The organism is Serpentinimonas maccroryi (genome assembly GCF_000828915.1).
In the GTDB taxonomy this organism is placed as follows: Bacteria; Pseudomonadota; Gammaproteobacteria; order Burkholderiales; family Burkholderiaceae_C; genus Serpentinimonas; species Serpentinimonas maccroryi.
In genome coordinates, this window is record NZ_AP014569.1 from 2,251,270 (window position 1) to 2,307,326 (window position 56,057).

49 protein-coding genes and 1 pseudogene (2 of these 50 only partly in view) are annotated in these 56,057 nt (G+C 68.9%); 17 read left to right on the forward strand and 33 right to left on the reverse strand.

Annotated features, from left to right (window positions below; all coding sequences use genetic code 11):
• Window positions 1-1,618, reverse strand: partial view of a DNA topoisomerase III gene (locus SMCB_RS10350; protein WP_231851203.1) — the 5' portion only. The gene continues 1,199 nt to the left of window position 1, outside the view; only the first 1,618 of its 2,817 coding nucleotides appear in the window; its start codon is at window positions 1,616-1,618; its stop codon lies beyond the left edge, outside the window.
• A gap of 169 nt (window positions 1,619-1,787) precedes the next feature.
• Between SMCB_RS10350 and SMCB_RS10355 the strand changes: the two genes are divergently transcribed.
• From SMCB_RS10355 to SMCB_RS10380, 6 genes are all read left to right on the forward strand, one after another.
• Window positions 1,788-2,591, forward strand: a complete 804-nt coding sequence (locus SMCB_RS10355) for a biotin--[acetyl-CoA-carboxylase] ligase (protein ID WP_045536829.1) — start codon at window positions 1,788-1,790, stop codon at window positions 2,589-2,591.
• Window positions 2,585-3,427 carry an SPOR domain-containing protein gene (locus SMCB_RS12980; protein ID WP_052468498.1) on the forward strand — a complete coding sequence of 281 codons (843 nt, stop codon included), beginning with the start codon at window positions 2,585-2,587 and terminating at the stop codon, window positions 3,425-3,427. The genes SMCB_RS10355 and SMCB_RS12980 overlap by 7 nt, the downstream gene beginning before the upstream one ends.
• Before the next feature lie 172 nt (window positions 3,428-3,599).
• Complete coding sequence (locus tag SMCB_RS12230; protein WP_052468499.1) at window positions 3,600-5,876, forward strand: sensor domain-containing diguanylate cyclase; 2,277 nt, start codon at window positions 3,600-3,602, stop codon at window positions 5,874-5,876.
• Window positions 5,876-6,721 carry a nucleotidyltransferase family protein gene (locus SMCB_RS10370; RefSeq protein ID WP_045536832.1) on the forward strand — a complete coding sequence of 282 codons (846 nt, stop codon included), beginning with the start codon at window positions 5,876-5,878 and terminating at the stop codon, window positions 6,719-6,721. The genes SMCB_RS12230 and SMCB_RS10370 overlap by 1 nt, the downstream gene beginning before the upstream one ends.
• On the forward strand, window positions 6,718-8,211 hold the full coding sequence (locus tag SMCB_RS10375) for an aminopeptidase P N-terminal domain-containing protein (RefSeq protein ID WP_082027361.1): 1,494 nt from the start codon (window positions 6,718-6,720) through the stop codon (window positions 8,209-8,211). Before SMCB_RS10370 ends, SMCB_RS10375 begins: the two co-directional genes overlap by 4 nt.
• Before the next feature lie 156 nt (window positions 8,212-8,367).
• Window positions 8,368-9,282, forward strand: a complete 915-nt coding sequence (locus tag SMCB_RS10380) for a YecA/YgfB family protein (RefSeq protein WP_082027362.1) — start codon at window positions 8,368-8,370, stop codon at window positions 9,280-9,282.
• A gap of 258 nt (window positions 9,283-9,540) precedes the next feature.
• Here SMCB_RS10380 and SMCB_RS10385 read toward each other — a convergent pair whose 3' ends face one another.
• The 5 genes from SMCB_RS10385 to apaG form a co-directional block, all read right to left on the reverse strand.
• Complete coding sequence (locus SMCB_RS10385; RefSeq protein ID WP_045536834.1) at window positions 9,541-10,038, reverse strand: CinA family protein; 498 nt, start codon at window positions 10,036-10,038, stop codon at window positions 9,541-9,543.
• Window positions 10,039-10,063: 25 nt separating this feature from the next.
• Window positions 10,064-10,678 carry a phosphatidylglycerophosphatase A family protein gene (locus tag SMCB_RS10390; RefSeq protein WP_082027363.1) on the reverse strand — a complete coding sequence of 205 codons (615 nt, stop codon included), beginning with the start codon at window positions 10,676-10,678 and terminating at the stop codon, window positions 10,064-10,066.
• Entirely contained in the window at window positions 10,675-11,607 is a 933-nt protein-coding gene (locus SMCB_RS10395; protein ID WP_231851204.1) for an NUDIX hydrolase, read from the reverse strand. The genes SMCB_RS10390 and SMCB_RS10395 overlap by 4 nt, the downstream gene beginning before the upstream one ends.
• Before the next feature lie 144 nt (window positions 11,608-11,751).
• Entirely contained in the window at window positions 11,752-12,771 is a 1,020-nt protein-coding gene (thiL, locus tag SMCB_RS10400; RefSeq protein WP_045536836.1) for a thiamine-phosphate kinase, read from the reverse strand.
• A 24-nt stretch (window positions 12,772-12,795) separates the two neighbouring features.
• A complete protein-coding gene (gene apaG / locus SMCB_RS10405) occupies window positions 12,796-13,185 on the reverse strand; it encodes a Co2+/Mg2+ efflux protein ApaG (RefSeq protein WP_045536841.1) in 390 nt (129 codons plus the stop codon).
• Between the two features lie 186 nt (window positions 13,186-13,371).
• Between apaG and rpe the strand changes: the two genes are divergently transcribed.
• From rpe to SMCB_RS10420, 3 genes and pseudogenes are all read left to right on the forward strand, one after another.
• Window positions 13,372-14,049 (forward strand): ribulose-phosphate 3-epimerase, encoded by a 678-nt coding sequence (rpe, locus tag SMCB_RS10410; protein ID WP_045536842.1) that lies wholly within the window; start codon window positions 13,372-13,374, stop codon window positions 14,047-14,049.
• Between the two features lie 1,259 nt (window positions 14,050-15,308).
• A pseudogene (locus SMCB_RS13345) lies at window positions 15,309-16,553 on the forward strand (methyl-accepting chemotaxis protein); the annotation flags it as partial.
• Between the two features lie 84 nt (window positions 16,554-16,637).
• Window positions 16,638-17,858, forward strand: coding sequence for an MFS transporter (locus SMCB_RS10420; protein ID WP_045536845.1), 1,221 nt, complete (start codon window positions 16,638-16,640; stop codon window positions 17,856-17,858).
• A 69-nt stretch (window positions 17,859-17,927) separates the two neighbouring features.
• On the opposite strand, the gene hypE is transcribed toward SMCB_RS10420, so the two are convergent.
• From hypE to SMCB_RS10455, 7 genes are all read right to left on the reverse strand, one after another.
• Window positions 17,928-18,935, reverse strand: a complete 1,008-nt coding sequence (hypE, locus tag SMCB_RS10425; protein WP_082027470.1) for a hydrogenase expression/formation protein HypE — start codon at window positions 18,933-18,935, stop codon at window positions 17,928-17,930.
• Between the two features lie 89 nt (window positions 18,936-19,024).
• On the reverse strand, window positions 19,025-20,194 hold the full coding sequence (hypD, locus tag SMCB_RS10430) for a hydrogenase formation protein HypD (RefSeq protein ID WP_045536849.1): 1,170 nt from the start codon (window positions 20,192-20,194) through the stop codon (window positions 19,025-19,027).
• Complete coding sequence (locus SMCB_RS10435) at window positions 20,191-20,460, reverse strand: HypC/HybG/HupF family hydrogenase formation chaperone (protein ID WP_045536851.1); 270 nt, start codon at window positions 20,458-20,460, stop codon at window positions 20,191-20,193. The genes hypD and SMCB_RS10435 overlap by 4 nt, the downstream gene beginning before the upstream one ends.
• The gene (locus SMCB_RS13220) at window positions 20,451-21,809 is read right to left on the reverse strand and encodes a Kae1-like domain-containing protein (RefSeq protein WP_275451287.1); all 1,359 of its coding nucleotides are present in this window, start codon (window positions 21,807-21,809) and stop codon (window positions 20,451-20,453) included. The genes SMCB_RS10435 and SMCB_RS13220 overlap by 10 nt, the downstream gene beginning before the upstream one ends.
• A 38-nt stretch (window positions 21,810-21,847) precedes the next feature.
• Window positions 21,848-22,963 carry a hydrogenase nickel incorporation protein HypB gene (gene hypB, locus SMCB_RS10445; RefSeq protein ID WP_045536855.1) on the reverse strand — a complete coding sequence of 372 codons (1,116 nt, stop codon included), beginning with the start codon at window positions 22,961-22,963 and terminating at the stop codon, window positions 21,848-21,850.
• 78 nt (window positions 22,964-23,041) lie between these two features.
• A complete protein-coding gene (locus SMCB_RS10450) occupies window positions 23,042-23,389 on the reverse strand; it encodes a hydrogenase maturation nickel metallochaperone HypA/HybF (protein WP_045536857.1) in 348 nt (115 codons plus the stop codon).
• 26 nt (window positions 23,390-23,415) lie between these two features.
• Window positions 23,416-24,027 carry a HupE/UreJ family protein gene (locus tag SMCB_RS10455; protein ID WP_045536859.1) on the reverse strand — a complete coding sequence of 204 codons (612 nt, stop codon included), beginning with the start codon at window positions 24,025-24,027 and terminating at the stop codon, window positions 23,416-23,418.
• A 411-nt stretch (window positions 24,028-24,438) separates the two neighbouring features.
• On the opposite strand from SMCB_RS10455, the gene SMCB_RS12240 reads away from it, so the two are divergent.
• The 5 genes from SMCB_RS12240 to SMCB_RS10480 all read left to right on the forward strand — a co-directional run bounded on the left by SMCB_RS12240 (window position 24,439) and on the right by SMCB_RS10480 (window position 35,196).
• Window positions 24,439-27,378, forward strand: a complete 2,940-nt coding sequence (locus SMCB_RS12240; RefSeq protein WP_082027365.1) for a PD-(D/E)XK nuclease family protein — start codon at window positions 24,439-24,441, stop codon at window positions 27,376-27,378.
• A gap of 71 nt (window positions 27,379-27,449) precedes the next feature.
• Window positions 27,450-31,268, forward strand: coding sequence for a UvrD-helicase domain-containing protein (locus tag SMCB_RS10465; protein ID WP_082027366.1), 3,819 nt, complete (start codon window positions 27,450-27,452; stop codon window positions 31,266-31,268).
• Window positions 31,265-32,362 carry a DMT family transporter gene (locus SMCB_RS10470; RefSeq protein ID WP_045536864.1) on the forward strand — a complete coding sequence of 366 codons (1,098 nt, stop codon included), beginning with the start codon at window positions 31,265-31,267 and terminating at the stop codon, window positions 32,360-32,362. The genes SMCB_RS10465 and SMCB_RS10470 overlap by 4 nt, the downstream gene beginning before the upstream one ends.
• A 61-nt stretch (window positions 32,363-32,423) precedes the next feature.
• On the forward strand, window positions 32,424-34,448 hold the full coding sequence (locus SMCB_RS10475; protein WP_045536865.1) for an ABC-F family ATP-binding cassette domain-containing protein: 2,025 nt from the start codon (window positions 32,424-32,426) through the stop codon (window positions 34,446-34,448).
• Window positions 34,449-34,527: 79 nt separating this feature from the next.
• On the forward strand, window positions 34,528-35,196 hold the full coding sequence (locus tag SMCB_RS10480) for a histidine phosphatase family protein (RefSeq protein ID WP_045536866.1): 669 nt from the start codon (window positions 34,528-34,530) through the stop codon (window positions 35,194-35,196).
• On the opposite strand, the gene SMCB_RS10485 is transcribed toward SMCB_RS10480, so the two are convergent.
• From SMCB_RS10485 to queC, 4 genes are all read right to left on the reverse strand, one after another.
• Complete coding sequence (locus SMCB_RS10485; protein ID WP_045536868.1) at window positions 35,183-37,309, reverse strand: ribonuclease catalytic domain-containing protein; 2,127 nt, start codon at window positions 37,307-37,309, stop codon at window positions 35,183-35,185. The genes SMCB_RS10480 and SMCB_RS10485 overlap by 14 nt on opposite strands.
• Before the next feature lie 314 nt (window positions 37,310-37,623).
• Window positions 37,624-38,268 (reverse strand): 7-carboxy-7-deazaguanine synthase, encoded by a 645-nt coding sequence (gene queE, locus SMCB_RS10490; RefSeq protein WP_045536870.1) that lies wholly within the window; start codon window positions 38,266-38,268, stop codon window positions 37,624-37,626.
• Window positions 38,265-39,344, reverse strand: a complete 1,080-nt coding sequence (locus SMCB_RS10495; protein WP_045536872.1) for a 6-pyruvoyl trahydropterin synthase family protein — start codon at window positions 39,342-39,344, stop codon at window positions 38,265-38,267. Before SMCB_RS10495 ends, queE begins: the two co-directional genes overlap by 4 nt.
• Window positions 39,345-39,357: 13 nt before the next feature.
• Complete coding sequence (gene queC, locus SMCB_RS10500; RefSeq protein ID WP_045536874.1) at window positions 39,358-40,071, reverse strand: 7-cyano-7-deazaguanine synthase QueC; 714 nt, start codon at window positions 40,069-40,071, stop codon at window positions 39,358-39,360.
• A 287-nt stretch (window positions 40,072-40,358) separates the two neighbouring features.
• Between queC and rfaH the strand changes: the two genes are divergently transcribed.
• A complete protein-coding gene (gene rfaH / locus SMCB_RS10505; protein ID WP_034114291.1) occupies window positions 40,359-40,856 on the forward strand; it encodes a transcription/translation regulatory transformer protein RfaH in 498 nt (165 codons plus the stop codon).
• Between the two features lie 18 nt (window positions 40,857-40,874).
• On the opposite strand, the gene rnhA is transcribed toward rfaH, so the two are convergent.
• From rnhA to SMCB_RS10570, 13 genes are all read right to left on the reverse strand, one after another.
• Window positions 40,875-41,324, reverse strand: a complete 450-nt coding sequence (gene rnhA / locus SMCB_RS10510; RefSeq protein WP_034114293.1) for a ribonuclease HI — start codon at window positions 41,322-41,324, stop codon at window positions 40,875-40,877.
• Window positions 41,321-42,157, reverse strand: coding sequence for a class I SAM-dependent methyltransferase (locus SMCB_RS10515; protein ID WP_045538046.1), 837 nt, complete (start codon window positions 42,155-42,157; stop codon window positions 41,321-41,323). Before SMCB_RS10515 ends, rnhA begins: the two co-directional genes overlap by 4 nt.
• A gap of 46 nt (window positions 42,158-42,203) precedes the next feature.
• Window positions 42,204-43,154 (reverse strand): hypothetical protein, encoded by a 951-nt coding sequence (locus tag SMCB_RS10520; protein ID WP_045536877.1) that lies wholly within the window; start codon window positions 43,152-43,154, stop codon window positions 42,204-42,206.
• Window positions 43,155-43,311: 157 nt separating this feature from the next.
• Window positions 43,312-44,082, reverse strand: a complete 771-nt coding sequence (locus tag SMCB_RS10525) for a hypothetical protein (protein WP_231851205.1) — start codon at window positions 44,080-44,082, stop codon at window positions 43,312-43,314.
• A gap of 61 nt (window positions 44,083-44,143) precedes the next feature.
• Complete coding sequence (locus SMCB_RS10530; RefSeq protein ID WP_045536879.1) at window positions 44,144-45,142, reverse strand: MlaD family protein; 999 nt, start codon at window positions 45,140-45,142, stop codon at window positions 44,144-44,146.
• Window positions 45,143-45,158: 16 nt separating this feature from the next.
• Complete coding sequence (locus SMCB_RS10535; protein ID WP_045536882.1) at window positions 45,159-45,962, reverse strand: MlaE family ABC transporter permease; 804 nt, start codon at window positions 45,960-45,962, stop codon at window positions 45,159-45,161.
• Window positions 45,963-46,015: 53 nt separating this feature from the next.
• Window positions 46,016-46,285, reverse strand: a complete 270-nt coding sequence (locus SMCB_RS10540; RefSeq protein WP_045536883.1) for a hypothetical protein — start codon at window positions 46,283-46,285, stop codon at window positions 46,016-46,018.
• A complete protein-coding gene (locus SMCB_RS10545) occupies window positions 46,282-46,947 on the reverse strand; it encodes a helix-turn-helix transcriptional regulator (RefSeq protein WP_045536885.1) in 666 nt (221 codons plus the stop codon). Before SMCB_RS10545 ends, SMCB_RS10540 begins: the two co-directional genes overlap by 4 nt.
• Window positions 46,948-46,968: 21 nt before the next feature.
• Complete coding sequence (locus SMCB_RS10550; protein ID WP_171820303.1) at window positions 46,969-48,390, reverse strand: HlyD family type I secretion periplasmic adaptor subunit; 1,422 nt, start codon at window positions 48,388-48,390, stop codon at window positions 46,969-46,971.
• On the reverse strand, window positions 48,390-50,552 hold the full coding sequence (locus SMCB_RS10555) for a type I secretion system permease/ATPase (RefSeq protein WP_045536890.1): 2,163 nt from the start codon (window positions 50,550-50,552) through the stop codon (window positions 48,390-48,392). Before SMCB_RS10555 ends, SMCB_RS10550 begins: the two co-directional genes overlap by 1 nt.
• 175 nt (window positions 50,553-50,727) lie before the next feature.
• On the reverse strand, window positions 50,728-52,482 hold the full coding sequence (ptsP, locus tag SMCB_RS10560) for a phosphoenolpyruvate--protein phosphotransferase (RefSeq protein ID WP_045536893.1): 1,755 nt from the start codon (window positions 52,480-52,482) through the stop codon (window positions 50,728-50,730).
• Entirely contained in the window at window positions 52,479-52,748 is a 270-nt protein-coding gene (locus tag SMCB_RS10565; protein WP_045536894.1) for an HPr family phosphocarrier protein, read from the reverse strand. Before SMCB_RS10565 ends, ptsP begins: the two co-directional genes overlap by 4 nt.
• Window positions 52,717-53,172 carry a PTS sugar transporter subunit IIA gene (locus tag SMCB_RS10570; protein ID WP_034110309.1) on the reverse strand — a complete coding sequence of 152 codons (456 nt, stop codon included), beginning with the start codon at window positions 53,170-53,172 and terminating at the stop codon, window positions 52,717-52,719. Before SMCB_RS10570 ends, SMCB_RS10565 begins: the two co-directional genes overlap by 32 nt.
• A 168-nt stretch (window positions 53,173-53,340) precedes the next feature.
• Between SMCB_RS10570 and SMCB_RS10575 the strand changes: the two genes are divergently transcribed.
• On the forward strand, window positions 53,341-53,853 hold the full coding sequence (locus tag SMCB_RS10575) for a TlpA family protein disulfide reductase (RefSeq protein ID WP_052468504.1): 513 nt from the start codon (window positions 53,341-53,343) through the stop codon (window positions 53,851-53,853).
• A 25-nt stretch (window positions 53,854-53,878) separates the two neighbouring features.
• Here SMCB_RS10575 and SMCB_RS10580 read toward each other — a convergent pair whose 3' ends face one another.
• Window positions 53,879-54,334, reverse strand: a complete 456-nt coding sequence (locus tag SMCB_RS10580) for a c-type cytochrome (RefSeq protein WP_045536898.1) — start codon at window positions 54,332-54,334, stop codon at window positions 53,879-53,881.
• 140 nt (window positions 54,335-54,474) lie between these two features.
• Here SMCB_RS10580 and SMCB_RS10585 point away from each other — a divergent pair, with 140 nt between their 5' ends.
• Window positions 54,475-55,140, forward strand: a complete 666-nt coding sequence (locus SMCB_RS10585; protein WP_045536900.1) for a cytochrome b/b6 domain-containing protein — start codon at window positions 54,475-54,477, stop codon at window positions 55,138-55,140.
• A gap of 12 nt (window positions 55,141-55,152) precedes the next feature.
• Here SMCB_RS10585 and SMCB_RS10590 read toward each other — a convergent pair whose 3' ends face one another.
• Window positions 55,153-55,662 (reverse strand): peroxiredoxin, encoded by a 510-nt coding sequence (locus SMCB_RS10590; RefSeq protein ID WP_045536902.1) that lies wholly within the window; start codon window positions 55,660-55,662, stop codon window positions 55,153-55,155.
• Window positions 55,663-55,782: 120 nt separating this feature from the next.
• Window positions 55,783-56,057, reverse strand: partial view of a 30S ribosomal protein S17 gene (gene rpsQ / locus SMCB_RS10595; protein ID WP_034110320.1) — the 3' portion only. It continues 7 nt past the right edge of the window; 275 of the gene's 282 nt are visible here — the last part of the coding sequence; its start codon lies off the right edge, out of view; the stop codon is at window positions 55,783-55,785.

Genomic DNA, 56,057 nt, shown 5'->3' on the forward strand with positions numbered 1-56,057 from the left:
CGTCGAGCAGCTTGCCTGCGCCTTCCATGGCCCCGAGCAGGGTGGCTTCGTTGTAGCGCGCCGGGGGCCGGGTTTGCAGCGCCTTGACCGCGGCCTCGGCGGTCTGCACCGTTTCGCCGGGCTGCACCGGCACCAGGCGCTGGCCCTTGTCGCCGGCTTGGGCGCCATCGGCCTCGTCCGCGGCCTCTTTGCCATAGACCGCCATCCAGCCCGGCTTGAGCAGCACCTTGCCCTCGGTCTTGAAGGCGTGGCTGGCCGCCGCCAGATGCACGGTGCTGATGCGGGTCGTGAGCTGGAACTCGGCTGGCGGGAAGAACACCGCCAGAAAGCGCCGCGCCACCAAGTCATAGAGTTTTTGCTCGGCTTCGCTCAGGCCGCTGGGCGCCTGCAGGGTGGGGATGATGGCAAAGTGGTCGCTCACCTTGCTGTTGTCGAACACGCGCTTGCTGGGCCGGATGTAGCCCTGGTCGAGCGCGGTGCGCGCGTGCGGCGCCAGGTGCGACAGGTGGCTGGCGGCGAGCATGGTCACGGTTTGCTGCACCGTGCTCAGGTAGTCTTCGGGCAGGGCACGGCTGTCGGTGCGCGGGTAGGTCAGGGCCTTGTGCTTTTCGTACAGGCTCTGCGCCAGCGACAGGGTGGTTTTGGCGCTGAAGCCAAAGCGCCCGTTGGCCTCGCGCTGCAAGCTGGTGAGGTCGTAGAGCAACCCGCAGGCCTGGGTGCTGGGCTTGGATTCTTCGCTCACCTGCGCCGGCTGGCCGCGCACGGCGGCGGCGATGGCCTCGGCGGCGGCGGCGTTCCAGAGCCGGTCGGCCTTGAGTTCGGCGTCGGCGGCGTCGCCAGCGGGTTTTTTGAAGCCCGGGTCAAACCATTTGCCGGGGTAGCTGCCGGCTTGGGCATCAAAGCTGGCGTGCAGCTCCCAGTAGTCGCGGCTCTTGAAGGCGCGGATTTTTTCTTCGCGCTCGACCACCACCGCCAGCGTCGGCGTCTGCACCCGGCCCACGGTGGTGAGGAAAAATCCGCCGTCGCGGCTGTTGAAGGCGGTCAGGGCGCGGGTGCCGTTGATGCCCACCAGCCAGTCGGCCTCGGAGCGGCTGCGCGCGGCGTCGGCCAGCGGGCGCATCTGCGCGTCGCTGCGCAAAGCGCCAAAGCCGTCGCGGATGGCCTGCGGCGTCATCGACTGCAACCACAGCCTCTGCACCGGCTTGCCCAGCCCCTTGGCGCCGCCGGCGTACTGCTCGATCAGCCTGAAGATCAGCTCGCCCTCGCGCCCGGCGTCGCAGGCGTTGATCAGCGCCGTCACGTCTTTGCGCTTGGCCAGCTTGACCACAGCGTTGAGGCGCGACTTGGTTTTCTCGATCGGCCGCAGGTCGAACTGCGGCGGGATCACCGGCAGGTGGGCAAAGCTCCACTTGCCGCGCTTGACTTCGTGGCTCTCGGGGGCGGCGATCTCCACCAAGTGCCCCACCGCCGAGGTGACAAGGTAGCGCTCGTTCTCGTAGTGTTCGTCGTGTTTGTCGAACTTGCCCGCCAGCGGCGTCAAGGCGCGCACCAAGTCTTGGGCGACCGAGGGTTTTTCGGCGATTACCAGGGTTTTGTGGCTGTTGCTCGTGGTCATCATCTCTACAATCCGTTCTCATGCGCGCACGCGCGCCCATGCATGAGTTAACCTTAGCAAAGTTTTGGCCCTTTTCCATGAAGCGCCCAAATCTTGCTCAGCCGACCGATCACCTTCCGGCTTACTCTCGCCCCCAATCCGCCCTGCTCAACTTGCCTGCGCCTTTGCCCCCATGACCGACGCCCGCCTTCTGGCCGATTTGCACGCCGCCGCCGAATCGGTGTGGCAAGACGTGGTGCCGCTGTGTCCGGGCTTTGCGGTCGAGGTGCTGCCGCGCATCGACTCCACCAACTCCGAGCTCATGCGCCGCGCCCGCGACGGCGCGCTGCACCCGCTGCTGCTGGTGGCGGCCGAGCAGAACGCGGGCCGGGGCCGCCAAGGGCGTCAATGGCACAGCCAACCCGGAGCCGCGCTCACCTTCTCGCTCGGCCTGCCGCTGCAGCCGGCCGAATGGTCGGGCCTGTCGCTGGCGGTGGGGGTGGCCTTGGCCGAGGCGCTGCACCCGCAGGTGCAGATCAAGTGGCCCAACGACCTGTGCTGGCAAGGCCGCAAGCTCGGCGGCGTGCTGGTCGAGACCGTGTCCTTGGGCGCGCAACGCTACGCGGTGATCGGGGTTGGCCTGAACCTGGTGGCGCCGGCATTGCCCTCTGATGGGGTGCTCGGCCCCGGCATGCCGGCCTTGCCCGCTGCGGGCTTGCTCGATTTGATGCCTGATGCCGCCAAGGGCGTGGGCCACTGGCTGCGTCGCGTGGCGGCGCCGCTGCTGCGCCAAGCGTTGGATTTTGAAGCCCAGGGCTTTGGCCACCTGGTGCCGCGCTACGCCGCCCGCGATGCCTTGATGGGGCGCCCGGTGCGCCTATCAGACGGCCGCGAAGGCGTGGCCGACGGGGTGCGCGCCGACGGGGCGCTGTGGCTGACCGCGGCCAGCGGGCGCAGCGCGGTCTGGCAACACGAAGTGAGCGTGCGCCCGTGCTGAGAACGCTGGCGCTGCTGTTGCTGCTGGGCAACCTGTTGCTCTGGGCGTATGGCCAGGGCTATCTGGCGCCGCTCGGCTTGGCCCCGCACCAAGCGCGCGAACCCGAGCGGCTGGCGCAGCAGGTGGCGCCGCAGGCGCTGCGCGTGCTCAATGCCCCTGCGCCCGCGGCCGCGCTGACCGCACCCGCGCCAGAGCCCTTGCTTACTCCAGCTGCTGTTGCACAAGCCACCGCCGAGCCCACCGAGACCTTGATACTGCCCGGCGTAGAAACCGCACTCGCGCCCGCGCCCGAACCAGCGCCAGCACCCGTTCTTGCCCCTCCTACCCCTACCCCGGCCCCTGCTCCGCCGCCTCCTCCGGCTCCCGCCACCACGGTGCCGACCGCGGGCAACGCTTGCTGGCAAGTCAGGCGCTTGAGCAGCGGGCAGGCGGCGCTGATTCGCGCCGCCCTGAGCGAACGCGCCGACCTGCAAGGCCGCTGGAGCTTGAACGAGGTGCGCATCGCGCCGCGCTGGCTGGTTTATGTCGGACCGCTGGCAAACGAGCGCGCCTTGCAGCAGCGCCGGGCCGAATTGACACTGGCCCAGATCGAGCACCGCAGCCTGGCCGCGCCACTGGCGCCCGGACTGGCGCTGGGCACCTTCAGCGCACGCGAGGGCGCCGAACGCGCCTTGGCGCAACTGCGCGCGCGCGGCGTCACCGACGCCCGCGTGCTGCAAGAACGGCCCGAATCGATCGTGCACACGCTGGTGCTCAACCCCATCAGCGCCGCCGAGCGCCGCCAGCTCGAAGCCAAGGCCATCTGGCCGCCCAACGCGCTGCAGCCGTGCCCCTAAAAGCCGCCTGCGCGCACCCCCACGCCCGTGGCCGCCGCCACAACCCAAGCCACCCAAAAGCCCCCGAATCGCACTAAAACATTATAAAAAAACCAACTTTGAGCAGTAAAATGCTATGAAAAGCAGCAGAGTACCTCAAAAAACTGCAGCATTTCTGTAGTATTTTGAAATCATGCCGACCATTCACCCCTCTCACCGCTCCGAAACGCGCGCCGCCTTGCGTGCGCTGGTGCTGTTGGGTGCTGCATGCCTTGCCTTGTTTTGGCTGCCTCTGCCGCAGTTTGCCGATTGGCCGCAGTTCGATCTCAAGTTCAGACTGGCCCTCGACATGGTCGCGGTGTGTTTGGCTGCCTTGATCTTTGCCATTGTCTGGTCGGCACCGGCGGGCAGCGCACCGCGCGGGGCCCAGCTGCTGGCCAGCGCCTTCTTGGGTGTGGCGCTGCTCGACGGGTTGCACTTGTTGTTCACCGCCACCGTGCCCGGTTACGACCCCGCCAACCCCTATGCCTTGGATTTTTCGCTGGCCTCGCGCCTTTTGGCTGCGCTGGCCATGCTGTATGCCGTCTGGCAGCCTTGGTCCATGCGCCCGCTCTCGCGCAAAGCGCGCTGGCACGCCGCGACGCTGGCTTTGGCGAGCTCGGTGGCGATGTTGGGCTTGGTGCTGCTCTTTGGTACCGGGTTGCGCTGGCCTGCGTTTATAGAGCAAGGCGCCGATGCCATCGGCCCAGCGGTGCACCAGCGCTGGGTGCTTGGGCTGCTGCTCGTCCTGCTGGTGCTGGGTGCCTTGCGCCTGCTCAGCTTGCTGCGCCAACCACGCCAGTTCAATGCCAGCGGCTTTCTGGGCGCGACCCTGGCGCTGCTGGCCAACAGTGCTCTGCTGTTGCACGGCACCGGCTCGACCGACCCTTACTTGATCAGCGGCTACGCCTTCAAGCTGCTGGCCTACGGCTTTCTCTATCAGGCCCTGTTTGCAGAAACCGTCCGGGCGCCGCACCGCGCACTGCTGGCGCGCACCACCGAGCTCGAACAGGCCCGCGCCCAACTGGCGCACGATCACCAGCAACTGCAGGCCGCCAGCGCGCAAATGCAGCAAGAAATCGCCGAACGCGAACGCGCCCAAGCCGAGCGCGCAACCCTGGTGCACCAACTGAGCGACCTGGCGGCCAACGTTCCCGGGGTGCTGTTCACCTACCGCCACGACGCTGACGGCCGTCCCCACTGCCACTATCTGAGCCAGCGTGCCGAGGCCGTGTGCGGCCTGGCGCGCGAGCAGCTGCAAGCCGACATTGCCCATCTGATGGCGCGCCTGCGCACCCGCGACCGGGTGCAGCTGCTGCGCGCCATGGCCGAATCCGAGCGCCAGCTCGACCCGCTGCACACCACCTTCAGGCTGCCGCACCCGGAGCGGGGCTTGCGCTGGATCGAAGTCACCGCGCAGCCGCACCACCAACCCGATGGCGGCGTGCTGTGGCATGGCTACGCCCACGACGTCACGCGCACCCACACCGATCAAGAATGGTTGCGCCTTGCCGACAAGGTGTTCGAGGCCAGCGAAAGCGGCATTTTCGTCACCGATGCGCGCCGCCGCCTGGCCAAGGTCAACCCCGCGTTCACCGACATCACGGGCTATGCGCCTGCCGAAGTGCTGGGCCGTTCGCCCAAATTGCTCGGCTCCGGCCAGCACGACCCGCAATTTTTTGCCCGCATGATCGACACGCTGGCGCATCAGGGGCGCTGGCAAGGCGAGGTCTGGAACCGGCGTCGTTCGGGCGAGTTGTATGCCCAGTGGCTGGCGGCCTCGTGCATCCGCAACACGGCGGGCGAAATCACGCACTATCTGGCGGTTTTTACCGACATTTCGGGCCTGAAGGCGCACGAACAGCAGCTCGACCACCTGGCCAACCACGACATGCTCACCGGCCTGCCGAATCGGCGCCTGCTGCGCGACCGGCTGCAGCAGGCCATCGCTTACAGCCAGCGCAACGGCAGCGGTCTGGCGTTGGCCATGCTCGACCTCGATGGCTTCAAGCCGGTCAACGACGCGCACGGCCATGCGGTGGGCGACAAGCTGCTGGCCGAGGTGGCGCTGCGGCTGCGCCAGGTGGTGCGCGCCGACGAAACCGTGGCTCGCTTGGGCGGCGACGAGTTCGTGCTGCTGTTTCGCGAGAACCACGGGCCGCTGCCGCTGGAGCGCGTGCTGCAAACGGTGCAAGAGCCGATGCAGATCAACGGCCTGCGGCTGCAGGTGGGGGCCAGCATGGGGGTCACGCGGTTGCGCGCCGACAACGCCAGCGTCGAGCAGATGCTGCAAGAGGCCGACCAAGCCATGTACCGCGCGAAAGGGGCGGGCCGCAACCGCTGCCTGCTCTTTGAACCCGTCGTGGGTCTGGCACCTTGCCCAGCGCCCCCCCACACCCGCCTTGACGCCGAAGACGCCGGCTCGCCGTGATGCTCCAGACCAACTCAGAAGCGCAGGCGCTGCTGCTGGCCGCTGGCCGCGGCGAGCGCATGCGCCCACTCACCGACCGCACCCCCAAGCCGCTGCTTGCCCTGCACGGCCAGCCGCTGATCGCCTGGCACCTGGACGCGCTGGCGCGCGCTGGCGTGCGCCACGCCGTCATCAACACCGCCTGGTTGGGCGAGCAGTTGCCGCAGCGCTTGGGCCACTGCTGGCGCGGCCCCGCACCCGCCGTGCTCACAGCGGCGCTGCCCGCAGCGGGCCAAAGCGCCGGCCACCCCCAAGCGCCCGAGCCGGGCACTGGCCTGGCCCTGAGCTACTCGCACGAAGGGCGCGACTTCGGCGGCGCGCTCGAAACCGCCGGCGGCATCGCGCGCGCGCTGCCCGCGCTGGCCGACTGTTTCTGGGCCGTGGCCGCCGACGCCTACGCGCCCCGCTTCGCCTTCGACCCCGCGGCCTTGCAGCGCTTTGCCGCCAGCGGCCGGCTGGCGCACCTGTGGCTGGTGCCCAACCCGCCGCAACACCCCGGGGGCGACTTCGGCCTCGGGCCTGCCCCCGACCCATGCAGCCACCCACTGGCGCTCAACCTGCCGCCCACGCACCCCGGGGCGCGCCACACCTTCAGCGGGCTGGCGCTGTACCGGCGCGCGCTCTTTGCCCCGCCCTGGCTCGCCATCGAATCCGGCAACCCGCAGGGCATTCGTGCCGCCCTGGCACCGCTGTTGCGCCGGGCCATGGACAATGGCCTGGTGAGCGCCGAGCTGTACCTCGACCCCTGGGCCGACGTCGGCACCCCGGAGCGCCTGGCCGCCCTCGAAGCACAACCCCGCACATGAACGCCACCCACCCCCAAGCCATCGATCCCGTTGACAACCCCGCTACCAGCCCCGATGCTGACCCGGCTGCCCCCGCAGCATCCACCCCGGCCGACGCCCCAGTCGCCCACATTGGCGTCTATGCCGCGCGCCGCGCTCGCTTGGCGGCCCAGCTGGGCCCCGGCGGCATCGCCCTCATCCCCACCGCGCCCGAGCGCAAGCGCAACCGCGACAACGAGCACCCCTACCGCTTCGACAGCTATTTTTACTACCTCACCGGCTTCACCGAGCCCAACGCCTGGCTGCTGCTCGACGAGCACGGCCACAGCACCCTGTTTTGCCAGCCCAAAGACCTGCAGCGCGAGATCTGGGACGGCTACCGCCTGGGGCCCGAAGCCGCCCCGGCCGCGCTCGGCGTCAGCGCCGCCCACTCGATCGACGAGCTCGATGCCCGCCTGCCCGCGCTGCTCGAAAACCGCAGCAGCCTGTGCTACCCCTTCGCCACCCACCCCGGCCTCGAAGGCCGCATCGACGGCTGGCTGCACAAAGTGCGTGCGCGCGCGCGCTACGGCGCCCTGTGCCCCGACACCCAGCGCGACCTGTGCGCCTTGCTCGACGAGATGCGCCTGTTCAAAGACGCGCACGAACTCGAACTCATGCGCCGCGCCGCGCAGATCAGCGCCGGCGCCCACGTGCGCGCCATGCAGCAATGCGCCCGCTGGCTGCGTGGCGGCCGGGCGCTGCGCGAATACCACCTCGAGGCCGAACTGCTGCACGAATTTCGCCGCCACGGCGCCCAAGGCCCGGCCTACGGCAGCATCGTCGCCGCCGGCGCCAACGCCTGCGTGCTGCACTACCGCGCCGACGCCGCGCCGGTGCGCCCCGGCGAGCTGGTGCTGATCGACGCCGGTTGCGAACTCGACGGCTACGCCAGCGACATCACCCGCACCTTCCCCGCCAACGGCCGCTTCAGCGGGCCGCAGCGCGACGCCTACCAACTGGTGCTGGCGGCGCAAGAAGCCGCCGTCGCCGCCACCCGGCCCGGGCAGCGCTTCACCGACCCGCACCAGGCCAGCGTGCGCGTGCTGGCGCAAGGCATGCTGGATCTGGGCCTGCTCGATGGCACCAAAGTGGGCACGCTCGACGACGTGATCGAGCAGCGCCACTACTTTCGTTTTTACATGCACCGCACCGGCCACTGGCTCGGGCTCGACGTGCACGACGTGGGCCGCTACGTCGAACCGGGCGAGATCGGCCAGGTCAGCGAGCGCACCGACCCGCTCAGCGGCGAAACCATCAAAGACCGCCCCAGCCGCATCCTGCGCCCGGGCATGGTGCTCACGCTCGAACCGGGCCTGTACGTGCGCCCCGCCGACGACGTGCCGCCGGCGTTTTGGAATATCGGCATACGCATCGAGGACGACGCCGTGGTCACCGAACACGGCTGCGAGCTGATCACGCGCGCCGTGCCCGTAGCGCCCGAGGCCATCGAAGCGCTGATGCGCGACTGAAGCCAGAGGCTCGATTGGGCGCACCCTCGGTTCGGTTTGGGTGCATGCGGCGCAAAGGCGGGAATGTTGGGGCGCAAAGGGGCGAGGCAGAATGGGCCGATAAACGAGCCCAGCGGCTACACTGGTTGCCTACAAGCCCAAGCCACCCGGCCCCCCATGAACACCCCCCGCCCCACCGAAGCCCCCCTTGCGCCAGCCGCAAACGCGCCGGATGCCGCAGCCGCCGACGGCCAGCCAGCCACAGATTGGGCCCCAGCCCACGCCAGCGATACCAACAGCGACACCAAAACCGATCTCAGCCCACAAGATCTCGACGAACTCGACGACATCTTGGCGCACCTCAGCCAGCGCAACGACGGCGGGCCCTCGTGGGAATTCCTAGAGGGCTACATGGCCGGGCTGCTGTGCTGCCGCCGCCGCATCGAAGCCGACGAGTACTTGCCCGCCGTGCTGGCCGACCCCGACAGCGGCTACTTCGGGCCAAAGCTGTTCCAGAGCCCGGCGCAGCACCAGCGTTTCCTGCAGCTGTGGCAGCGCCGCTGGGAGCAGGTGCAGGCTGCGCTGGATGCGCCCGTCGATGCCCTCGACGACCCACTCGCCTACGCGCCCGAGCTGATCGACCTGCGCGCCGTCGTGCAATCACTCAGCCCCGAAGAACGCGCCGAATTCTGCGCCGACCTCGGCGAAGAGCAACACATCCCCGCCTTCGCGCAGCTGTGGGCCATGGGCTTCATGGCCGTGGTGCAGACCTGGCCCGAAGAATGGCAGCCACCGCGCGACCGCGAACTGGCCGAGTGGATGGAGGAAGCGCTGGACTGCATCGAAGCCCTCAGCGGCGACGACCTCGACCCACCCACCCTGAGCCCCCTCGACGACAACGCCCCGCCCAGCGTCAGCCAGCAGCGCATGAACGCCTACGGCGCCGCCCTGTGGGCCGCCTACGACCTGCGCGAAATCGCGCTCACCCTAGGCCCGCGCGTGTCGCCACAGCGCAAAACCGAACAACCCGGCCGCAACGACCCCTGCCACTGCGGCAGCGGCAAAAAATTCAAGAAGTGCCACGGCGCCTGAAAGGGCCAGAGGCCACCGCCACTCAGCCAGCCCCCGAAGGCAGGGCGCTGCGGCCGGCGGGTGTGGGCCAATTTTGGCCGCGCAGCTGACGGTATGAGCCCCCCAGCCAGCCCCCGAAGGCGGGGCGCTGCGGCCGGCGGGTGTGGGCCGATTTTTGGCCGCGCAGCGGACGGCATGAGGCCCGCGCCCGCCGGCCGCAGCGCCCCGCCGCAGCCAGCCAAGCCCCACCACCCCAATCCACCGCCTCCGCCGCAGAAATCAACCACCGGCAACCTGCTCCAACAACCCCTGCAGCGCACAGCGCACCGCCGCCGCACGCACCGCCGCGCGATCGCCCTCGAAGTGCAGCGTCTGGCTGCGCACCCCAGCCGGGGTGGCCCAGCCCAAACACACCGTGCCTACCGGCTTGCCGGCGCTGCCGCCCAACGGCCCAGCGATGCCGCTCACCGCCACGCTCACCTGCGCCAGCGAGTGCCACAACGCCCCTTCGGCCAGGGCGCGCACCACCGGCTCGCTCACAGCGCCGTGCTGCTCGATCAGCGCTGGGCTCACGCCCAAGTGCGCGCTCTTGGCGGCATTGGAATAGCAGACAAAACCGCATTCAAACCAATCGCTGGCGCCACTCAGGCCCGTGCAGGTGGCCGCGATCAGGCCGCCGGTGCAGCTCTCGGCACTGGCCATGCGCCAGCCGCGCGCGCGCAGCGCCGCCCCCAATTGTTGGCACACGTCAATCAGTTGCGGCTCCAGCGTGTTCATGCGTCCCCCTCAAACTCAACCGGCATCAAAAAAACAAAAACCGCCACAAAGCCAACACCAGCAGCGTGCAAAAAGCCGCCACCAGATCGTCGAACATCACCCCCCAAGCCCCGCCCCAGCCGCGGCCCTTAAAGGCGCGGTCGGCCCAAGCCACCGGTTCGGGCTTGACGGCGTCAAAAAATCGAAACAGCGCAAACGCCAGCAACTGCCCCAGCCAGCCAGCCGGCGCGATCAGCCACAGCACCAGCCAAAAGGCCACGATCTCGTCGATCACGATGTAGCCCGGATCGTTGGCACCGCTTTGGCGCAGCGTGATGGCCGTGGCCCACCAGCCCAGCAGCAGCGCGGCCGCAATCATCAGCCCCCAGGCCCAAGCGGGCGGCTGCCACAGCAGACTGACCCACACGAACAGCGCCCACGCCAGCAAGGTGCCGACGGTGCCGGGCGCACGCGGGCTCAGACCGGCACCAAAGCCCAGCGCCAGCGCGTGCGCCGGATGCGCCAACATGAAACGCAGCCCCGGCGGGCGCAGAGGCTCGATGGCAGCCTCGGACACCGTGGTGGGCTGTGCGGGGTGCGGGGGTGGGCTGGGCGGGGCGGGTTGCGCCACAGGCTCCGGAGAATGGGGCTCGGGATTCATGCAAACCAGCCCTCAAAGCCATCCACCGGCTCAAAGCGCCGGCCCAGCACGCGCAGCCTGGTGGGGCCCGGCAGCAGGCGCTCGGGCTGCGGGTGGCAGGGGTCGCCGGGGTAGCACAGGCCGCGCAGCGCGCCTTCGGCAAAGGGGGCGGGCTCGATGCACGGGGCGCGCCGCGCCAGTGCCTGCTGCCACGCCGCCGCCGCGCTGTCGAAGCGCGCCAGCTCGGCCAGCGCCATCAGCTGCGGCGCGATCAGCTCCAGCTCGTGTGCCCAGTGGCGCTGCAGGGCCTCGCGCGGGGCCAGCCAGAGGGCCTCCACCGCCTCGCGCTGATCGGGCTGCGCCTGCTGCCCCGGTGGCAGCAGGGCGAGGAAAAACCGGGTGTCAAAGCGCGCCGTGCCCACCACCGGACTGCGCGGCGTGATCCAGCGCGACCACGGGCGCAGGGCCGCCGTGTGGGCCTGCAAGCCGTGCGCGCGCAGCGCCTCGAGCCAAGGCTGGCCTGGTTGCAGGCGCTTTTGCAGGTCTAGGGGCGGCCAGCGCCCTCGCGGGCCCTCCGCAGGCGCCGCCAGCAGCACCCCGGCCTCCTCGTGCAGCTCGCGCAGCGCCGCCAGATGCAGCCCGCGTGCCTGTGCGCTGGGCGTGTGCGGCTCGTTGAGCTGGTGGGCAAAATCGGCCTCGGGCTGGTCGAGCACCGGCAGCCAGTCGGGCGTGCAATCGGCCGCATCGAGCTTGCCGCCCGGAAACACGTAGTAGCCGCCCAGCACCTCGGTGCCGGGGTGGCGGCGCAGCAGCAGCACCTGCAGCCCATCGCAACCCTCGCGCAGCAACAGCACCGAGGCCGAGGCGCGCGGTGGCCGGTCAGACACCTCGCTCGGGGCGGGGGAATGGGTGGGGGCGGGGGCGGGAGGTCGGTCTGTGCTCGGGCTCATGGCACCATTGTGGCACCGCCGGCGGCCCCATTGCGAGCTGCAGGGCACACACTGCAACCACCACCAAGCATGTCCACCCCTTGGTCGATTGAGCGCGCTGGGGCTGGGGCGAAGGTTGGGCGCAGGCACAGCCCAGCCCCCCGCTCAAGCAAAGTGATCGAAACCCTTTAGCTCAACCCCGGGCGGCAGCGCGTAGGGCTGCAGGCGCTCGTCCACCAGGCTGCACTGCGGCCCCGCGTCGGTGGCCGCCACGATGCGGCCGATGCGGCTCAACTCCAGCCCCAGTTCGCGCCCGAGGCGCTCGAGTGCGGAGCGCGCCGCCACCGGCGCGGTGTACAGCAGCTCGTAGTCGTCGCCCCCGGCCAGCACACAGGTGAGCGCCAGCGCGGGCTGCACCAAAGCGAGCGCGCGCACGTCGGGGCCCACGGCGGGGCTGGCCAGCAGGGCGGGCACATCGAGCTGCGCCGCCACCCCCGAGGCGCGCAGCACATGCCCGAGGTCGGCCAGCAGGCCATCGCTCAGGTCGATCGCGGCGTGCGCCAGCCCGCGCAAGCCCTGCCCGAGCGCCAGCCGGGGCTCGGGGCGCTCCAACCGCTGGCGGCAGCGCACCAGCGCCGCCTCGGGCAGGCGCCAGCGCCCGCGCAAAGCCTCCAACGCCAGCCGCGCCTGGCCCAGGCTACCGCTCACGTACAGGTCGTCGCCCGCCAAGGCGGCGTCGCGGCGCAGTGCCAGCGCCGGCGGCAGCTCGCCAAACACCGTGATGCACACGTTGAGCGGCCCGGCGCAGGTGTCGCCCCCCACCAGCGCGCAGCCGTGTGCGTCGGCCAGGGCCAGCAGGCCGGCGGCAAACTCCTGCACCCACGGTTCATCGATTTGCGGCAGCGCCAGCGCCAGCACAAACGCCAGCGGCCGCGCACCCATGGCCGCCAGATCGCTCAGGTTCACCGCCAGCGCCTTGTGGCCGAGCGCGCGCGGCGCCACATCGGGGAAGAAATGCCGCCCCGCCACCAGCATGTCGGTGGATACTGCCAGCACCTGGCCCGGGCCGGGCTGCAGCAGCGCGCAGTCGTCGCCATTGCCCAGCCGCACCCCAGCGTGCACGCCGGGCTGCGCCAGGGGGTGCTGGAAATAGCGCCGGATCAGATCGAATTCGCCCAGCGCCATGCGCCCCCCTCAGCCTTGCAAACTTCAGTGGAGCGACGACGAGCCGGCCACGCCCTCGGCGCGCAGCACAAAGGCCGCCACCGGAACCTCGAAGCGCTGGCCGTCAACCGCCACACAAAAGAAGTGCCCGCTCATCAGCCCCATGGGCGTGCGCAGCGGCACGCTGCTGCTGTAACGAAAGGCCGCGCCGGGCTGCAGCAGCGGCTGCTGCCCGACCACGCCCAAGCCATCGACGGTCTGGGTCTGGCCGCGCGCGTCCTCGATCTCCCAGTGGCGCGCCACCAGTTGTGCCGCCACCTCGCCGCTGTTGCGGATGGTCACGGTGTAGGCAAACAGGTACAGCGGCGCGGCCGGGTCGGATTGCTCCGGCACGTACTCGGGCTCGACTTCGCAAGTGAATTGATAGCGTGACATGCCCTGATTGTGCCTTCATGCACCGATCTGTGGCCAAGTGGTGGCACAAATCCATGCACGCCAGCAGGCCGAGCAGGCTCGTGCGACAATAAAACGTTTACGCCATTTCAGTTTGACATTGCGCTGCTTTCGTCCTGCCCAGCTCGCCCTACCCACCTCGCCCTCCCACCAGCCGCCGCCCCAGCCATGAGCACCTACCGCATCGCCCCTTCCATTTTGTCGGCCGACTTTGCCCGCTTGGGCGAGGAGGTGCGCAGCGTCATCGCCGCTGGCGCCGACTGGATCCACTTCGACGTCATGGACAACCACTACGTGCCAAACCTGACCTTTGGCCCCATGGTCTGCCAGGCGCTCAAGCCCCACGCGCAAAAGCCCGACGGCACCCCGGTGCCGATCGATGTGCACCTGATGGTGCAACCGGTGGATGCGCTGGCCGGCGCCTTCATCGACGCCGGGGCCGATCTGGTCAGCTTCCACCCCGACGCCAGCACCCACGTGCACCGCAGCGTACAAGCCATCAAGGCGCGCGGCTGCAAGGCCGGGCTGGTGTTCAACCCGGCCACGCCACTGGACGTGCTCGACTGGGTGATCGACGACCTGGATCTGATTTTGATCATGAGCGTCAACCCCGGCTTTGGCGGCCAAGGCTTCATCGATTCGGCGCTGCGCAAGGTCGAGCTGGCGCGCCGGCGCATCAAGGCCAGCGGGCGCGACATCCGGCTCGAGGTCGATGGCGGCATCAAGGCCAGCAACATCCGCCGCGTGGCCGACGCCGGCGCCGACACCTTTGTGGCCGGCAGCGCCATTTTTGGCCAGCGCGACTATGCCGCCGTGATCGCGCAGATGCGCGCTGCGCTGGCCTAAAGACGGGCTTCGGATCGGGCTCGGGCACCCCAAAAACCAGCGCGCACTGCGGACAAACCCGAAGTCATTTGATACCAGCGCCCGAATCTAGGGTTTTGTGATCAAATAGCGATCAGTCTATTTTGATCAGGCCTCGCTTTATGTCTGCTCTCCTGCGTTTTCCGTCTGTGCTGCGTCCCGGTGTGTGGGTGATGCAGCGCCTGCCCATGGGCTTTAAGCTGCTGGTGATGGCCGCGGTGCTGCTGGTGCCGCTCGCGCTAGCGGGGGCATTCATCATTTACAACCTCTGGGGCGAGCGCAGCTACACGCAACGCCAACTGCAAGGGCTGGAACTGCAACAAAGCCTGATGGGGTTGGCGCGGCCCTTGCTCGAACAGCAAGGTCAGGGGTATCTGCTGCTGGCCGGCCATGCGCCTGCCACGGCCGCGCTCGATGCCGCGCGCACGCAACTGCGCCCCGCATTGCAGGCATTGGAGCAGCAGGTGCAACGCCATGGCGCTGCCGATCTAATACAAAAGTGGCAGCCGCTGCGCGACGATATCCAAACTCTGATCAACCTCACGCCCACCGCGCGCAGTGCCAGCGACTGGTACAGCGCACACCAAAGCGCAATGGAGCGCTTGCACGATTTTTCCTTGCTCAACGGCGAAATCTCGGCCCTGCTGCTCGACGGCGAGCGCGCCGTGTTCTTCCTCGTCGATGCCTTGGTGCAGCGCCAGTTGCCGCTGCTGCAAGCCAGCGCGCATGTGCGCCACGAAGGCGCTGCGCTGCTGCTGCAGCATGAGGCCCAGGGGGTAAACGCCGAGCTGATCGCGCGCGCCATGCGACTGGGGGTACAGACTGAAAACATCAACCTTGTTTTGGGCCAGATCGAACAGCGCCTGGCTACCTTGCGCTCCCTCGGGCAGCCCGTACCGGCCGCTTGGCCAACCCTGCAAGCCGCCGCTACCGACTACAGCGCACGCGTGCGCGCGGGCATAGGCACCGGGACACTTGATGGCCCAGCGCAGCCACTCCTGGAGCAAGGCGGCCTGTTGCTGGTGGCACAAATGGACTTGAACCGCCAGCTGACTGCACAACTGCAAGAGCAGCTCGAGCTGCGCCAAAGCCGGCTGCTGTGGCAGCTGGCAGGCTTGGTGCTGGCCAGTGTGCTGGTGCTGCTGGCGCTGGTTTACGGCATGGCGTCGCTGTATATGGCCACGCTCGACGGCTTGCGCCAGCTCACCGGCGTGTCTGAGCGCGCCGCCCGCGGCGACCTGACCGGCAGCGTGCAAATCGGCGGCCAAGACGAAATAGCACACATGGCGCAGCAGTTCAAGCGCATGCTCGACACCTTGTCGGCGATCGTAGCCGACGTGCGCAGCGTGGCGGCCGTGCTCAACCACATGGGCGAGCGCTTGGTCAAAGATGCCAGCAGCTTGTCGGACCGCACCCAGTCGCAAGCGGCCAGCCTGGAGCAAGCCAGCGCCAACATCCGCGAGGCCACCGAAACCGTCGCCCGCAATAGCGAAGGCGTGCTTGAAGTCAGCCGCGTCAGCTCCAGTTTGCACCAACAAACCGAACACGCCAGCGGCCTCATGCACCAGACCGTGAAAGGCATGGGCACGCTGCAACACACCTCCAAGCGCATGAACGAGATCATCGGCGTGATCGACAGCATCGCTTTTCAGACCAACATCCTGGCGCTCAATGCGGCGGTCGAGGCCGCGCGCGCCGGCGAGGCCGGGCGCGGTTTTGCCGTGGTAGCCTCCGAAGTGCGCTCGCTGGCCCAGCGCAGCCAGACCGCAGCCGGCGAGGTGCGCCAACTGATCGCCGAATCCACCAGCCGCGTGCAAACTTCGGTGACCGAAATCAACGGCGTCAACGCCGAAATGGAGCAGCTGGTGCGCGGCATCCGCGACATCACCCAACGCATCGACGCCATGGCCGTGGCCAGCAACCAGCAGGCGGCGGCCCTCAAAGAGGTGGCGCAAGCCATGACGCAGCTCGACAGCGTGACCAACGACAACGCCGCCATGGTCGAGCGCAGCGCGCACCACGCCGCCGATTTGCAGTCGCACACCACCGACCTCGAGCAAGCGGTTCAGCACCTGCACCTGACCCAAGGCACCGCCGACTTGGCGCGCCAGCTGGTGGAGCGCGCGTATGCCCACGTGCAGCAGGTGGGTTATGCCCGCGCCAGCGAAGACTTTTACCGTCCAGACGGCACTTTCATCGACCGCGACCTCTACATCTTTGTGCTCGACCGCGCCGGGGTGTACCGCGTCATGGGCGCCAACCGCGCCAAGACCGGCACCCGGGTGCACGATGCGCCGGGCATAGACGCCGAACGCTTCATGCGCGACATCTGGACCCAAGCCGAAGAGGGTGGCGGCTGGGTTGAATACAATATCGTCAACCCCTTGACCGGCGACGTGCGCGGCAAATCGTCTTTTGTGCTGCCGCTCAGCGACGACTTGCTGATTGGCTGCGGCGCCTACCGCAGCGCGCTCCAATCCGGCTGACACCCATACCCTAGCCCTTTGCCAACTGCCTCAGCTCCCGCCGACACCGCCGACCCTGCAGATTCGCCCGAGCTGTCGAGCCGCATGACGGCACCTGAGCGCCGCGCCAGCGCGGCGCTGGCGGCGATTTTTGCGCTGCGCATGCTGGGGCTGTTTCTGCTGCTGCCGGTGTTTGCGCTCGAGGCCGTGCACTACCCCGGTGGCGACAACCCGCTGCGCGTCGGGCTGGCGCTGGGCATCTATGGCCTGACGCAGGCGCTGCTGCAGATCCCCCTGGGCATGGCCAGCGACCGCTGGGGCCGCAAGCGCATCATCCAAGCCGGCTTGGCGCTGTTTGCCATCGGCAGCCTGGTGGCGGCTTGGGCGCCGACGCTGGAGTGGCTGACGCTGGGGCGGGCGCTGCAAGGTGCCGGCGCGATCTCGGCCGCCGTCACCGCCCTGCTGGCCGACCTGACGCGCGACGCCGTTCGCACCAAGGCCATGGCGCTGGTGGGCATCAGCATCGCGCTCACTTTTGCCCTGTCGCTGGTGCTGGCGCCGCCGTTGGTGGCCGCCGTGGGCCTGGGTGGTTTGTTCGTGCTTACGGCGGTGCTCGCGGTGCTGGGCATGTGGGTGGTGGCGCGGGTGGTGCCGCCCGAGCCACCGCGGCTGCCGACAGCGGCGCGCGCCAGCCTGCGCACGGTGCTGCTCGACCACCGGCTGGCGCGCCTGAACCTGGGCGTGTTCATGCTGCACGCGGTGCAACTGGCGCTGTGGGTGGCGCTGCCGGCGCTGCTGCTGCAAGCCGGGCTCGAGGCGGCCAAGCACGGCTGGGTCTATCTGCTGGCGGTGCTGGCGGCGTTTGGCGTCATGGGCGCGCTGCTGTTTAGGCTCGAGCGCCGCGGCTATCTGCGCGCGGTGTTTCTGGGCGCCATCGGGCTGATCGCGCTGGCGCAGCTGGGCCTGTGGTGGAGCGCCAGCTTGGGCGCGCCGCCGCTGGCGCTGCTGGCGCTGCTGCTGTTCTTGTTTTTCATAGGCTTCAACACGCTCGAAGCCAGCCAGCCCAGCTTGGTGTCGCGCCTGGCCAGCGCGAGCCAGCGCGGGGCCGCGCTTGGGGTCTATAACACCTTGCAATCGCTTGGGTTTTTTGTTGGCGGGGTGGCCGGCGGGGCGCTGCTGGCGCTGTGGGGCATCGACGGCCTGTTTTTGGCCTGCACCGCCCTGACGCTGCTGTGGCTGCTGCTGGCCTGGGGCATGCCGGCGCTGCCAGCGAGTGCGCCGCAGCGGCGCGGTGCTGCGCTGGCCGCTACCGATACCAAAACATAGGCGGTACGGCAGCCGCCACAATGCCCAAGCCCAGTCCCGGTGAGGCAATGAGGCGTGCCCTTAAGCCCTTCAGCAGATGCGTGGCAACTGCTCGCCGCTGAGCCAATCGACGACGCGGCGCCCGCCAAACCGGGTGCGCATCTGCACAAACTGCTGCGCGTCGGCCTGCACGCTGCCGATCTGCGCGGCCTCGCGCGCCAGCGGGTGCGCGCGCATGGCGGCCAGCACCACCGGTGCGGCGGCCGGGTCGCAGATGGCCACCAGCTTGCCTTCGTTGGCGACGTAGAGCGGGTCGAGCCCGAGCAGCTCGCACGCGGCATCGACTTCGGGCAGCACCGCAATCGCGGCTTCGTCGAGCACCATGCCCACGCCCGATTGGCGCGCGATCTCGTTGAGCGTGGTGGCCAGGCCGCCGCGGGTGGGGTCGCGCAGCACGCGCACGGCGCCCGGCGCAGCGGCGAGCACTGCGGCCACTAGGGTGTGCAAGGCGGCGCTGTCGCTCTGCACGCTGGTGGCAAAAGCCAGCGATTCGCGCTGCGACAGCACCGCCACGCCATGCGCGCCGATGGGGCCCGAGAGCAGCACCGCGTCGCCTGGGCGCGCCTGGCGGCCGCTGATCGACACGCCAGCTGGCACCACACCCACGCCGGTGGTGCTGATAAAGACGCCGTCGCCCTTGCCGCGCTCCACCACCTTGGTGTCGCCGCAGACCACCGGCACGCCGGCAGCGCGCGCGGCCGCACCCATGGAGCGCACGATGCGCTGCAAATCGGCCAGCGGGTAGCCTTCTTCGATAATGAAGCAAGCGCTCAGGTACAGCGGCTGCGCGCCCAGCATGGCCACGTCGTTGATGGTGCCGTGCACCGCCAAGCTGCCCAGATCGCCCCCCGGAAAAAAGATCGGCGACACCACATGGCCATCGCAAGCCATGACCAAGCGCCCAGCGGCAGGGTCAAAGCCGGGCAGGGGCAGGCTGGCGCCGTCGTCGCCCTGGCGCAAGTACGGGTTGTCGAGCTCGGCCAAAAACAGCTCTTCGATCAACTGCGCCGCCGCCTTGCCGCCGGCGCCGTGCCCCATGTCGATGCGGCCGCGCTTGATGTCCAGTGGCCGCTGGTAGGGTTTGCGCGCGGCGTTGTCGGGGGTATCTGGGGTATCGGGGGGGGCGCTCAAGCTGGCACCTCGTCGGCTTGGGTGGGCACGGCGGCCACAATGGGGATGTCGCGAAAACGTCCGTAGGTGTAGTGCGCCGCGCACGCGCCTTCGCTCGAGACCATGCACGAGCCGATGGGGTTTTCGGGGGTGCAGACGGTGCCGAAAATCTTGCACTCGCGCGGCTCTTTGACGCCGCGCAAAATGGCGCCGCATTCGCAGGCCTTGTTGTCGGCCACGCTGCGGTATTGCAGGCCATAGCGTTGCTCGGCGTCGTAGGCGCTGTAGCGCGGCCGAATTTGCAAAGCCGAGTGCGCCAAGCTGCCCAGCCCGCGCCACTCGAAGCTCGGGCGCAGCTCAAACACCTGTTCCATCAGCGCTTGGGCGCGCAGGTTGCCGGTGGGCGTGACGGCGCGCGTGAACTCGTTTTCGACTTCGGCCCGGCCCTGGTTGACCTGGCGCACCAGCATCAAAATGGCTTGCAGCACGTCAAGTGGCTCAAAGCCGGCGATCACCACCGGCTTGCGGTAGTCGCGCGCAAAGCGGGCATAGGGCTCGGAGCCGATGACGATGCTGACGTGCGCCGGACCGACAAAGCCTTCGATCTCGGCCGTGGCGCCCTCGTCGGCGTGGGCACCGTCGAGGATGGCGCGGATGGCCGGCGGCGTGAGCACGTGGTTGCACATGACGCTGAAGTTGCGCAAGCCGGTGCGCTCGGCCTGATCGAGCACCAGCGCCGTGGGCGGGGTGGTGGTCTCAAAGCCGATGGCAAAAAACACCACCTCGCGCTCGGGCTGCTGTCGCGCCAGTTCGAGCGCGTCGGCGGCCGAATAGACCATGCGGATGTCGGCCCCGCGCGCCTTGGCTTTGAGCAGCGAGGCGCCCTCAGAGGCCGGCACGCGCAGGGTGTCGCCGTAGGTGCACAGGGTAATGGGCTGGCGCAAGGCCAAGTCGATGGCCATATCGAGGCGCCCGATGGGCAGCACGCACACCGGGCAGCCGGGGCCGTGGATCATGCGCAGATTGGGCGGCAGCAGATCGAGCACACCGTAGCGCGAAATGGCGTGCGTGTGGCCACCGCAAAACTCCATGAAGCGGTAGCTGTGGAGCGGGTCGGCTTCGGCGCTGATGCGCGCCGCGATCTGACGCGCCAGCGCGCCGTCGCGAAACTCGTCGATGTATTTCATGGCGCGGGCACCAGCCGGCCGCGGGCGACGGCGGCGTCGGTGTTGTCGGCGCTGCGCTCGAGTTCGGCAAAAATGGCCAGCGTGTGCTGCGCTTCTTCGGGGTCGAGCAAGCCGATGGCGTGGCCGACGTGGACGATGACGTAGTCGCCCACCACGGCTTCGGGCACCAGCGCCAGCGAGACGCTTTTGCGGATGCCGCCGAGGTCGATCAGGCCTTGGTCGTCGCTCAGGCGCTCGACCAGCAAGGCGGGGATGGCTAGACACATAGGGGGTTCTCCTGGTAAAAGGATGCAGGGCAAGGGGCAGCGGCCAGCTCTTGCGCGGCCACCCAGGCTTGGCCCAGCGCCAGCCCGGCGTCGCCGCAGCCTTGTGCGGTTTGCAGATACACGTGCTGGCCGGCCTCGATTAGGCGCGCTTGCAGGCGCTGGCGCAAGATGCGGTTGTAAAAACAGCCGCCAGCCAGCGCCACGCTGCGGGTCTGGCGTGCGCGGGCGGCGGCCAGCACCCAGTCGGCCAGGCCGTCGGCCAGGCGCAGGTGGAAGGCGGCGGCGAGGGCGGCTTGGGCGGCGATGGAGGGGGCGGGGGCGGTATGGGCGCTGGGCGGGGCAGCGGCCCTATCAGGAGCAGTGGGCAGGGTGGCATTGGCGGTGCGCCCGAGCCGCAAGGGTGCGGCCGCTTCGTGCAGCGCCAGCCAGAGCGGGCGTAGATCGAGGATCTGCGAGGATGTCAGGGGTGTGGCGGTGGCGTCGAAGCCGGTTCCGACGCCGGTTGCCGATTGCGTTGCGGCTCCGGGCAGCAGACTGGGCAAAGGCAGATCGGGCAGGGGCGTGCCGCGCTCCAGCGCCCGTGCCGCTGCCTGCTCCAAGGCCACGGCGGCTTGGGCTTCGTCGTCTTGCTCTAGGCACAGGCCGAGCGCGGCCGCAGCGGCGTCGAACCAACGCCCGGCGCTGCTGCTGAGCGGACAGTTCAGGCCGCGCGCCAGCATCTGTTGCACCGTGGCGGCGCGACTGGCGCCCACACGAGCGCCCCAGTGCGCGCCGATCTGTGCGCCTAGGCCGCAGGCGTGCAAGGCGCTGGCCGCCATGCGCCAAGGCTGGCGCGCCGCCTGGTCGCCCCCGGGCAGCGCCAGTGGGTGCAGGTGGCCCAGGCGCTGCCACTGGGCGCCCTCAAGCCAGAGCAGCTCGCCACCCCAGGCGCCGCCGTCGCTGCCCAGCCCAAAGCCGTCCAGCGCCAGCCCGAGCACCGGTTCGTCCAAGCCGTGCGCGGCCATGACGGCGCCGATGTGGGCCCGGTGGTGCTGCACGGCCACCGCCGGCAGACCGAGTTCGGCCGCCAGCTCCTGCGCCAGTTGGCTGCTGTAAAAGTCGGGGTGCAAGTCGTGCGCCAGCGCCGCCAAGGGGGGGCCGCCGCTGGCGCGTGCCTGCCGTATCAGCGCCAGCGCGGAGGCGCGCAGCGCCATACAGGATTGGGGGTCGCTCAGGTCGCCGTGCACCGCCGTCCACTGCACCCGGCCACCTTGGCACAGACAGGCGCTGTTTTTCAGCCACGCCCCCAGTGCCAGCACGGTGGCAGCTGAGGGGGCAGGGGTGGCGGTGCGGCTCATCGGGGTGGGCATGAAAGGTCAGATGCTCAAGCGCTGGGCGCCTAGGCGATTCACCCGAGTGCCGCCGCCGTGTGGCGCAACTGCGCCAATTCGGCTTCGAGCTGTGCCACACGCGCGCGTAGGGCCTGCTCAGAGGCGTGACTGTGGCCCGCGCCGCGTTCATGCCCGTGCCCGTGCTCGTGGTCGTGGTCGTGGCCCAGCTCGTGCTCAAGCCAGTGCAACCAGTCGTCAAGGCCGGCGCCGGTGGTGGCCGACACCTGCAGCACCTCGATGCTGGGGTTGACGCGCCGCGCCAGCTCGATGCAGCGCGCGACGTCGAACTGCACATGCGGCAACAGGTCGATCTTGTTCAGGATCATGAGCCGGGCGGCGGCGAACATGTCGGGGTACTTCAGCGGCTTGTCCTCGCCCTCGGTGACGGACAGGATCGCCACCTTGGCGCGCTCACCCAGATCCCAGAGCGCCGGGCAGACCAGGTTGCCGACATTTTCGATGAACAGCAGGCTGGGAGCGGTGTGTTCGTGGCCGTGGGCGTGTGCATGGCTGTGCCTGACGCCGTGCGCGTGCTGGTGGCCATGATCGTGGCCGTGTTCATGAACATGGGCATGGCGTTGCTCATGGCTGTGCTTGTGCAGTTGCGCAAAAGCCGCCGCCACCATGGGCGCGTCGAGGTGGCAGCCCTTGCCGGTGTTGATCTGGATCGCGGGCGCGCCGGTGGCGCGGATGCGCTCGGCGTCGAAGGCGGTCTGCTGGTCGCCTTCGATCACCGCCACCGGCAGCGCCGGGTGGCGCTGGCGCAGCGCCTCGATGGTGGCGCAGAGCAAGGTGGTTTTGCCCGATCCGGGGCTGGACACCAGGTTCAACGCCAGCACCCCGTGGGCCGCAAAGTGCTCCCGGTTGTGCGCGGCGATGCGGTCGTTGGCGCCCAGAATGTCGTGCTCGAGCTTGATCGCCCGCGCTTGGCTCAGACCAGGCACCGAGACCCTGGCCGCACCGGCGCCGTAGTCGAGGTCGCCACTGCGCGGGTCGATGCGCGGACCCGTTTCGGGCACAGGGGCATCGACGGCGGCGGACGTGGTTTGGGTGCCCGCTTGTGTCAGCGGCTTGTTCAGTTGCGCGGACGCTTCGTTGCGCCGGGTCTGGCTGCATCCACATACGACACACATGGTTCAAATCTCCTGGGTTGGGGGCGATTGGCGGGCACAATATCTCATCAAAGGGGTGGACCGCGCAGACCCGCAAGGTCAATCATCGCTCACTTGCAAGTCGAGCACGCGCAATTCCATGCCCCCGGTGGGCTCGAGCAAGTAACTCGAGCAGGCCGGGCAGGGGTCGCCGCGCTGGGCGATCGGCACACGCGAGTTGCAACCCAAACACCAAGCCTGCCCCGGGGTCTCGATCAGTTCGATGCGTGCGCCGTCGAGCCGCGTACCCGGCGCGATGCAGTCGAGGGCAAAGCGCAGCGCCGCCACATCGACCCCAGCCAGTTGCCCAACCTCGAGGCGCAATTCAAGCACACGGGCAAAGCCCTCGCGCTGCGCGCAGTCATCGACCAGTTGCAACACGCCCCCGGCGAGGCTGGCTTCATGCATGGCGCATGCCTTGGCACACAGTTGATTTAGGCCGCCAAATGGCCCGCCAGCAGCAAGCCGCCACCAGCCAGCATGGCCCCGCCCAAACCCGTGACCGCTATTTGGCGGCTGCGCTCGGACAACCAGCGCTGCACGCCCAGGCCCAACAACATACCCGCGCCGTGCAACGCTGCGGTGGCCGCCACGATACCCAAGGCATAAGCAGCCAGGCCGGCGCCAGGCGCTGCAAAACCGTGCGACAAACCGTGCAACAGCCCAGCCAAAAGCACCAAGGTCAGCCCCACACCCAGCGGCAGGCGCTGGCGCGTGGCGGCCAGCAGCAGCAACACCCCGAACAACAACACCGAAAGCGCCAGCGCCCACTGCATGAAGGGCAGCATGAAACCCGTCAGTCCGAGCAGCGCCGCCAGCGGCAGCGCCAGCAAAAACAGCGTCGGGCCTTGCCAGGCTCTGCCGACCGGCAGCGCCAGCACGGCCCACAGCCCCACGGCCAGCACCGCCAACAGGTGATCGAGCGCAAAAGCGTGCGCCAGACCGTCTGTCAGCGTGTGGCCGCCGTGGCCAGGATGGGCTGCGGCAGCCCCGGCAGCCAGCAGGCCGCCGAGCAACACTGCAGTTCGAATGATTTTTGCTTGCATGGTAGTTGTCTCCTAAAAATTTGTGGGCACAGGCTAGGGATGCAAGGATCCAAGCAAACGCCAGGCCATTTTTTGCAAAACGGGTGTAAACCCTAGGAACAACGCACCGTGCCGTTGATTTCCCGCCATTCTGCAACAGCACAGCGCGCCGGTGTGCGCACACAGTGGGCACAAGCGGCAAGAATGCTTTGCACCCGAGCAGCCCAAGTGCAAGTCTGTTGTCCGCTTTAAATTCAGGCCCAAAATGCCTCACTCGGTTCTTTCCCCCTATGCCCGCCACTGCCAACCCCGATCAATAGGCCAACTCGTTTCAATCGATGCCCTGCCGAGTGCTAACGCGTGCATCCGCAGACGCTACACTGCCTTCAGCCACAAGGCCTCTAGGCCTTGGCACCCAGCTGCAGCGCCCCCATGAGCACCCATCAATCCACCGCAGCCACTTCATCCGCAAGGCCAGCGGAGCCGTGCCCCGCTTGGTTGCAAACGCTTTGCACCGATTCGTCCTTGGTGCTGTGCGCCACCACGCGCTTGGCCACCGAACTGCGCCAGCGCCATGGCCAATGGCAGGCCGCCAAAGGGCAGCGCAGTTGGCAGGCGCTGGATTGCCGCACCCTGGGCCAGTGGCTGGCGGCGCTGCGTCAACAGTGGTTGCTGCGCAGCACGCCGCCCATCCCCGAGTTGGCACGCACCCCCTTGAGCGCTTGGCAGGAGCGCGAGCTCTGGCAGCGCCTGATCGCGCAGCGCCTAGGCCCCGAAGCGCCGTATCTGTTTGACTTGCCCGCGCTGGCGCAGTCGGCGCAGCAGGCGCTGGCTTTGCAGCTCGTCTGGGACGTTGAGGTGGGCGCGCCGCCGCTGGCGGCCGAAGCGCAGCAGTACCTGCTGTGGCGCAGCGATTTTTGGGCCGAGTGCGCGGCGCAGGGCTGTGCCACCACCGAGCAGCTCGACCGCGCCACCGTGGACGCGCTGGCCAGCCTAGATCAAGCGCCTGCCGGGCCGGGCTGGCCGCAGCGCCTGCTGCTGGCGGGCTTTCCGCGCCTGAGCCCTTTGTTGCAAGCGCTGCTGCAGCAACTGCAGCGGCTGGGGCTGCAGGTGCAACAGCTGGCCGATGAGCCCGCTGCCGAGCGCATCGAGCTGCGCAGCTACCCCGACGCCGCCGCCGAGTGCCTGGCCGCCGCGCAGTGGGCGCAGGCGCAGCTGGCGCTCGATGCGCAGCGGCGCATCGCCATCGTCGCGCCCGATCTGCGCGCGCTGCGCTTGCAGCTGCACGACACGCTGCAAGACGTATTGGCCCCCGAGCTGCTGCACCCGCAGCGCGCCCAAGCCGCGCCGCCCTTCAACCTGTCGCTGGGCGCGCCGCTGGCCGAGCAGGCGCTGGTGGGGGGGGCGCTGGCGCTGCTGCAGTGCCTGGCGCGGCCCGACGAGCTCAGCCTGAACGACGTCGGCGCGCTGCTGCGCCACCCCTACTGGTCGGCGCCCGACGAGGCGCTGGTGCGCGCGCAGCTCGATGCGCGGCTGCGCAGCGCGCTGCCGGCACGGGTGGCGCTGGGGCAGGTGCTGGCTTGGGCCACGGCCCAGCGGGGGCGCTGGCAGGGTCCCGACCCAGCGCCATCGGAGCCCACCCAGCCCAATCAACTCGATCAGCCCAACGCGCCTGCCCCATGGCCCAGCGCCCAGCCCGCACCAGCGCTGTGCCTGCAGCACCTGCAGCACCTGCAGCAGCTCGCCGCCCGTGCCGCTGGCCAAAGCCACCCGCCCTCGCACTGGGCGGAGCTGCTGCCCGGCTGGCTGGAGCAGGCCGGCTGGCTGCACCGGCGCAGCCTCTCGAGCCCCGAGTTCCAGGCGCTGCAGGCGTGGCAAGAGGCGCTGGCCGAACTGGGCCGCCTCGACGCCTGCTGCGGCCCCTTGCGCCTGGGGGGCTGCGTGCAGCGCCTGCAAGCCTTGTGCCGCGAGCGCATTTTTCAGCCACAAAGCGTGGGCCAGCCGCGCTTGCAGGTGCTGGGCGCGCTCGAAGCCAGCGGCTTGCGCTTCGACGCGGTCTGGGTGCTGGGCTTGCACGCCGCCGCGTGGCCGCCGCCGCCGCAGCCCAACCCTTTGCTGCCCTATGCCGCCCAGCGCCGCGCCGCCAGCCCCAACGCCAGTGCCGCCGTGCAATACGCCTTTGCGCAGCAGGTGCAGCAGCGGCTGCTGTGTACCGCGCCGGCGCTGTGGCTGTCGTGGCCGCGCAGCGCCGAGGCGGCCCCGTGCCAGCCCAGCCCCTTGTTGGCGGATCTGCCCAGCGCCAGCACCTGCGAGGCAGCGCCAAACCCGCACTGGAGCGCGCAGGCGCTGCGCAGCGGCCAAGCGCTGGCGGCGCACACCACCCTAGACGATGCCTGGGCACCGCCCATGAGCGCCGAGGAAGCGGCGCGTGGCGGCAGCGCCTTGCTGCGGGCCCAAGCCCTGTGCCCGGCTTGGGCCTATTACCAATACCGGCTCGCGGCGCTGGGCCTGCCCGATGCCGCCGAAGACCTCGACGCACGCCAGCGCGGCAGCCTGATGCACGCCGCGCTGGCGCGGTTGTGGCAGGCGCTGCGCGACTCCACCACCCTGCACGACCTGAGCGCGGCCGCGTGCCAAGCCGCCATCGAGCAAGCCTGCTGCGGTGCCCTCGAGGACTACCTAGCCAAACCCGACCAGCCGCCGTTGTCGGCGCGGCGGCGCGCCCTGGAGCAGCGCCGCTTGGAGCGGCTGCTGCAGCGCTGGCTCGAGATCGAGCGCACCCGGGGCAGCGGCTTTGCGGTGGTGGGCATCGAAAAAAACGAGACCGTGGAGCTGTGCAGCTTGCAGCTCAAGCTGCAAATCGACCGCATCGACCAGCTCGACGACGGCCGGCTGCTGGTGATCGACTACAAAAGCAGCCCAAGCATCGACACCCGCAACTGGTCCAGCCAGCGCCTGAGCGAACCGCAACTGCCGCTCTACGCCACCTGCGCCACGCTGCCCCCAGGGCAGGTGGCTGGCGCCCTGTTTGCCAAGGTGCGGCCCGCCGACCCCGGCTGGGCCGGTCTGGTGGCCGACGACGCCGCCCACCCCCAGCCCAGCGCCCAAAGCACCCTGCGCTGGGACAGCAGCCGCAACCGCGCGCGCTACCCACCCACGCGCTTCCCCGGCTGGGAAGCGGTGCTGCAGCACTGGCGCGAGCGGCTGCAGGCGCTGGCCGCCGAAGTGCGCGCCGGCGACGCCGCTGTGCGCTTGGCCGACCCGGCGCAGCTGCGCCACTGCGAGGTCTTGCCGCTGCTGCGCCTGAGCGAGCGCCGCAGCCAGTGGCTGGCGCTGCAGGCCCAAGCTACCGCAGGCGCGCCCATGGCGTAGCTGCAACCACGCCCGCAGCCGCAGCCCAACCCAGACCGCCGAACCACCCGCCCTAGGCCCACGCCCCAGCCATGAACCCCGCCGCACCCGCGCCGCTGCCCACTTCCACATCCGAGGCCCGGCCAGACACCGGCACACCCGCTGATCCCGCTGTGCCAGACGACGCCGCTCTGCTGGAGCTGGACAAGGCCAACCGCCAACGGGCCATCGACCCCAGCTGCAGCTTCATCGTCGAAGCCCCGGCCGGGGCCGGCAAAACCGAGCTGCTGACGCAGCGCTTCTTGGCGCTGCTGCAGCACGTCGAGGAACCCGAGCAGATCGTCGCCCTGACCTTCACCCACAAGGCGGCGGCGGAGATGCGCGAACGCATCGTGGGCAGCCTCGAGCTGGCCGCCTTGGGCCATCCGCCCACCGAGGCGCACCGCCAACGCACCTACGAGCTCGGGCTTCAGGTGCTGCAGCACGAGCGCCAGCGCCAGCGCCAGTGGGGCCTGCTGCAGCAGCCGGCGCGGCTGCGCATCACCACCCTGGACGCGCTGTGCGGCCAGCTGGCGCGCCAGATGCCGCTGCTGTCGCGCCTGGGCAGCCAGCCCGGCATCGCCGCCGACGCCCAGCCGCACTACCGCCGCGCCGCGCAAGAAACGCTGCGCCTGCTCGATGCCGATGGGCCGCTGGCTGATTGCCTAGAGCGCGTGCTCGAGCGCTTCGACCACCAACCCGCGCGCTTGGGCGAGTTGTTGCAAGCCATGCTGGCGCGGCGCGAAGCCTGGCTGGCGCTGTGCCACCAAGGCGCCGACCTGCAGCAGGCCGAGGCCGCGCTGCGCGACCTGATCGACGACGAACTGCGCCGCCTCGTGGCGCTGCTGCCCGCCGGCTGGCAAGCGGCGCTGCAACCGGCTGCGCGCTGGGCCGCCGCGCACGCGCTGCAACAGCGCAGCACCCCAGACGCAGACGCGGCCCCAACCGAGGCGCCCAATCCAGCTGCCCAGCAACCGCTGCAAGCCGTGGCCGACTGGCAGCAGCCGCTGCGCGGTGACAGCGCCGAGCTGCCGCTGTGGCGAGGCCTAGCCGAGCTGCTGCTGACGCAAAAAGGCGGCCCGCGCCAGAAAATCCCGGCCGCCTACGGCTTGAGCGGCGCCGGCAACAAGGCGCTGGCGGCGGCCTTCAAGTGCGGCCTCGAGGCGCTGCCCGAAGCGGCGGCGGCGGCGCTTGCGCGGGTGCGGCGCTTGCCCGAGCCGCACTACGGCGGCAACGACCGCGCCTTCATCGCCGACCTGCTGGCCGTGCTCAAGGTGGCGGCAGCACAGCTCTGGCTGGTGTTTCAGCAGGCGCGCGAAGTGGATTTCGCCGAAATCGCCCTGCAGGCGCTGCACGCCCTGGGCCGCGCCGAGGAACCCAGTGAGCTGCAACTGCAGCTCGACCACCGCATCAGCCACCTGCTGATCGACGAGTTCCAAGACACCAGCCCGCTGCAAGTCGAGCTGCTCGAGCGCCTGACGGCCGGCTGGCAAGCCGGCGACGGCCGCACCCTATTTCTGGTGGGCGACCCGATGCAGTCGATCTACCGCTTTCGCAAAGCCGAAGTCGGGCTGTTTTTGCAGGTGCGCGCGCACGGCTTGGGCGCCATCCAGCCGCAGCCGCTGCACCTGTACCGCAACAACCGCTCGCAGCCGCCGCTGGTGCGCTGGGTCAACCAGACCTTTGCCCACGTCTTTGGCCCTCACGACGACCACCGCCGTGGCGCCGTGCGCTTCGCCCCGGCCAGTCCCACCCGCACCGGGCACCCGCTGGCGCGCGTGCAGTGGCACCCGCTGATCGAAAACCGCGCCACCAGCGCGCAGGCCAACGCGGGGGAAGGCGAACCGCAACCCGACGACGAACCCGGCAGCAGCGCCGAGCGCGAAGCGCAGCAGGTGCTGGCGCTGATCGCGCAAGCGCGCGCCGACGACCCCGACGGCAGCATCGCGGTGCTGGTGCGCGCGCGCCGCCACCTCGAGGCGCTGGTGCCGGCGCTGCGCGCGCTGCCGCAGCGGCTGGCCTTTCAGGCGGTCGAGATCGAAGCGCTGGCCGAGCGCCAACCGATTCAAGACCTGCTCATCCTCACGCGCGCGCTGCACCACCTGGCCGACCGCGTGCACTGGCTGGCGCTGCTGCGCGCGCCTTGGTGCGGCCTGACCCTGGCCGATTTGCACCTGCTGGCCGCCGACGCGCCACGCCACAGCGTCTGGCACCTGCTGCAAGACGGAGTGCGCTGCGCGCGCTTGAGCGCCGACGGGCAGCAGCGGCTGGCGCACCTGCGCGAGGTGCTCGGGCTGGCCTTGGCGCACCAAGGCCAGCAGCGGCCGCGGCGCTGGGTCGAGGGCGTGTGGCAGGCGCTGGGGGGGCCGCTCACCTTGGCGCAGGAAGCCGATCTGAACGACACCCAAGCCTACTTCGAGGTGCTCGATCGCTGCACCCGCCACGGCGTGCTGGAGCTCGAGCGCATCGAGGCCGAACTGGAGCGGCTCTACGCCGCGCCCGACCCCGACGGCGCCGCGCTGCAGCTCATGACCCTGCACAAAGCCAAAGGGTTGGAGTTCGACACCGTGATCCTGCCCGGGCTGCAGCGCAAAGCCCAGGGCGCCGACCGCGCGCTGCTCCTGTGGGACCAGGTGCTCGACGACCAAGGCCACGAGCGCCTGCTCTTGGCCACCCAGCCCGAGGCCGGGCACGACGGCCCCTCGATCTACGACTACCTGCTGGCGCTGGAAAACGAGCGCCAGCGCAACGAGGCCAAGCGCCTGCTCTACGTCGGCGCCACACGCGCCCGGCGCCAGCTGCACCTGCTCGGCAGCGCCACCCCCAACCCCAAAGGCGATGCCTTGGGCAAGCCCGCACCCGATAGCCTGCTGGCGCTGCTGTGGCCGGTGGCCGAAAGCGAGTTCGTGCGCGCCTGGCGCTCGGGACTGCAGCCGTGCGGTTCTGATGCCAGCGTCGGGAATGGCACCGATACGAATGCGGATGCTGGGGCGAGCCCAAAGGCGGATGCCGATGCGGATGCGGCAGCAGCCAGCGGCCCGGCGCGACCCACCTTGGCCGAGTACGCGCACCGACTGCAGCGGTTGAAGCAGCCCGGCTGGCCTGCAGCCTTGGCGCACCCCTCCACGTCAAACACCAATGCAGGGCCAGCCCTTGCCGCGGCGCCCCAAACCCCGGCAACCGAAGCCCCCACCCTACCCCGGCGACCGGCGTCAGCCAGCCCAGACACAGCCTCCGCCATCGGCACGTTGGTGCACCGCTACCTAGAGCTGATCGCCCACGACGGACTGGACGCTTGGCCCAGCACGCGCCTGCCACCGCTGCACGGCGCGATGCAGCAGTGGCTGCGCGCCCAGGGCCTGAGCGCGCCCGAGGCCACGGCGGCAGCGAATCGGGTGCAGCGGCACCTGCACACCACCCTGAGCAGCGCCGACGGCCGTTGGCTGCTCTCGGCCCACACCGACGCGGCCAGCGAATGCGCCATCGGCAGCGTTGTCCACCTCACCCCAGTACCGCCCCCAGCACCCGCCTTCGAACCCGGCCCTGAACCGGGCAATGAACAGCCCCCGAGCAGCGGCCACAGCCCCCACCCCCTGCACGTGATCGATCGCACGTTCGTGCACCAAGGCAGGCGCTGGATCGTCGACTACAAAACCACCGAGCACGAGCCCAGCGCACAGCGCAACGGCGATCTGGATACTTGGCGCGCCCAGTTGCAGCGTTACCGCGCCCTCCACGACGACGCCCTGCCGGTGCAGTTGGCGGTGTTCCTCACCCACAGCGGGCGCCTGCTGCGCTTGAGTGAAAACCAAGAGTCAAACCCGGTCATGCCCGATTGCCTTTCAGCCTCTGAGCCACCCAACGCCCGATGAACCGCGCCATTGCCTACGCGCTCGGTTCGGCGCTGCTGTTTGGCGCCAGCACACCGCTGGCCAAGCAGCTGCTCGACACCCTGCCGCCGCTGCTGCTCGGCGGCTTGCTCTACCTCGGGGCTGGGCTGGGTCTGCTGCTGTACCGGCTGCTGCGCGACCGCGGCTGGCGGCACCCAGGCCTGCATGGGCGCGACTGGGGCTGGCTGGGCGGCGCCATCGCCATCGGCGGCGTCATCGGCACCGCCACGCTCATGTTTGGCCTGCAGCACACCAGCGCCGCCAGCGCCTCGCTGCTGCTCAACCTTGAGGCGGTGTACACCGCGCTGCTGGCCTGGCTGGTGTTTCGCGAGCACGCCAGCGCGCGCGTGGTCACGGGCATGTTGGCCATCGTCGCCGGCGGGCTGCTGCTGGCTTGGCCGGCCGAACCCAGCGCCGCCGCAGCGGCCTTGGGCAGCAGCAGCCCGAGCGCTTGGGCCGCCGCCGGCGCCTGGCTGGGGCCGCTGCTGGTGTCTGTGGCCTGCCTGTGCTGGGCCATCGACAACAACCTGACGCGCAAGGTCGCGGCCGCCGACGCCGTGTTCATCGCCGGCAGCCGCGGGCTGGTGGCCGGTTTGGTAAGCACGGCCGGGGCGCTGGCGCTGGGGGCGCCGTGGCCGCCTGTGGGCGCTGCGCTGGCCGCCATGCTGGTGGGGCTGCTGGGCTACGGCGTGAGCCTGGTGCTGTTCGTGCTTGCGCTGCGCGACCTGGGCACGGCGCGCGCCAGCGCCTACTTTGCCACAGCCCCCTTCATCGGCGTGGCGGTGGCGCTGCTGCTGCTGGGCGAGGCGACCACGTGGCTGTTCTGGGGCGCCGGACTGCTCATGGCCGTCGGCGTCTGGCTGCACCTGGGCGAACGCCACGCGCACCGGCACCAGCATGAGGCGCAGGAACACGAACACTGGCACCTGCACGACGCTCACCACGACCACACGCACGATAGCGCCAGCACCAGCGCAAACCCCGGCCTGCTCGGGCACCGGCACTGGCACCGCCACGAGCCCCTCACGCACCGCCACCCGCACTACCCCGACACCCACCACCAGCACCGCCACTGAGCGGCGGCAAACTGTTACCCTCAAGCCCCCCTGACCACGCCTCCCTCAAGCCCACCGCCCCATGACCTGGATCACCCTCAACGGCCTCAGCCTCGCCTACGGCCACCTGCCCTTGCTCAACCGGGTCGATTTTTCGCTCCAAGCCGGCGAGCGCGTCGGGCTGGTGGGGCGCAACGGCAGCGGCAAATCGTCGCTGCTCAAAATCATCGCCGGCCTCGAGCGCGCCGACGACGGCCAGATACAGCGCCAAAACGGGCTGCGCGTGGCCTACGTGCCGCAAGAGCCCGAGCTCGACCCCGAGGCCAGCGTGTTCGAGGCCGTGAGCGTGGGCCTGCAGCGCGTGCAAGAGCTGCTGCAGCGCTACCTGGCGCACGAGAGCGGCTGCGACCTCGACGCGCTGCAGACCGAAATCGAAACCCTGGATGGCTGGAACTGGGAGCAGCGCGTAGCCCAAACCCTGAGCCGGCTCGGCTTGCAGGCCGATGAGCGCGTCGGCAGCCTCTCGGGTGGCGTGCGCAAGCGCGTGGCGCTGGCGCAGGCGCTGGTGGCGCTGCCCGATTTGCTGCTGCTCGACGAACCCACCAACCACCTCGACCTCGACGCCATCGGCTGGCTGGCCGAGCTGCTGCGCGATTTTCGTGGCGCCTTGCTGCTCATCAGCCACGACCGCGACTTTCTGGACCGCGTCTGCACGCGCACGGTGGAGCTCGACCGCGGCCTGCTGCACAGCTACGACGGCGCCTACAGCGCCTTTGAGCGCCTCAAAGCGCAGCGCTTGGCACAAGAGGCGCTGCTCAACGCCCGCGCCGACAAGCTGCTGGCGCAAGAGGAGCAGTGGATCCGCAAAGGCGTCGAGGCGCGGCGCACCCGCGCCCAGGCGCGCATCGAACGCTTGCAGGTGCTGCGCGCCCAGCACGCCCAGCGCCGCGCTGCCGTCGGGCAGGTGCGGCTGGATGTGAACAGCGGGCCGGGCAGTGGCCGCTTGGTGGCCGAGCTCGAGGGCGTGAGCAAATACTTTGGCGATGGCCCCGAGCGCCGCTGCATCATCGACAACTTTTCCACCACCGTGCTGCGCGGTGACAAAGTGGGGCTGATCGGCCCCAACGGCGCCGGCAAAACCACCCTGCTCAAGCTGATTTTGGGCCAGCTCGCCCCCGACAGCGGCCAAGTGCGCAGCGGCAGCCGGATCGAAGTGGCCTACTTCGACCAGATGCGCGACGCGCTCGACCTCAACGCCACGCTCGAAGACTTCATCAGCCCGGGCAGCGAGTGGATCGAGATCGGCACGCGCCGCATCCACGTGCGCAGCTACCTGGGCGACTTTTTGTTTGCCCCGGCGCGCGCCCGTGCGCCTATCAGCGCCCTGTCGGGTGGCGAGCGCAACCGGCTGCTGCTGGCGCGGCTTTTTGCGCGCCCGGCCAACGTGCTGGTGCTCGACGAACCGACCAACGACCTCGACATCGAAACCCTGGAGCTGCTCGAACAGCTCCTGACCGAGTTCGACGGCACCGTGTTTTTGGTCAGCCACGACCGGCGCTTTCTCGACAACGTGGTCACCAGCACCATCGTCTATGAGGGCGCGGGCCAGTGGCGCGAGTACGAGGGCGGGGTCGAGGACTGGATCGCGCAATCGATGCGCGTACACGGCGCGGCGCCGGTCTGGGGCCGCAGCGGTGCGGCCGGCATGGGCACGTCGAGCCTGGCGGGCAGCAGCGGCCTTGGCAGCGCCAGTGCGGCCCGCGCTGCAGGGCCGGCACAAGGCTCCCCCCAAGCCCCCACTCAATCCCCTGCATCCAGCCCCACGGCCACCCCCTCGCCGGCCCGCAGCGCGCCCCAGCCAGCAGCCAACCCCGCCACCGCCAAGCGCAAACTCAGTTACAAAGAGCAGCGCGAGCTCGAGGCCCTGCCGGCGCGCATCGAGGCGTTGGAGGCTGAACAAAAAGCCATCGACGCCGAGCTGGGCGATGGCCTGCTCTACGCGCGCCACCCAGAGCGCGCCGCCGCCCTGAGCCAGCGCCACGCCGCCATCGACGACGAACTGCTGCAGGCGCTGGAGCGCTGGGAGGCGCTGGGCCAGCCTGGCTGACGGGTCCCGGTCGCCTCGGCGACGCGCTGGAGGCATCAGGCGTCAACTGGTGGCGCCATAAAGCACCACAATCGCCCCCATGGGAACCCTCTACCTGGTGCGCCACGGCCAAGCCTCGTTTGGCAGCGACGACTACGACCGCCTCAGCCCACTCGGGCAGCGCCAAAGCCTGCGCTTGGGCGAGCACTGGCGCGCGCACGGCCTGCATTTCGACGCCGTTTACACCGGCACCCTGCTGCGCCAGCGCCAGACGTGGGCGGGCATCGCGCAGGGGCTGGGCAGCAGCCTCGAGCCGCATGAGTGGCCCGAGCTGAACGAGTACGACAGCGCCGCCCTGATCGAGGCCCTGCACGCCCACCCCAGCGCCCCGGCACACACCCCGCAGGGCTACCGCGAGCATTTTCGGCTGCTGCGCGACGCGCTGCGCCAGTGGTCGGCCGGCGTGCTGACGCCGCGCGGCATGGGCAGCCACGCGGATTTCGTCGCCGGCGTCAACGCCGTGCTGGAGCGGGTGCGCACCCTGCACACGGGTCGGGTGCTGGTCGTCAGCAGCGGCGGCCCGATCGCCACCGCCGTCGGTCAGGTGCTGGGCACCACGCCCGAGACCGCGATCGAGCTCAACCTGCGGCTGCGCAACACCGCGCTCACCGAGTTCGATTTCAACCCCAAGCGCCATACGCTGGTGAGCTTCAACACCCTGCCCCACCTGACGCAGCCCGAGCAGGCCGCCTGGGTCAGCTACGCCTGAGGGGCGCAGAGGCAGCGGGCTCGGGCAGTACCTCGGGTTCGGCCTCGGGCTGCGCCTCGGCCTCGGGCTCGGCACCCTCGTCGAGGTCGAGCGCCAGCGCCAGCGCCGGTGCCAGCTCGGGCGCGCCGTCCTCGCCGTCCTCTTCCAGCGCATCGGCCTCGGGGCTGCCCGGCGCGGTGCGCGCCAGCTGCTCGATCACGCTGGCCGAGAGCTCGAGCCCGATCAGGTCGATGCTGCCCAGCCGCACCCGCACCGGGGTGCCGCGCTCCAGGCCGGCGCTGCCGGCAGCAGGCAGCACCAGCGGCAGGGTGTCGGCGCGCACCAAGCCGTCTTTGATGACGCTGGCGCTCAGTTCGCCGATCTGCTGCTGCTGCACGTAGCGCAGCGTCCAGTAGCGCTCCATGGCGTTTTGAAACTGCGCGTAGCTGGTGTAGGTGGCATCGAAGGCGCTGATGATGGCCAGCAAAGCGGTGTCGCGCGGCTTGAAGGGCGCCGCCAGCGCGGCCGCCTTGCCGTGGCGCGCGCAGGCCAGCAGCTGCCACTGGTTGACCAGATCGGTGTAGCGGCGCAGCGGCGAGCTGCTCCAGGCGTAGCAAGCCACCCCCAAGCCGGCGTGCGGCAGCGCCTTGGCCCCCATGCGCACCTTGATGCCCGGCGCCAAGCTGGCTTGGCTGCGGTAAATGGCGGGCACGCCGCAGTCGGCAAGCCACTGGCCCCAAGTGCTGTTGGCCAGGATCATGGCCTCGGCCACCATCAAGTCCAGCGGTGCGCCGCGGCTGCGGGTGCCGATCTGCACGCGCTCCTCGCCCGTCGGGCCCTCGGGCGGCACATCTTGCAGCTCAAAGGTGTAGTCGGGGCGGGTGAAGGTCTCGGGTTTGCCGCGCACCAGCTCGCGCCGGGCTTTGCAGTGCAGCGCCAGCCGGTACAGAAAAGCCAATTCGGCTCGCAACGCCAGCACCTCCTGCGGCAGCGACGCGCCGGCCTCGGCCGCAGGGTCTTGCAGCCAAGCGGCGGTCACGCCTTGGTCGATCTGGTCGTGGCGCAGGTTGTGCGCAATCGGCACCTGCTCGATGCGCGTCTCGAAACCCTGCAGCTCGAGCGTGGCGGCATCGAGGCGCAGATACAGCGACAGCGCCGGGCGCGCGCCCCCGGCATCCAGCGTGTAGGCCTTCACCACGCCATCGGGCAGCATGGTGATTTTGTGCCCCGGCATATAGACCGTGGACAGGCGCTGGCGCGCCACCTCGTCGAGCGCGCTGCCGGGCTCGATCGCCAGCCCCGGTGCCGCGATGTGGATGCCCAGCGTGACCTCGGCGCTGCCCAGGCCCTGCAGGCTCAGGGCGTCGTCGATCTCGGTGGTGCCCGAGTCGTCGATCGAAAACGCCTGCACCGGCGCCAGCGGCAAGCCCTCGGGCAGCGGCGGCAAGGACGGCAGCGGCCCAAAACCCACGCCCTTGGGAAACTGGTCGAACAAAAAGCGCTGCCAATGAAACTCGTAGGCGTTGCGGATGGCGCCGGCGCGCTGCAGCAGCAGCAACGGGGCGGTGTGGGTGCTGCGCGCGGCGTGCACCACGGCCTTGTATTCGGGCGCGTTTTTATCGGGCCGAAACAAAATTTTGTAGAGCTGCTGGGCCACCGCCGGCGGGCACAGGCCCGCAGCCAGATCGGCTGCCCAAGTCTCGGTCTGGGCCTGAATCTGCTTTTTCTTCTCGATCGCCGCCAGCGCCTGCTGCACCACCTCGGCCGGGGCTTTTTTGTAGCGGCCTTTGCCGGCGCGCCTAAAGTAGTGCGGGGCCTCGCTCAGGCGCAACAAGGCCGCGAGCTGCTGCGCCAGCGTGGGCGGGTCTTGAAAATACTCGGCCGCCAGTTCGGCAAAGCCGAACTCGGCCTCGGGGGCAAACTCCCACGCCAGCTCGAGCTCGATCTGGGGCCGCAGGGCCTCGGCCGCCTGCAGCAACGCCGCCGGCTCGGGTTGCGCAAAGCGCAGCAGCACCAAGGCGGCCTTGACCTTGACGCGCTTGCCCGATTCAAGCTCGACTTGCAGCGCGGCATCGGATTCAGACAGGATGCGGCCGGTGAGCAACTTGCCGGCTTCGTCAAACAGGGCGTACAAAATGGGGCTTTCTGGGCGGGAAGGGGGGTGGGCGGCAACGGCCCCGGCTGCCATCGTGCGCCGCGCGGGGTGGGCTCAGAGTTTAACGGCCAGCGCCAGCACGGCCACACCCAAGTGCGGCCGGCGGCGGGCCACACCCAAGGGCGGTAGGCGGCGGACGGCTCTGGCCACACCCAAGGGCGGCGGGTGGGCTGGGTGCGCTCGCAGCGCCATTGCGGCCGAAGGACGCCTAAGCAAGAGCGCACCCAGCCCGCCCGCCGCCCGCCCCCGCAGAACTGCCCCCCGCCCTAAAGTAGCCCCAGCCTCAGAGGCTCTCAGGGGATACCCAGCCACTTGTGCGTTTGCAGCGACAAGCGCCACTGCGGCTGCGCCATGCAGTAATCGATCGCCTGCTGGGTGTGCTGGGCGCGCTGCGGGCCGTCGAGCGGCTGCAAAAAGAAATGGGCAAAATCCAACGCCGCAAAGCGCTCGGGCTCGGCCCCGGGCTGCGGATAGACCAGCTTGAGCTCGTCGCCGCGCCGCACGCGCAGCTCGGTGCCGGCTTTGGGGCTGACGCAGACCCAGTCTAGGCCCGCGGGCAGGTCCAGCGTGCCATTGGTCTCGAGCGCAATCTCAAAGCCCTCGTTGTGCAGCGCCTCGATCAGCGCGGCGTCGAGCTGCAGCAAAGGCTCGCCCCCGGTGCACACCACCAGCGGCCGCCCCGCTCCTGCGCCGCTGCCGCCGCGCCAGTGGCTGCGCACCGCCTGCGCCAGCGCCTGCGCGCTGGCAAATCGGCCGCCGCCGGCGCCGTCGGTGCCCACAAAATCGGTGTCGCAAAAGCGGCACTGGGCGCTGGCGCGGTCGGCCTCGCGCCCGCTCCACAGGTTGCAGCCGGCAAAGCGGCAAAACACCGCGGCGCGGCCGCTCTGCGCCCCTTCGCCTTGCAGGGTGTAAAAAATCTCTTTGACGCTGTAGCTCATGGCAGCCGCACCTGTGCGCCGCAGCCGGGCGTCTGGTACAGATCGACGCGCTCCAGCGCCGCCAGCTCGCGCCGCCCCTGCTGCAAAATCCAGCCGGCAAGGCTCGCGCAATCGCAGTCGGGCAACGCGGCGCGCTCGGCCAACTCGTGCAAAGGCTGGTGGTCGAGGGCTTTGAAAATCGGGTCGAACAGGCGCTTGACGTCGCCAAAATCCAGCGTCCAGCCCTGCACCGCATCGAGCTCACCGCCCAGATGCAGGCGCAGCGTGTAGGTGTGTCCATACAGGGCAGCCAAAGGGTGCTCGGCCGGGGCCTGGCGCAGCCGCCGCGCGCTGTCGAGCGTCAGGTCTTTCCAGATGCGGTAGCGCTGCCCGTCGTAGCGGGCGCCGCAGGAGGCGGTCTCGTACACCGTGACCCGGCTCAAGGCCGGCAGCGCCGGCACGAGCTGCTGCCACAACCACGCCGACAGCACCTCGCTGGTGGGGTTTTCCAGCCCGGGGATGTCGTTCAGGCACTGCCGGTGCAGGCGCTGCTGCAGCGGCGCCCAAGCGCGCTCGATGGCGTCTGCCACCCCAGTCGCCGCCTCGCCCCCATCTGCCCGCACATGGAGCAGCGCCTCGAAGCCGTGCCCGTGCATGCGGCCGCACTTGTGGCCAGCGGGCACGCGGGGCAACTGGTGCGCGGCCTCAAAGCGGTAGCGCCGCCAGATGTGCGCGCCGCCGCCGGCGTCGAGCGTGCAGCCGCTGCGCGGCGTGCTCTGCAGCCCGACCTGGGCCCCTTGCAAGCCATCATGGTGCAAGCGCTGCTGCAGCCAGCGCGCCAGCGCGGCGTCGTCGGGCTCGGGCAAGCAGTCGTTGAGCAGGCGGTGGTCCAGCGCCGCCGTCACCGCCTCCAGGTGCTGCTGCAGCTGTTCGACTTCGGTGCCTGGGCACAGCGCCCAGCCGGGCGCGGCGTGGGCGCGCAGCCGCGACACGAAGCTGTGGCCATGCAGGCGCGCCTGCGGGTGCGGCGCTGGGCGGCCCAGCAGTTGCCGGGCGGCCTCGAAGCCGGCTTGGGCGCAGTGGTGGATGTTCAGCATGGAAATAGCCGCCTCAGGTGCTCGCGCCAAAGCGCTGCAGCAAGGGGTCGGGGCAGCCCGCCTCGGCAAAGCCCTTGGCGCGCAGCAGGCAGGCGTCGCAGGCACCGCAGGGCTGGCCCTGTGGCCCCGGGTCGTAGCAGCTGCAGGTCTGTGCCACGTCCACGCCCAGGCGCAGCGCCTCGCGCACGATGTCGGCTTTGCCCAGGTGTTGCAAAGGGGCGTGGATGCGCAGCCTTTGCGTGCCTTCCACCCCGGCCCGGGTGGCCAAATTGGCCATGGCCTCGAAGGCTTGGATGAAGGCCGGGCGACAGTCTGGGTAGCCGGAGTAATCGAGCGCGTTGACGCCGATGAAGATGTCTGTGCTGCCCAGGGTTTCGGCCCAGGCCAGCGCCAGGCTCAGAAACACCGTGTTGCGCGCCGGCACATAGGTGCTGGGGATGCCCTGCGCCAGCGCCGCCAGCGAGCGGTGCTTGGGCACCTCGAGGGCGGCTTCGGTCAGGGCCGAGCCACCAAAGGCGCGCAGATCGACCGGCAGCGTGACGTGCTGGTGCGCCCCTTGGGCCCGCGCTTGCGCCCGCGCCAAGTCCAGCTCGTGGGCGTGGCGCTGGCCGTAGTCGAAGCTCAGGGCGCAGGTGGCAAAGCCGCGTTCGCGCGCCAGGGCCAGCACGGTGGCCGAATCGAGCCCACCGCTGAGCAGCACCACCGCCTTGGGTAGCGCCGCCTTCATGGCTGCAACGCCGCAACCAAAGCGGATGGAGCGGATGGAACGGACGAGGCGGGCACAGGGAAGGGCCGCCCGTTGGGCGCACCCGATAGGAGCAAAGTCATGACAGTCCTTTTTTTTCGAGATGGGGGCGAGGGAACCCATCGAGCCGATGCACCGGCGCACAAGCCGAGCACAATTCCCGCATTTTACTTGGGCGATGCAGGGTCTTGGTTGCGGGGTCTTTCGTTGCGGCGTCAGGCTTGCCCAGCTAAAATCTGGCGCATAAAACGGCTTTAGGAGGGTTGGCATTGCATTGGTACCTTGTACACACCAAGCCACGCAGGGAACTGTGTGCGCTGGAGCACCTCGAGCGCCAGGGTTTCAGCTGCTACCTGCCGCTGCTGCGCACCGAAAAGCTGCGCCGCGCCAAGCTCGACACCTGCGACGAGCCCTTGTTTCCCCGCTACCTGTTCATCGAGCTCGATACCGATTTGCAATCCCGCAGCTGGGGCCCCATCCGCTCCACCGTGGGCGTGAGCCGCTTGGTGACCTTTGGCGGCGAGCCGGCCAAGGTGCCCGGCGCGCTGGTCGAGCAGCTGCGGCTGCACGAAAGCCATCTGCGCGGCCAAGTGGTGCCTTTGTTCCAAACCGGCGAACGGGTGCGCGTCACCCAAGGGCCTTTTGTCGGCCTCGAGGGGGTGTACCAAATCGCCGAGGGCGAACGCCGGGTGCTGGTGCTGATCGAAATGCTCTGCAAACCGGTGCTGGTGCCACTCGAGCCCACCGCGCTGCGCAAAGCCAGCTAGGGGGCTCTTGCCGGGCTCCTAGCGGGCTGCGCGCGCCTGCGCCACGCCCAAGTTGGCTAAGGCGTCGGCGCGCTCGTTGCCGGGGTCGCCGGCATGGCCCCGGACCCAGCGCCAGTCGATGGCGTGCCCACCTTGCTGCACCAAGGCGTCGAGCTGCTGCCACAGATCGACGTTTTTGACCGGTTGGCGCGCCGCCGTCTTCCAGCCCTTGGCCTTCCAGCCCGGCAGCCATTCGGTGATGCCTTTGCGCACGTACTCGCTGTCCAGCCACAGGGTGACGCGGCAGGGGCGCTTGAGGGCTTGCAAGGCTTGGATCACGGCGGTGAGCTCCATGCGGTTGTTGGTGGTCTGCGCTTCACCGCCGTACAGCTCTTTGACCGCGGCCTCGCTGCGCAGCAGCACGCCCCAGCCACCCGGGCCGGGGTTGCCCTTGCAGGCCCCATCGGTGTAGATGACCACGCTGTTCATGCGGGCGATTGGCCTTCGCCATCCAGCTGGGCGGCGCTGGCCTGACGGGCCACCGCCACCTGCTCGGCCGCGACCCGCTTGGGCCTCCAGGCCGGCCCCAGCAAACGCAGCCCACGCACCCGCTTGACGGCCACCATGCAGTAGGCGTTGCCCAAAATGGGCCAGTAGCGCGCCCCGGCCCGCTCCATCCAACTGCAACGCTGCAACCAGAGCTCAGACTGCAGCGCCGGCCGGTAACAGCCCATGCGGCACGACTCGACTTCCAGCCCCAGCAGTTGCAGCCAGTCGCGCAACCGGCGGTGGCCGATGAACTCGCCGGCTTCGGGCAGGAACGGCCGCGCCCAGCGCGAGCGCTTGAGCCCGACGCGCGCCAACAGGCGCGCCCGCAGCTGGCCCCAGCCCCACAGGCTCCACGGGTTCAGGCCACAGACCACCAAGCGGCCCTCGGGCAGCAAGACCCGCTGCACCTCGCGCAGCACGGCGTGCGGGTCGGCGCTGAACTCGAGCGTGTGCGGCAAAACGACCAAATCGAGCGTGTTTTCTGCAAAGGGCAGCGCCGCCGCGTGTGTCACCAGCGCCACGCGTGCGCTGCAGGGTGGCAGCGGGGCGCCCTCATGGTTCCGGTCAGACCGGCGCTGCCACGCCGTGGCCATCGACGGCTCGAGCACCGCCAGCCAGCGCTTGGGCATGCGGTTGGCGCGCAAGGCATCGAGCTGCGGCAAGCCCAACTGCAGGGCGTGGTAGCCAAAGCAGTCGGTCACCGCTTCATCAAAGCGCTCCTGCTCCCACGCCAGCAAGTAGCGCCCGGCAACGCTCGCCAGCCACGCGGCCAGCTGCTGGCCGTCGGCATCCGACGCGACCAGTGGTGGCGGTGGCGGGTCAGAGGTCAACGGCTTCATCGGCCACGGGCGACTGCGCCAGCACGGCCGCACGGATCATTTCGCGCATCGCTTTTTTCTCGGGAAAGCTCAGCGTGCGCCCCAGCCCCCGCCGCACGCGCAGCAGCAGGTGGCGGTCGGTCTCGGGCGGCACGCCGTGGCTGTTTTGCATTTCTTCGTACAGGTCAAGCCGCGCATGCGGGGTCTCTTCGCGCCACCATTCGTCGATCACCTGCTGCACCTGCTCGAGCCACGCGCCATCGGGCTGCTGGTCGGCATGGGCCGGATCGGCCAAGGCGAAGCCGTGCTCGGGCTCGTGTTCGTGCTCGGATTCGCGCTCGAACTCGCGCCGGTCGGCTGGCGGCGCGCGGTTGGGCACATAGCCCAAGCCCTCAGACTGCCCGTGGCTCAGGGCCGCCCAAGCGGCCTCGTTGAGGCTGACGCGGCGATCGGCTTGCATCAGCAGCCGCGCCCAGCTCGGGTCCTGGCCCATCAGCAGGCCGAAGTCCTGCGCCGAGGCGTCAGTCACCATCACCACCTTGAGGCCGCGCCACTGCGCTTCGTCGATGTAGGGGATGAGGCGTTCGTCGTCGCTGGCCAGCAGTGCCATGGCGCAGCCGCCGCGGCTGGCCAGTTGCGTCAGCTCCAAACCCAACGCGCGCACCAGCGCGGCGCCGCCGTCGCTGGCGTGGGCCGGCACCATGCGCACCACCAGGTCGTCGCACAGCTCGACGGGTTGCTGGTCGGTGTAGAGGTAGCTGCGCAACACGGCCGCTTCGGCACCACAGTGCCGCGCCAATTGCGAGAACACCGCTTGATACAAGCCCCGGTGCAGCGCCTCGCTGGGTGGATTGGGCTGCTGCTTGGCCAGCCAGAGCAGGTAGCGTTCGTCGATGAGCGCCACCGCCACACCGAGTTCGGCTCTGGCGCCGGCACCGTATGCAGGGCGCATCGACGGTCTTTTGTTTAAGTGAAATTTGGTTTTCATAGCGGCCCAGTTAATGCAATAAAGTAAAAAAGGCCCGGATCGGGCCATCCGCTTGGGCATCAGCCCTGTGATTTTGGCACGAAAGCGGGCTAAAGGTTCCGCAACCGCGCGCGGATGGCGTTCAGGGGCCGCTGCGCGCTGGGGTGGCTGGGGTGGCTGGTGCGGCGGGGGCAGCCAACAGCCACTCGATGCGCTGCTGCGCTGCTGCGGCCAGCTCGGCCTCGCCACGGCGCTGCGCCATGTCCACCTGCACGCGCAGCCACGCCAGCAGGGGCCGGCGCCAGCCTTGCTCGGAGGCCGTCTGCACCGCCAGCGCCAGCGCCTCGGGGTCGAGCCGCTGCGCGCGCAGCCACACGCTGGCCGCCACCAAGCGCGCCAGCGGGTCGTCGATGGCGCGCAACAGCGCCACGGCTTCGCCGGCGGCGGCAGGCTCGAGCAAGCGCCGCGCCGTCGGCCGGTGGGCGCTCGGTAGCCACTCAAGGTCGGCGGCCTGCGCCTGCCCGAGCAGGTAGCGGGCGTAGGCTTGCTCGGCCGCGCCGGCGCGGGGCAGCACGGGCTGCGCCGCCTCGCAGCGCTCGGCCAGATCGAGGCTTGCCTGGGCCACGGCACAGCGGCTCAGGGCCAAGCGCGCCATCTGGTCGGCGCGCGCGGTGCGCTGGGCGGCCTCGAGGGCGCGCTGCCACTCCAGTTCGGCCACCCGCTGGCGGCCCTCAAGCTCGGCCCGAATGGCGCGCTGCTGCGCCCCGTGGGCTTCGATCTGCCAATCGGGCACGCGCGGCCCGGCGGCGCAGCCCGCCAGCAACCCCACCAGCAACCCCAGCACGGCCCACAGACCGAACCTTCGGCCCACGGCGCGGGCTTGGTCTGCAATGGTTAAAACGTGTGTAAACATCAGGGGCTCAGGCGGTGTTTGGGTGCGTCAAGGCGGGCATGAACGATTGCCTCTGAGCCTCTTAGGGCACCCTCAATTCGGTGTCGCGGGCCAGCGGCCAGCGGCGGTTGAGGTCGCTGAGCAGGCTGTCGATGCGGCGCAAATTGGCCTCCACCTCCACGCGCAACTGATCCAGATCGACGGTGGCGGCGCGCGTGTTTTGCGCGATGCCTTGGGCCTCGACCAGCACCGCATCGACCTTTTGCAGCGACTGGCGCGCATCGGCCAGCAAACCTTCGATCTGGCGCACCGCCGCCTGGGTGTCGGTCATCAGCCCGTCGGCGCCAAACACGCGCTGGTCGGCGTTGCCCACCAGCGACTCGGCGCGTGCGGCCACCGCCTCGAGCCGGCGCAGCAAGGCGTTGCTCTCGTCGAGCACCTGCATGAAGCGCGCGCGGTCCTCGGGGTTGCCCACCAGCAGCCCCAGCGCACCCTGCGGCCCGGTGAGGGTTTCGCTGGCGCGCTGCACATTGCGCAAGCTGGCGTTGAGCGGCGCCTGCTCGGCGGTCATGCCCTGAAGGTTGTGCATCAGGTCGCGAATCTGAATCACGATGCGGGGCAAATCGGCCATGGCGTCGCCCTTGAGCACCGTGCGCTCGGCGCCGTCGGGCAGCGGCGGGTCTTCCATGACGCCGGTGAAGGCGCGCAAACGGGTCGCGCCCACGAGGCTGCGCTCGAGGGTGAAGACGCTGCTTTCGCGCAACCAGCGCGCCTCGCTGCTGCGCACATCGACCCAGATGCGCACGCTGCCGTCGTCGCCCAGCCCGACGCGGCGCACGCGCCCGATCGGAAAACCGGAGAAGGTCAAATCCATGCCGATCGACACCCCCTCGGAGTCGTCGGCGATCAGCACCAGCTCTTGGGTGGGCTCGAAAGCACCGCGTGCGTACAGCAAAAACGCGGCCGATCCCAGCAACAGCGCCAGCAGCAGCGCCAGCAGCACCGCGGCCTTGAACTCGACGTGCTGCACGCGCGCCTGGCGGATGGTGCGTTCGACGGTGTCGGTGTCTTCGGTGCTCATGGTTTCCGTCAGCCTCTCAGGCGTAGTTGCCCAGCAGCGAAACCAACTGAATCAGCAGCAAGGCCATGAACAGGCGCATCAGGAGCTGCAGTTCGGTGCTGGCCCGCTGCCCGGGATCGACCGGATCGTACAGGCTCGAAGCCAGCGGCACCAGTGCCACCGTGAGGGCAAAGAAAAAAGTTTTGAAGGCGAAGATCAGCGTCACCTCGGGGCTGAACACGCGCCCGACCAGGTGCAGGTACGCGTCGAGGGCCCAGGGGCTGAGGCCGTAGATGTTCAGATAAGCCAACAGCAGCGACACCAGCGCGCTCAAGGCCACAAGCGTAAACACGGCAAAAATACCAGCCAGCGCCCGCGGCAACACCAGCCAGTGCAGGGCGTCTTTGCCCTCGGCTTGCAATTGCTCGAACACCCCTTGGCGGCGCAAGTTCAGAATTTCCTCGGCCTGCCCGATGCTGCAGCGCAAGGCCACGAACAAGGCCGCCGCCAGCGGGATGAGCTCGAGCACCAGCACCCGCACCACCATCTCGACCGCGTACTGCGACAGCCCCATGCCGGTGGCGGTGACGACCACGATGCGGATCAGCACCACGCCAAACAGCGCCGACAAGGCGATGAACCACAGCAGCACCGGCGCCGTGGCTTGGTAAACGTGCGTGGCAAGCACCGGCCAGCGCTGCCGGCTGTAGCTCGAGGGCGACAGCGCCAACACCAAAATCACCGCCCCCAAGTGGATGATGCGCCACCAGTTCAGGCACCAACGCCCGAGCCCGCGAGCCAAGCCCGCCAGCAGCGCGAAAAATTGCTCCAGCCACACCATGCGTCGATCTTAACGCGGCACGCTGGCACAGACTGCAGCGGAGCCCGATTGCCTCAGAGCGTCTCGTCGCCGTGTTCGTCGAGCAAGCGCAGCCGACGGCTGAGGGTGGCGCGGGTCTGGCGGCGCGACAACAGCTTGGCCTGCGCGGCGGGCGGAAAGTCGGTGAACTGGATCAGGCCGCGCAGAATCAGGATGTCGATCAGGTCTTCGGTGACGCGCGCCAAGCCGCTGTCCGAATCGGCCAGTTCGCGCTGGCCCTGCTGATCTGCCTGCTGCGGCGGCACCGGGTCCTCGTCGGGAAGCATCGCGGGTGGCGGGCTCATGGGCGCACCCCGGGCACGTCGGCCGGCAAGCTGCTTTGCAGCCGAAGCACCAATTGCACGCGGTCGCGCACGCCCAGCTTGTCAAAAATGGCCCCCAAGTGGGCCTTGACGGTGCGCTCCGAGATGAACAACTGCTCGGCCACTTCTTTGTTGCTCTTGCCCAAGGCCACGGCGCGCGCCACTTGCGCCTCGCGCTCGGACAGGGCCGACAAATCGCAACCCGCGCCGCTGCCCGAACCCGGGTGGCGCTGCACCAACTCGCGCGTCGCGGCCACCAGGCGCTGCACCAGGCTGGGCCCGACCCACAGCCCGCCGTGCACCACCACCTGCTCGACTTCGCGCAGCAGCTCGGGCACGGCCTGCAAATGGCAGTAGCCGCGGGCACCGGCATCGAGCGCGCGCAAGCCTTCAGCGTCTTCGGGCACGCTGCTGAGCACCACCACCAAGCAGCCGGGGCGCTGCACCAGCAATTCGGCGATGCGCGCCGGCCACTGCGGCTGGCTCACCGGCATCCAGACCGTATCGCCCGGACGCACCAGCGCCAGCAAATGGCTCCAAGTCACCCACCGCCCATCGGCAAAGGCTTGCACCCAACGCTCCGAGGGCGTCGGCAAAGCCCCGTTGGCGGCGGTGGAATGGACCAAAAAATAGGCTTGGCTCATGCGGATCCCTGGCGTATGGTGTCAGCGTTCGGAGAGGGCGTTTTCTTTGGCCCGCAACACGGGCTTGAGCAGATAGCTCAGAATCGTGCGTTTGCCGGTCAGGATATCGACTTGGGCCACCATGCCGGGGATGATCGGCAGGCCCTCGCCCAGCGTCGCTTGGCGGGTGCGCAAGCGCACGACGAAAAAGGCGTTGCCCTGCTCGTCGATCACGGTGTCGGCGCCGATGTGCACAACATCGGCTTGCAGGCCGCCATAAATGGCGAAGTCGTAGGCGGTGAACTTGACCATCGCCTCGAGGCCGGGGCGCAGAAAGCCGATGTCGCGCGGTGCGATGCGCGCTTCCAGAATCAGGGCGTCATCCAGCGGCACGATTTCCACCACCTCGCGCCCGGGTTGCACCACCGCGCCCAAGGTGTTGACGTGCAGGCGGCTGACCGTGCCGCGCAGGGGCGAGCGGATGTCGGCCCGCACCACCCGGTCTTCGAGCGCGCGCCCGCCTTCAGCCAGAGTGGACAGGCGGCTCATGGTGTCGGAGAGTTCGGCGCTCATCTGGTTGCGCGCCGTGAGCTGCACTTCTTCGATGCGCCGCTGGGCCTCGGTGATGGCCGCCTGCACGCGCGAGATCTGCGCCGCCGCTTGGTCGCGCTCGCCCACCAGACGCGAGACCTGCTGCTCCAGGCGCAGCACCTCGACTTCGGACACCGCGCCGCTGCCCACCAGCGGGCGCGTGGCGGTCAGCTCGCGCTGCACCAGGCTCAGGCTGCTGGCGGCCGAGTCGCGCCGCGACTGGGCCTCGGTGAGCTCTTGCCGGCGCTGCAGCAACTGGCTTTGGGTGATCGAAATCTGGGCGCTGATCTCGGCCCGGCGCGACTCGAACAGGCTGCGCTCTTGGGCCACGATGGCCGGTGCCTCGCGCTCCAGCTCCACGGCCGGGTTGAAGCCGCGGCCTTGAATGAGCGCCCGCAAGCGCTCGGCCCGGGCTTCGAGCGCCATTTGCGAAACCCGGGTTTCGCCCAAGTTGGCCGCAAAGCGCGTCGGATCCACGCGCATCAGCACCTGATCGGCCTCCACCACCTGGCCTTCGCGCACCAGGATTTCGTTCACCACCCCGCCATCGACGCTTTGCACGATCTGCACCTGCTGGCTGGGCACCACCCGGCCTTCGCCGCGGGTCACCTGATCGACCTTGGCCACCGAAGCCCACAACACCAGCAGCAGCACCAGCACGGCGCTCCAGCGCAACAGGCGGCGCGCGCGCAGGGGTTCTTGTTGCAACTGGGCCCAATCGGCGTCTGCGGCCCAGTCGAGCGCGTCGCCAGCGGGCTCATCGTCGCGCGCCAGCCGCTGCGCCACCTTGCCAAACAAGGGGTTGCCCACACGCTCACCGGCCTTGGTCGCTTGACCGATGCGCTCAAAGGTTTTTTGCTCGAGGTCGCTCATCACGCCGCCTTTCCGATTCGACCTTGGCGCAGCGCCTGAATCACCTGCTCTTTGGGGCCATCGGCGACGATGCGGCCTGCGTCCATGACGATGATGCGTTCGACCAGATCGAGCAATGAAGTTCGATGGCTCACCAGCACCACGGTCTTGCCGGGCACAAACTGCTGCAGGCGTTTTTTGATGTCCTCCTCGCTCGAGTGGTCCATCGAGGAGGTGGGCTCGTCGAGCAGCAAAATTGACGGATCGTTGATCACCGCGCGGGCGATCGCCACCCCCTGGCGCTGGCCGCCCGAGAGCGATTCGCCGCGCTCCCCGACGAGCATGTCGAAACCCTCGGGGTGCTGGTTGACCAGTTCCACGATGCCGCTGAGGGTGGCGGCCTTGAGCACGTCGGCGTCGTCGGCCAGCGGCGCGCCCAGCGTGATGTTGTCGCGCAAGCTGCCGTAAAACAGCATCACGTCTTGTTGCACGTAGCCGATGTGCCGGCGCAGCTCGGCCGGGTCGAGCTGGCGCAAGTCGATGCCGTCGATCAGCACCGCGCCGCTGGTGGGCCGGTACAGGCCGAGGATGAGCTTTTCTAGGGTCGTTTTGCCCGAGCCGATGCGCCCCAGAATGGCCACGCGCTCGCCGGCTTTGAGGCGAAAACTGACGTTGCGCAGCGAGGCGTTGCTCTGGCCGGGGTAGTTGAACGAGACGTCTTTGAACTCGATCGCGCCCTCAATCCGGCCGCGGGTGATGAAGTTGGCGCCGTCGGGGCGCTCCACTTCGCGCTGCATCACCTCTTCGAGCGAGCTCAGGGCGGTGGAAGCGGTGTGGTACTGCACCAGCAATCCGGCCACCTGGCCGATGGGTGCCATGGCGCGCGAGGCCAGCATCGAGCAGGCGATGAGCCCGCCCATGGTGAGCTCGCGCGCACCGATCAGATAGACCCCCAAGATGACGATCGCCACCGTGACCGTGCCCTGCACAAAAGCTGCTGTGTGGCCGGAACTGGCCGAGAGCAGCCGCAGCTGCGCCCCGACCCGCGCCAGCAGGGCGGCGCTTTGCTCCCATTTGCGCTGGATCGGGGCTTCGGCAGCCAGTGCTTTCAGGGTCTCGAAACCGACCAGGCCCTCGATCAGGGTGGCGTTGCGCTGCGCACTGGCGCGGTAGGTGGTTTCGGTGAGGGTGTGCATGCGCCCTTGCACGGCCAGCGCGTAGAGCAGCAACACCGCCGCGCCGATGAACAAGGGGATCAGCATCATGGGCGCGATCCAGCCGATCACGAGGAAGAAGATCAGCGCAAAGGGCAGGTCGATAAAAGCCACCACGGTGGCCGAGCCGATGAAGTCGCGCACCGACTCGAAGGCGCGCAAATTGGCGGCGAAGGAGCCGGCCGAGGCCGGGCGCTGCTCCATGCGCATGCCCAGCACGCGCTCCATGATGAAGGCCGACAGCTTGACGTCGGCGCGGCTGCTGGCCAAGTCCACGAAGCGGCTGCGCATGACCTTGAGCATCAGGTCGCCCAGCACGATGATGGCGATGCCGGCCGAGAGCACCCACAGGGTGTCAAAGGCCTGGTTGGGCACCACGCGGTCATAGACGTTCATCATGAACAGCGGCATCGCCACCGCGAACAGATTGGTCAAGAACGCCGCCAGCAGCACGTCGCGGTACAGGCGCCGGTTTTCGGCGATCACGCCCCAAAACCAGTGTTCGCCGCGCACCGCTTTGACCGCTGGGGTGCGCGCGTCGTAGCGGGTGCGCGGCCGGGCGTAGAGGGCGCGGCCGCTGTAGCGGGCCTCGAGCTGAGCCGTGGGCAGATCGACCGCGGCCTCGCCCAGCTCGGGGAAAATCACGCGCACGCTGGCCCCGTCGGCGCTGCGCTCGAGCAACACGCAGGCCGACTGCTCATCGAGCAGCAGCACCACCGGCAGCAGCTCGGCGCGCAGTTTGGCGATGGGCTGGCGCACCAGCTTGCTGCTCAGGCCAGCGCGGTGCGCGGCGCGCTCAAACAGCGATGGCGTCAGCCGCCCGTCTGGGGTGGGCAAGCCAGCCAAGGCGCCGTCGCGCGTCAGCGCCTGCCCGTGTAGGCGCGCCAGCACGATCAGGCAGTGCAACAAATCGTCGCGTTCAGGCGCTGCCTGCTGATCTGGCAGCGGCAGGGCGGTGTCTGGGGTCATCTCCACTCCGTGAGGGCTTTGGCATATCGGCATCCCTGACGCCGACCGCCGCGAAGCCTGCAGTCCTTGACTTCAATCGAGCTGCAGTGTAGCGCAAAACGGAGTCGATTGATAAAAACGCAATCTGGTCTATTGAGCCAAAACCGTTGCAGGCCACAGCCTAAAGCAACCGACCTCAGTTGGCCATCTGCACGGCCGGGTCTTCGCTCTCGATAACCTGCTGCGCCCAGAGCCGCAACTTGCGCGTGTCGGCACGCAAAACCTGTTGCTTGACGGCCAAAATCTGGCTCGGGTGCATGGAAAAACTGCGCAGCCCCAAGCCCAGCAGCAGCCGTGTCATGGTGGGGTCGCCGGCCATTTCGCCGCACACGCTCACCGGTTTGCCCTGGTCGCGGCATTCCGCGATCGCGCCCGCCACCAGCTGCAGCACCGCCGGGTGCAGCGGGTCGTACAGGTGCGCCACGCTTTCATCGACGCGGTCGATGGCCAGCGTGTACTGGATCAGGTCGTTGGTGCCGATCGAGAAAAAATCGAAGTGCTTCATGAACAGCCGCAACGCCAAGGCCGCAGCCGGGATTTCGATCATCGCGCCCAAGCGCACCGGCCCATGCACGGCCGCGCTGGCGTCGAGCTGCGCCCGCGCCTTGGCCAGCAGCGCCTTGACCTGCTGCACCTCGCGCAGGTGCGCCAGCATCGGGATCAGCAAATTGACCTTGCCGTGGGCGGCCGCGCGCAGCACCGCGCGCACTTGCGTCAGAAACATGGCCGGCTCCGACAGGCTCCAGCGGATCGCGCGCAGCCCCAGCGCCGGGTTGAGGTGCTCGTCGACGCGGCTGCGGTCGAGCGGTTTGTCGGCCCCCACATCCACGCTGCGAATGGTCACCGGCAGCCCGTGCATGCCCTCGACGGCGGCGCGGTAGGCCTCGTACTGCTCGTCTTCGTCGGGCAGCTTGCCGTGGGCGCGACCCATGAACAAAAATTCGGTGCGAAACAGCCCCACGCCCACGGCGCTCACGGCCAGCGCCGGCAGCGTGTCCGAGGGCTGCTCGATGTTGGCCAGCAATTCCACGCGCTCGCCGTCGAGCGTCACGGCTGGGGTGTTTTTGATGCGCGCCAGCCGCTGGCGCTCGACTTCGCCCTGGCGCTGCTTGAAGCCGTACTCGGCCAGCACGATGTCGGAGGGGTTGACGATCAGCACCCCGGCGTCGCCGTCGATCACCACCCAGTCGTCTTGGCGCACCATCTGGCTGGCGCCGCGCGCGCCTACCACCGCCGGAATATCCATGCTGCGCGCCACGATCGCCGTGTGGCTGGTCTTGCCCCCGACATCGGTGACGAAGCCCACAAACACGCTGTGCTTGAACTGCAGCGTGTCGGCCGGCGAGAGGTCGTGCGCCACCAGCACCAGCGGGTCTTTGGTGTTTTGGCTGACCATCTGCGCCGCCGTGGCAGGCAGCCCCACCGCCATCGGCGAGACCGAACCGCGCATGTGCTGCAGCATGCGCTCGACCAACTGCTCAAAGTCGGCCTTGCGCTCGCGCAGGTAGGGGTCTTGCATCTCGTCAAACTGCTTGACCACCAGCTCCAGCTGCGCCGTCAGCGCCCATTCGGCGTTGTAGCGCCGCTCTTGCACCCAGTGCGCCACGCCTTCTTGCAACTGCACGTCTTGCAGCAGCATCAGGTGCACATCGAGCAAGGCCGTGAGTTCGGGGTGCGCCTCGAGGGTGGCGCTCTCGTGCAGGCTGCGCTGCACGCGCTCGATTTCGGCGATCACCGCATCGCGCGCCTCGCGCAAGCGCTCCAGCTCGGCGCGCATCTGCTCGGGCGCCACAAAATAGTGCGCCACGTCGATGCGGCTGGAGGTCACCAGCACCGCGCGGCCGATCGCCACGCCACGCGAAACCGCTTGTCCATGCACGCTGAAAGTCATTCCCCCTCTCCGAATTTGTCGTCGATCAAGGCCAACAGCGCCTGCATGGCCTCTTGCTCGTCGGGGCCATCGGTTTCGATTTCCACCTGCGACCCCAAGCCCGCGGCCAACATCATCACACCCATGATGCTCTTGGCATTGATGCGCCGCCCACCCCGGCTCATCCAGACCTCGCAAGCGTACTGCCCGGCCAGCTTGGTGAGCTTGGCCGAGGCGCGGGCGTGCAGCCCGAGTTTATTGCTGATGGTCGCGCTGGTTTTGAGCATGGGTCGGGCTGGTATGGGATCGTTGCTGCGCTTGCGCGGGGATGCCTGGCAACATCAGCACGCCCAGGGTGCCCCCTTGCTGGGCGCGCTCGCACAGGGTGTCCAGCGCTTCATGGCGGTACGAGACCGCGCGCAGCAACATGGGCAGGTTGACCCCGGCCAGCAGCCGCGTGTGCACGCCGTCGGTGGACTGGCTGGCCACGTTGCACGGCGTGGCCCCCACCAGGTCGGTCAGCAACAGGTGATCGCTGGCGCCGGATTCGCGCAGCAGCGCGCGCAGCTGCTCCAGGCTGGCCTCGGGCGTTTGCTGCGCGGGAATGTCGAGCGCCTGCAGGCATGGCGCGGCATCGGGGAACACGTGCAGCACGCACTCGCGCAAGGCCGATGCCAGCGGCGCGTGGGCGATGACGATGATGCCGTTCATGGGGGCGATTATGCGATGCGCCGCTGCTTGCGTCGTGGGCTTGCACCAGTGCGTGCGTCGAACTTTTGCACCTGCGGCGTCACCCAAGTGGCTATGGCGCTACAGTACGGCTCTAAACATGAGCCCGCTCCGCTGCGGCGCCGGCTCGTTGACCACAGGATACGCACCATGCACACGCTTACACCGCGCCTGAACCGGCGCCAGTTTCAATGGGGTTTGGCAGCCGCTGCAGCGCTCACCTTGAGTGGCTGCGGCGCCAGCAATGCGGCACCGGCTTCGCGCTTTTTGCTGCTCGACGGCAGCACGGTCACCGATGCCGATTTGCGCGGCCAAGTCACTCTGGTCAACTTCTGGGCCACGACCTGCGTAACTTGTGTGCAAAAAATGCCCGATCTGGTGGCCTTGTACCAACGGCACCGCGAGCGCGGCTTTGACACCATCGCGGTGGCCATGAGCCACGACCCGCCGGAATGGGTCGCCAACTTTGCGCGCACACGGCAGCTGCCGTTTAAGGTGGCGCTCGACCACAACGGCGCCTTGGCGCGCGACTGGGGCGAGGTGCGACTGACGCCCACCACCTTTGTGCTCGACCGGCAGGCGCGCATCGTTAAGCGCTATTTGGGGCCCACCGATGCCACTGCGCTCAACGCCTTTGTGGAAGGCTTGTTGGCCCAGCGCTAAAGCCCACCCAGCGTCCTTGATGGGTTTAATCGCGGAAATTGTCGTGGCAGGCCTTGCACGAGGCGGCGGTTTCGCCAAAGGCACGGCGCACGGCGGCCAGGTCGTTGGTCATGGAAGCGGCGTTCAAGGCTGTGAGCGCGCGTGCGGTGTCTTGAGCAGCGGCATCGAAGCGCGCGCGCTCGCTCCACACCACGGGCTTGGCCCTGCTGGGCAGGCCTTGGGTTTCGGGGGTAAAACCGGCCCAAGGCAGGCGCGACAGCGTCATGATAATGGCCATGTTTTGCTGCACCACAGCGGCGTCAAAAGGCACGCGACCGTTGGCCATGGCGCCCACGCGGCCAAAATGGTGGCCCATGACCTCAAACGCCCCTTGCCGATAGTCGATGGCGCCTTGCGGGGTGCGGAATTGGGCTTGTGCAAAACCAGCGGTGGCGAGCAGGGCGGCAGCTAAAAAGGCGGTGGCGTACAGCTTGGGCTTCATGGGACCTTCTGGTGATAGGTGGCGTGAGACGGGTTGCAAGCAACGTCACAAGATGCAATAAGTCCATGCTAGCATCGTCACGCTTTTGTGACAGCGGCATTTTCCGACTGATTTTCTCTGGTTTTTAGTGGGTCAAACCGATGCATCGGGTTCGCGTTTGGGATGGGCCGACAAGGCTGTTTCATTGGTCTTTGACCTTGACGGTGGTGGGATTGATCGTCACCGGTAACGTAGGCGGGCTGTGGATGGAGTGGCACCTGTGGCTGGGCTACTTCGTGCTCTCGCTGCTGCTGTTTCGCCTGCTCTGGGGTTTTGTGGGCGGCCGCTGGTCGCGCTTTGCGAGCTTCATCTATGCGCCGGGCTCGCTTTGGGCTTATCTGCGCGGACGCAGCCCACTCGAGCACCGAGTCGGCCACAACCCCCTGGGTGCGCTGTCGGTGTTTGCGCTGCTGCTGGTGCTGCTGTTGCAGGTGTTTAGCGGCCTGCTCACCGACGACGCCATCTTTTACTCTGGCCCGTGGGTGGCCTGGGCCAGCCCCGAGTGGGTCGATCGGGCCAGCAACTACCACGATGAGGTCGGCAAGTTGCTGCTGATCGGCTTGGTCGCCCTGCACCTGCTGGCGCTGGTGTACCACAAGCTGATCAAGCGCGAGGCACTGGTGGCGGCCATGGTCACGGGCGACAAAGTGCTGCCGCAGGCGCTCCCCGAAAGCCTTGACGGCTCGGCGCAGTGGGCGCTCGCTGCGGGCTGCTACGCTTTGGCAGCCGGCTTGAGCTACGCGCTGGTCAACTGGCCGCTGGTGTAAGCCGCGCGGGCCTCAAAGCGCGCGCAGTTGCGCCAGCAGCGTGTCGGCGTCCGAGACCTCGAGCTTGCCCGCGCCCTCGACGTTGAGCACCTTGACCACGCCGTCTTGCAGCAGCATCGAGTAGCGCTGGCTGCGCAGCCCAAGCCCACGGCCGCTCAAGTCGAGCGTGAGTCCGGTGGCCTTGGCCAGCGCGGCGTCGCCGTCGGCGAGCAAGCGGATTTTGCCTTCGGTGCCCTGATCGCGCGCCCAAGCCCCCATGACAAAGGCATCGTTGACGCTCACGCACCAGATTTCATCGACGCCTGCGGCCTTGAACTCGGCGCCGCGCTGCAGGTAGCCCGGCAGGTGGCTGACCGAGCAAGTCGGGGTGAAGGCCCCGGGCACCGCGAACAGGGCGATGGTCTTGCCTGCCGTGGCGCTGGCGATCTCGACCTTGTTGGGGCCTATGCTACAACCCTCGCCCTCGCGCTCTTGGTATTCCATCAAGGTGAGGGCGGGCAGTCGGTCTCCGACTTTGATCATGGTGGCGCTCCGGTGGGGTGAAACAAAAAAACCAACCGAGATTGTCGGTTGGTTTCTGCTCGGGCTGGCCCGAAGCGACCCAATAGGCTTAAAGCCATCCGGGCTTAGACGAAGCTGGGCTTAGACCAAGCCGGCTTTTTGCACCAAGCGGGTCACGACCCAGTTTTTGGTTTTGGACAGCGGCCGGCTCTCGGTGATTTCGATCACGTCGCCCATGTGGTAGGCGCCTTCTTCGTCGTGCGCGTGGTACTTGCTCGACTTGATCACGATCTTGTCGTAGAGCTCGTGCTTGACGCGGCGCTCGACCAGCACGGTCACGGTCTTGGCGCGCTTGTCGCTCACCACTTTACCGATCAGGGTGCGCTTGAGGGCCGGTGCGGCACCCGTTGTGGCTT

Coding starts and splice junctions, on each gene's coding strand:
- SMCB_RS10385 (WP_045536834.1), bottom strand. CDS start 10,038: ATGAACACGCTGGAGCCGCAACTGATTGACGTGTGCCAACAATTGGGG.
- SMCB_RS10590 (WP_045536902.1), bottom strand. CDS start 55,662: ATGATCAAAGTCGGAGACCGACTGCCCGCCCTCACCTTGATGGAATAC.
- SMCB_RS10525 (WP_231851205.1), bottom strand. CDS start 44,082: ATGTTTACACACGTTTTAACCATTGCAGACCAAGCCCGCGCCGTGGGC.
- hypD (WP_045536849.1), bottom strand. CDS start 20,194: ATGAAATACATCGACGAGTTTCGCGACGGCGCGCTGGCGCGTCAGATC.
- queE (WP_045536870.1), bottom strand. CDS start 38,268: ATGAGCTACAGCGTCAAAGAGATTTTTTACACCCTGCAAGGCGAAGGG.
- SMCB_RS10370 (WP_045536832.1), top strand. CDS start 5,876: ATGCTCCAGACCAACTCAGAAGCGCAGGCGCTGCTGCTGGCCGCTGGC.
- ptsP (WP_045536893.1), bottom strand. CDS start 52,482: ATGACTTTCAGCGTGCATGGACAAGCGGTTTCGCGTGGCGTGGCGATC.
- rpe (WP_045536842.1), top strand. CDS start 13,372: ATGAGCACCTACCGCATCGCCCCTTCCATTTTGTCGGCCGACTTTGCC.
- SMCB_RS10455 (WP_045536859.1), bottom strand. CDS start 24,027: ATGCAAGCAAAAATCATTCGAACTGCAGTGTTGCTCGGCGGCCTGCTG.
- SMCB_RS10390 (WP_082027363.1), bottom strand. CDS start 10,678: ATGAATCCCGAGCCCCATTCTCCGGAGCCTGTGGCGCAACCCGCCCCG.
- hypB (WP_045536855.1), bottom strand. CDS start 22,963: ATGTGTGTCGTATGTGGATGCAGCCAGACCCGGCGCAACGAAGCGTCC.
- SMCB_RS10355 (WP_045536829.1), top strand. CDS start 1,788: ATGACCGACGCCCGCCTTCTGGCCGATTTGCACGCCGCCGCCGAATCG.
- SMCB_RS10555 (WP_045536890.1), bottom strand. CDS start 50,552: ATGACCCCAGACACCGCCCTGCCGCTGCCAGATCAGCAGGCAGCGCCT.
- queC (WP_045536874.1), bottom strand. CDS start 40,071: ATGAAGGCGGCGCTACCCAAGGCGGTGGTGCTGCTCAGCGGTGGGCTC.
- SMCB_RS10395 (WP_231851204.1), bottom strand. CDS start 11,607: ATGAGCCCGAGCACAGACCGACCTCCCGCCCCCGCCCCCACCCATTCC.
- SMCB_RS10375 (WP_082027361.1), top strand. CDS start 6,718: ATGAACGCCACCCACCCCCAAGCCATCGATCCCGTTGACAACCCCGCT.
- SMCB_RS10535 (WP_045536882.1), bottom strand. CDS start 45,962: ATGGTGTGGCTGGAGCAATTTTTCGCGCTGCTGGCGGGCTTGGCTCGC.
- SMCB_RS10435 (WP_045536851.1), bottom strand. CDS start 20,460: ATGTGTCTAGCCATCCCCGCCTTGCTGGTCGAGCGCCTGAGCGACGAC.
- SMCB_RS10570 (WP_034110309.1), bottom strand. CDS start 53,172: ATGAACGGCATCATCGTCATCGCCCACGCGCCGCTGGCATCGGCCTTG.
- SMCB_RS10470 (WP_045536864.1), top strand. CDS start 31,265: ATGAACCGCGCCATTGCCTACGCGCTCGGTTCGGCGCTGCTGTTTGGC.
- SMCB_RS10475 (WP_045536865.1), top strand. CDS start 32,424: ATGACCTGGATCACCCTCAACGGCCTCAGCCTCGCCTACGGCCACCTG.
- SMCB_RS10450 (WP_045536857.1), bottom strand. CDS start 23,389: ATGCATGAAGCCAGCCTCGCCGGGGGCGTGTTGCAACTGGTCGATGAC.
- SMCB_RS10380 (WP_082027362.1), top strand. CDS start 8,368: ATGAACACCCCCCGCCCCACCGAAGCCCCCCTTGCGCCAGCCGCAAAC.
- SMCB_RS12230 (WP_052468499.1), top strand. CDS start 3,600: ATGCCGACCATTCACCCCTCTCACCGCTCCGAAACGCGCGCCGCCTTG.
- rnhA (WP_034114293.1), bottom strand. CDS start 41,324: ATGAACAGCGTGGTCATCTACACCGATGGGGCCTGCAAGGGCAACCCC.
- SMCB_RS10540 (WP_045536883.1), bottom strand. CDS start 46,285: ATGAGCCCGCCACCCGCGATGCTTCCCGACGAGGACCCGGTGCCGCCG.
- SMCB_RS13220 (WP_275451287.1), bottom strand. CDS start 21,809: ATGCCCACCCCGATGAGCCGCACCGCCACCCCTGCCCCCTCAGCTGCC.
- SMCB_RS10585 (WP_045536900.1), top strand. CDS start 54,475: ATGCATCGGGTTCGCGTTTGGGATGGGCCGACAAGGCTGTTTCATTGG.
- SMCB_RS10420 (WP_045536845.1), top strand. CDS start 16,638: ATGACGGCACCTGAGCGCCGCGCCAGCGCGGCGCTGGCGGCGATTTTT.
- hypE (WP_082027470.1), bottom strand. CDS start 18,935: ATGGGGCACGGCGCCGGCGGCAAGGCGGCGGCGCAGTTGATCGAAGAG.
- SMCB_RS10575 (WP_052468504.1), top strand. CDS start 53,341: ATGCACACGCTTACACCGCGCCTGAACCGGCGCCAGTTTCAATGGGGT.
- SMCB_RS10545 (WP_045536885.1), bottom strand. CDS start 46,947: ATGAGCCAAGCCTATTTTTTGGTCCATTCCACCGCCGCCAACGGGGCT.
- SMCB_RS10565 (WP_045536894.1), bottom strand. CDS start 52,748: ATGCTCAAAACCAGCGCGACCATCAGCAATAAACTCGGGCTGCACGCC.
- thiL (WP_045536836.1), bottom strand. CDS start 12,771: ATGGCGCTGGGCGAATTCGATCTGATCCGGCGCTATTTCCAGCACCCC.
- apaG (WP_045536841.1), bottom strand. CDS start 13,185: ATGTCACGCTATCAATTCACTTGCGAAGTCGAGCCCGAGTACGTGCCG.
- SMCB_RS10580 (WP_045536898.1), bottom strand. CDS start 54,334: ATGAAGCCCAAGCTGTACGCCACCGCCTTTTTAGCTGCCGCCCTGCTC.
- SMCB_RS10495 (WP_045536872.1), bottom strand. CDS start 39,344: ATGCTGAACATCCACCACTGCGCCCAAGCCGGCTTCGAGGCCGCCCGG.
- SMCB_RS10530 (WP_045536879.1), bottom strand. CDS start 45,142: ATGAGCACCGAAGACACCGACACCGTCGAACGCACCATCCGCCAGGCG.
- SMCB_RS12240 (WP_082027365.1), top strand. CDS start 24,439: ATGAGCACCCATCAATCCACCGCAGCCACTTCATCCGCAAGGCCAGCG.
- SMCB_RS10520 (WP_045536877.1), bottom strand. CDS start 43,154: ATGCGCCCTGCATACGGTGCCGGCGCCAGAGCCGAACTCGGTGTGGCG.
- SMCB_RS10480 (WP_045536866.1), top strand. CDS start 34,528: ATGGGAACCCTCTACCTGGTGCGCCACGGCCAAGCCTCGTTTGGCAGC.
- SMCB_RS10550 (WP_171820303.1), bottom strand. CDS start 48,390: ATGAGCGACCTCGAGCAAAAAACCTTTGAGCGCATCGGTCAAGCGACC.
- SMCB_RS10465 (WP_082027366.1), top strand. CDS start 27,450: ATGAACCCCGCCGCACCCGCGCCGCTGCCCACTTCCACATCCGAGGCC.